This is a genomic window from Kitasatospora dryopteridis (assembly GCF_050749075.1).
Lineage (GTDB): Bacteria > Actinomycetota > Actinomycetes > Streptomycetales > Streptomycetaceae > Kitasatospora.
In genome coordinates this window covers 1,982,231-2,039,901 of record NZ_CP192749.1, presented here as the reverse complement: position 1 = coordinate 2,039,901, position 57,671 = coordinate 1,982,231, and the positions used below count along the sequence as shown (strand labels likewise).

Genomic DNA, 57,671 nt, shown 5'->3' with positions numbered 1-57,671 from the left:
GTGAGACAGTTGCAGCGCGCATCTGGCTCTGCACCGACAAGGGGGCTGTGAGTGGGAAGTGAGACTGCCGGGACGGAGCCCCGACAGCCCGTGATGGCCGACGTCGCGAAGCTCGCCGGAGTGTCGCACCAGACCGTGTCCCGAGTCCTGAACGGCGCCCCGCACGTACGGCCCGACACCCGCGACAAGGTGCTCGCCGCCATCAGGGAGCTGGACTACCGCCCCAACTCCGCCGCCCGGGCCCTGGTCACCCGCCGCTCCCAGACCCTCGGTGTGGTGAGCTTCGCCAGCACCCTCTACGGCCCGGCCTCGATGCTCGACGGCCTGGAACAGGCCGCCCGCAGCGCCGGCTACTTCGTCAGCGTGGCCAGCCTCCGCTCGCTGGACGCGCGTTCCGTCCAGGAGGCCGTGGACCGGCTGCGCGACCAGGGCGTCGAGGGCGTCGCCGTCATCGCCCCGCAGATCTCCGCCGTCGGCGCGGTCGCCCGGCTCTCCAGCTCGGTGCCGGTGGTCGCGGTCGGCTCCGGCAGCCGCTCCCGCGTCCCGATGGTCGCGGTCGACAACCTCACCGGTGCCGCCGCGGCCACCCGCCACCTGCTCGACCTCGGCCACGGCACCGTCCACCACGTCGCCGGCCCGGCCGGCTGGCTGGAGACCCAGGACCGCCTGGACGGCTGGCGCGGCACCCTGGAGGAGGCCGGTGCCCCGGTGCCCCAGGTCTACAGCGGCGACTGGAGCGCCCGGTCCGGTTACGAGGCCGGCCTGCAGATCGCGGCGGACCCGGAGGTCACCGCGGTGTTCTGCGCCAACGACCACATGGCCCTCGGCCTGCTCCGGGCCCTCCACGAGGCCGGACGCCCGGTGCCCGGCGCGATCAGCGTGATCGGCTTCGACGACATCCCGGAGTCCGCCTACTTCACCCCGCCGCTCACCACCGTCCGCCAGGACTTCGGCGAACTCGGCCGCCGTGCCCTCGAACTCCTCGTCGAGGAACTCGCCGGGGTGGCCCACGCCCGCAGCCACATCCTGGTCGCCCCGGAAATGGTCCTCCGCCGCTCCACCGGCCCGGCCCCGCGCCCGGCCTGACCTACCCGGGCGCGCGTGCATCCAAGAGGGGTGCGACGAGCGGCGCGCGCAGCGGCAGGCCGACCACCGTCACTCCCGCTCCGCGCAGCTTCCCGCGCCCCCTCGGGGTGAGCCGTCCCCTTGGGCAGTGCACTCAAGGGGACGCCGCACGGCCGCACGGCCGTCCCGCCCGTGTGACCTGCCCGTTCCGGCCCGCCCGACCTCGTTGCACGGCCCCCGCACCCTTGACAGCCAAAATGTGAACGTTAACAATCACAGCATCCGGAGTCGCCCGGCCATCCGCCACCGGCCGTCGCGACCACCCGCTCCGCCGGCCGGCGGCCACCCCGCTTCGGCCCGTCCGCCCGGCGGCAGACGTTCCGCTCCTCGTGAGGGTGAGGCGGCGGAACACCGGCCGGCCGCCGGCCCGCGACGGGGCGGAACAGCCGGCGGCCGGCCCCGAACGCCACCCCGTTCGTCCCCACCCCCGTTCGAAGGATGAGACAGTGACCGAGACGCCCCCCACCCGGGCCGAGCAGACCGGCACCGAGCAGACCGGTGCGGACAGGACCGCTGCGGACCACCCCGCCACCGGCGACACCTACGTCGTCGGCGTCGACTTCGGCACCCTCTCCGGCCGCGCCGTCGTCGTCCGCGTCCGCGACGGCGAGGAGATCGCCACCGCCGTCCACAGCTACCCGCACGCCGTCATCGAGGACCGCCTCCCCGGCACCGGCCGCCGGCTGCCCCCCGACTGGGCCCTCCAGCACCCCGAGGACTGGCGCGAAGTGCTCCGCACCGCCGTCCCCGAGGCCCTCGCCGCCTCCGGCGTCGACCCCGCCCGCGTCATCGGCATCGCCACCGACTTCACCGCCTGCACCGTGCTGCCCGTACGCGCCGACGGCACCCCGCTCGCCGAGACCCCCGAGTGGGCCGCCCGCCCGCACGCCTGGCCCAAGCTGTGGAAGCACCACGCCGCCCAGCCGCAGGCCGACCGCATCAACGCCCTCGCCCACGCCCGCGGCGAGAAGTGGATCCACCGCTACGGCGGCAGGATCTCCGCCGAGTGGCAGTACGCCAAGGCCCTCCAGGTCCTCGAGGAGGACCCGCAGGTCTACGCCGCCTGCGAGCGCTGGATCGAGGCCGCCGACTGGATCGTCTGGCAGCTCACCGGCACCGAGACCCGCAACACCTGCACCGCCGGCTACAAGGGCATCCACCAGGACGGCGGCTACCCCGCCGACGACTACCTCGCCGCCCTCCACCCCGGCTTCGCCGACTTCGCCCGCACCCGCCTGGAGCACCCGCTCCTCCCGCTCGGCAGCCGGGCAGGCTCGCTCACCGCAGAGGCCGCCGCCTGGACGGGCCTGCCCGAGGGCACCGCCGTCGCCGCCGGCAACGTCGACGCCCACGTCGCCGCACCCGCCGCCCGCGCCGTCGACCACGGCCAACTGCTCGCCATCATGGGCACCTCCACCTGCCACGTCGTCAACGGCGCCACCCTCGCCGACGTCCCCGGCATCTGCGGCGTCGTCGACGGCGGCATCGTCGCCGGCTCCTACGGCTACGAGGCCGGCCAGAGCGCCGTCGGCGACATCTTCGCCTGGTGGCTGCGCCAGGGCATGCCCGCCGACTACCTCGCCGAGGCCGCGGCCACCGGCGAGGACCTCCACCAGCTCCTCAGCCGCAAGGCAGCCGACCAGCCCGTCGGCGGCCACGGCCTGGTCGCCCTCGACTGGATGGGCGGCAACCGCTCCGTCCTCGTCGACCACCACCTCTCCGGAGTGATCGTCGGAATCACCCTGGCCACCCGCCCCGAGGAGATCTACCGCGCACTCCTGGAGGCCACCGCCTACGGCACCCGCACGATCGTCGAGGCACTCGAGGACGGCGGCGTCCCCGTCACCGAGTTCGTCGTCGCCGGCGGCCTCAAGAAGAACCCCCTCCTGATGCAGATCTACGCCGACGTGCTGCGCCGCCCCGTCTCGCTCGCCGCCTCCGAGCAGGGCCCCGCCCTCGGCTCCGCCATCCACGCCGCGGTCGCCGCCGGCGCCCACCCCGACGTGCGCACCGCCTCGGCCGCCATGGGCCGCGTCCACCGCCACGCCCACCTGCCCGACCCGGCCCGCGCCGACGCCTACGACGCCCTCTACGCCGAGTACCGCGCCCTGCACGACCACTTCGGCACCGGCCCCGACAAGCAGCTGCACCGCCTGCGCGCCATCCGCAACGCCGCCCTGACCGCCGACCGCACCAGCGAGGACCGATGACCTCCCCGATCGACCTGCTCCGCCGCCAGGTCAGCGACCTGCACCAGGAACTCGTCCGCTACAACCTGGTCGTCTGGACCGCGGGCAACGTCTCCGCCCGCGTCCCCGGCGAGGACCTCATGGTCATCAAGCCCAGCGGCGTCGCCTACGACGAGCTGACCCCCGACAACATGATCCTCTGCGACCTCGACGGCACCGTCGTGGCCGGCGACCACAGCCCGTCCTCCGACACCGCCGCCCACGCCTACGTCTACCGCCACATGCCCGAGGTCGGCGGCGTGGTGCACACCCACTCCACCTACGCCAGCGCCTGGGCCGCCCGCGGCGAGGCCGTCCCCTGCGTGCTCACCGCCATGGCCGACGAGTTCGGCGCCGAGATCCCCGTCGGCCCGTTCGCCCTCATCGGCGACGACTCCATCGGCCGCGGCATCGTCGACACCCTGCGCGGCCACCGCTCGCCCGCCGTCCTGATGAAGAGCCACGGCGTCTTCACCATCGGCAAGGACGCCAAGGCCGCCGTCAAGGCCGCCGTCATGTGCGAGGACGTCGCCCGCACCGTCCACATCTCCCGCCAGCTCGGCGAACCCCTGCCCATCGCCCAGGCCGACATCGACCGCCTCAACCACCGCTACCAGCACGTCTACGGCCAGCAGCCCGCGGCCCGGTGAAGGAGAACCACCCCATGACGCACACCGCCGACACCCGCGAGATCTGGTTCCTCACCGGCAGCCAGGGCCTCTACGGCGAGGACACCCTGCGCCAGGTCGCCGAACAGTCCCGCGAGGTCGCCGCCGCCCTCTCCGCCGACGGCGGCATCCCCGTCCGCATCGCCTGGAAGCCCGTCCTCACCGACGCCGCCGCCATCCGCCGCACCTGCCTCGACGCCAACGCCGACGACAACTGCATCGGCATCGTCGCCTGGATGCACACCTTCTCCCCGGCCAAGATGTGGATCGCCGGCCTCGACGCCCTGCGCAAGCCCCTGCTCCACCTGCACACCCAGGCCAACCGGCAGCTGCCCTGGTCCACCATCGACATGGACTTCATGAACCTGAACCAGGCCGCCCACGGCGACCGCGAGTTCGGCTACATCCAGTCCCGCCTCGGCGTCGCCCGCAAGACCGTCGCCGGCCACGCCACCGACCCCGCCACCGTCCGCCGCATCGCCTCCTGGGCCCGCGCCGCCGCCGGCCGCGCCGAACTCGCCACCCTCAAGCTCGCCCGCTTCGGCGACAACATGCGCGACGTCGCCGTCACCGAGGGCGACAAGGTCGAGGCCCAGCTCCGCCTCGGAGTCTCCGTCAACACCTACGGCGTCAACGACCTCGTCGCCGCCGTCGACACCGCCGCCGACAGCGACGTCACCGCCCTCACCAAGGAGTACGACGAGCTCTACCGCCTCGCCCCGGAACTCCGCCCCGGCGGCGACCGCCACGACGCGCTGCGCTACGCCGCCCGCATCGAGGCCGGCCTGCGCACCTTCCTCACCGACGGCGGCTTCGGCGCCTTCACCACCAACTTCGAGGACCTCGGCGGCCTGCGCCAGCTCCCCGGCCTCGCCGTCCAGCGCCTGATGGCCGACGGCTACGGCTTCGGCGGCGAGGGCGACTGGAAGACCGCCGTCCTGCTGCGCACCCTCAAGACCGCCGCCGCGGGCCTGCCCGGCGGCACCTCCTTCATGGAGGACTACACCTACCACCTGGAGCCCGGACAGGAACTCATCCTCGGCGCCCACATGCTGGAGGTCTGCCCGACCGTCGCCGCAGGCACCCCCTCCTGCGAGATCCACCCGCTGTCCATCGGCGGCCGCGAGGACCCCGTCCGCCTCGTCTTCGACGCCGCACCCGGACCCGCCGTCGTCGTCGGCATGGCCGACATGGGCGACCGCTTCCGGCTGGTCGCCAACGAGGTCGACGTCGTCGAGCCCGTCGAACCGCTGCCCCACCTGCCGGTCGCCCGCGCCGTCTGGAAGCCCCGCCCCGACCTGCGCACCTCCACCGAGGCCTGGCTCACCGCCGGCGGCCCGCACCACACCGTCCTCACCCGGGCGCTCGGCACCGAGGAGCTCGACGACCTCGCCGAGATGCTCGCCGTCGAACTCGTCCTCATCGACGGGGACACCACCATGCGCCGCTTCACCCGCGAACTGCGCTGGAACCAGGCCTACCACCGCCTCGCCCAGGCCCTCTGAGCCCACGTCCACCGGCCGCACCCCGCACGCATCGCGGGGTGCGGCCGTCCGCGTGCCGCCGCCTCCACCGCCGCGGGCACTGCCGCGGTCACCGTCACGGGCCCGGGACCGGGCGGCGCAGCAGGTACAGCCCGGCGAACACGGTCAGCAGCGCCATGCAGACGATGAACACCACCCCCGCCTCCTCCAGGCCGACCGGTTCGGACAGCACGCCGACACCGATCACGGGGATCGAGATCCCCGTGTAGGCCACCACGAACAGCGAGGAGATCGACCCGGCCCGGTGCTCCGCGGGCGCCGCCGCGGCCACCGCCCCGACCGAGCCGCGCAGCGACAGCCCCTGGCCCGTCCCGCCGACCAGCGCGCTCAGCACCAGCAGCGCCAGCACCTCGGCCAGCAGCGAGCCGCCGAGCAGCGCCAGCCCCGCGAGCAGCACCGCGCAGCCCAGCGGCAGCGCCCGCCGCGCCCCGAGCCGCCCGGCCGCCAGCTGGCCGCCCGTCGACGCCAGGAACGTCGCGAAGACGATCAGCCCGATCAGCGCCCGGTTGTGCACGTCCAGGGTCTGCGCCAGGAAGGCCGGCGAGACCGCCGTGAACACCCCGAGCAGCGCGAACCCGGCGAAGGACGCGACCCCGGCCGGCACGAACACCCTGCGCACCTCGGGCGGCAGGCTCGGCGCCTTCAGCCGCGCCGCCGACAGCCCGCCCGCCCCGGCCACCGACTCCGGCAGCACCAGCAGCACCCCCGCCGCGACCGCCACCATCACCAGGTGCACCACGAACGGCAGCACCAGCGGATCGGGCGCGTACTCGGCCAGCACCCCCGACAGCAGCGGGCCGAGCCCCAGCCCGCCCATGTTCGCCGCCGTCGCCGCGAACGCCGCCCGGCCCTCCCGGCCGGCCGCGCCAGCTCCAGCACGTACGCGGTCGCGGTGCCGGTGAACAGGCCCGCCGAGAAGCCCGACATCAACCGGCCCAGGCAGAGCATCGGCACCCCGCCCTCCGCCAGGAAGCAGACCGCGCTGAGCGCCGCGAAGCCGAGCCCCGCCAGCAGCACCGGCTTGCGCCCCACGGTGTCCGAGACGTTGCCGACGGCCAGCAGCACCCCGATCACGGCGAAGGCGTACACCGCGAAGACCACCGTGACGACCAGTTCGGAGAAGCCCAGCTCCTCCTGGTACAGCGAGTAGAGCGGGGTGGGCAGGGTGGTGCCGGCCATGCAGACCGCGAAGACGCCGGAGGCGGCCAGGTACGCCGTGGAACGGGTCGGGCGGCCGGTCTGACGTTCACTCATGCGCCCACGGTACGGGCCGGCCGGCACGGCGCCACGGGGGCGCGCGTCAGGCCGGTTCCAACCGCCACCACTGCGCGGGATCGTCGGCGTCCTCCTGCTGGCGCACCGAGCCGTCCGCACAGCCCTCCACGGCCTTGCCGCTGATCACCGCGACGACCGTGAACGTGCCCGGCGCGTCCACGTGCTGCTCGAACAGCCACTCCTGGGCGCCGAAGCCGTTCGGGGACCACTGCTGGATCGGCACCCCGTCCTCCGTGCGGGCACCCATGACGTCGAGGCGCTTGCCGCTCGCCGCGTTCTCCAGGTGGTACAGGCCCGCCCCCGGATGCACCGGTGACACCCGCCAGACCTGGGCCTCGCTGCCGTCGTCCGACGCGTGCCGGGCCTTCGCCCCGCTGCCGCCGCGCCCGCCGGCGATCTCCAGCAGCAGCCCGCTGCCGACGTTGCGCAGCCGGTAGCGGCCCTCCGCCACCGGCCCGTGCGCCGCCCCGCCCGACCGTGCTCCGCCCATGTGCCGTCCCGCCGCCGCCCGGCCGCCCGGGTGCGGCCGTCCTCGGAGGTCCACGCTACGCGCCGGGACCGACAGGAACGGCTCCGCCCGGTGTGCGCACACACCGGGCGGAGCCGTCGCGGGCCGGGGTCAGGAGCCGACCTTGCGCTTGTTGTAGACGTCGAAGCCGACCGCGGCGAGCAGCACCAGGCCCTTGATGACCTGCTGGTAGTCGGTGCCGACGCCGACCAGCGACATGCCGTTGTTGAGCACGCCCAGCACCAGGCCGCCGATGATCGCGCCGAGCACGGTGCCGACGCCGCCCGAGGCGGAGGCGCCGCCGATGAACGCCGCCGCGATCGCCTCCAGCTCGAAGTTGATGCCGGCCTGCGGGGTGCCGGCGTTCAGCCGGGCCGCGAAGACCAGGCCGGCCAGCGCCGCCAGCACGCCCATGTTGACGAAGGCGAGGAACACCACCCGCTTGCTCTTCACACCGGAGAGCTTCGCGGCGGGCTCGTTGCCGCCGATCGCGTAGGTGTGCCGGCCGATGATCGAGTTCCGCATCAGGTAGCCGAAGCCGACCAGCAGTGCGCCGAGGATCAGCAGCACGATCGGGGCGCCGTGGTAGCTGGCGAGCAGCAGGGTGAAGACCACGACCGCGGCGGTGATCGCGGCGAGCTTGGCGAGGAAGAAGCCCACCGGCAGCAGCTCGAGTCCGTACGAGGCGGCCTGGCGGCGGCCGCGGACCTCCTGCAGCACGGCGATCGCGAGCACGCCGAGGCCGAGCAGCAGGGTCAGGTTGTGGTAGTTGGTGTGCGGGCCGACCTCGGGCAGGAAGCCGCTGGAGATCTTCTGGAAGCCCTTGGGGAACGGCGCGATCGACTGGCCCTGGAGCAGGATCTGGGTGCCGCCGCGGAACAGCAGCATGCCGGCCAGGGTGACGATGAACGACGGGATGCCGATGTAGGCGATCCAGAAGCCCTGCCAGGCGCCGGCCACCGCGCCGATCAGCAGCGCGAACACCAGGGCGAGCGGCCACGGCAGGTCGTGCCGGACCATCATCACGGCCGCGGCCGCCCCGACGAACGCGGCCAGTGATCCCACCGACAGGTCGATGTGCCCGGCGATGATGACGATCATCATGCCGATCGCGAGGATGAGGATGTAGCCGTTCTGCTGGATCAGGTTGGTGATGTTGAGCGGCTTCAGCAGGGTGCCGTCCGTCCAGATCTGGAACAGCACCACGATCAGCGCGAGGGCGACCAGCATGCCGTACTGGCGGACGTTGCCGCGCAGCGCCTGGACCAGCACGGCACCGGCGGAGCGGGGCTCTGCGGGGGCCGCCGGGCCCGGCGGGGTCTTCGGGGTGGTCTGGGTCTGGGCCATGCCTTACACCTGCTCGGGTCGGGATGCTGCGGTCTGCGGGGCGGCGCTCACGGTCATGAGGCGCATCAGGGACTCCTGGTCGGCGTCGGCACGGGCCACCTCGCCGGTGACCCGGCCCTCGGCCATCGTGTAGATCCGGTCGCACAGGCCCAGGAGCTCGGGGAGTTCGGAGGAGATCACCAGCACGGCCTTGCCCTGTGCGGCGAGGTCGGCGATGACCTGGTAGATCTCGGCCTTGGCACCGATGTCGATGCCGCGGGTCGGCTCGTCGAGGATCAGCACCTCCGGGCCGGCGAAGATCCACTTGCTGAGGACGACCTTCTGCTGGTTGCCGCCGCTGAGCTTGCCGGTCTCGGCGAACACCGACGGCGCCTTGATGTTCATCGACGCCCGGTACGACTCGGCGACCTTCGTCTCCTCGTGCCGGTTCACCCAGCCCCGCCGCGCCACCTTGCCGAGCGCGCTCAGCGTGATGTTCCGGCTGATGTCGTCGATCAGGTTGAGGCCGAGCTGCTTGCGGTCCTCGGTCACGTACGCGATGCCGTGCCCGATCGCCTGCGGCACCGTCCGGGTGGAGACCTCCCGCCCGTGCACCAGCACCCGCCCGCCGGTGTACCGCCCGTACGAGCGGCCGAAGACGCTCATCGCGAGCTCGGTCCGGCCGGCGCCCATCAGGCCGGCGATGCCGACGATCTCGCCGCGCCGCACGGTCAGCGAGGCGCCCTCGACGACGTTGCGGTGGTGGTCGATCGGGTGCTGGACGGTCCAGTCCTCGACGGCGAAGGCGGTCTCGCCGATCTCGGGGGTGCGCTCGGGGTAGCGGTGCTCCAGGTCGCGGCCGACCATGCCGCGGATGATGCGGTCCTCGGCGATGCCGTCGGCGCCGACCGGGATGGTCTCGATGGTCCGGCCGTCGCGCAGCACGGTGACCGCGTCGGCGACCCGGGCGATCTCGTTGAGCTTGTGCGAGATGATGATGCAGGAGATGCCCTGGGCCTTGAGCTCCAGCATCAGGTCGAGCAGCTTGCGGCTGTCCTCGTCGTTCAGCGCGGCGGTCGGCTCGTCCAGGATGAGCAGCTTCACCTCCTTCGCCAGCGCCTTGGCGATCTCGACGAGCTGCTGCTTGCCCACGCCGATGTCGGCGATCCGGGTGTGCGGGTTCTCCTGCAGGCCGACCCGCTTCAGCAGGGCGGCGGCGTGGGTGAGCGTCCTGTTCCAGCTGATGATGCCGCGGCTGGCGTGCTCGTTGCCGAGGAAGATGTTCTCGGCGATCGACAGGTACGGCACCAGGGCGAGTTCCTGGTGGATGATCACGATGCCGCGCTGCTCGCTGGCCCGGATGTCCTTGAAGCGGCAGGGCTCGCCCTCGAAGAGGATCTCGCCCTCGTAGCTGCCGTGCGGGTACACGCCGCTCAGCACCTTCATCAGGGTGGACTTGCCGGCGCCGTTCTCGCCGCAGATCGCGTGGATCTCCCCGGCGGCGACGCTGAGGTTGACGTCGGAGAGGGCCTTGACCCCGGGGAAGGTCTTGGTGATCGAACGCATCTCGAGGACAGGTCCGGCCATGGTGGTGCATCCGTTTCGACGGGGGCGGTGCGGGCGGGGGCGCTGGGGGTGGCACCCCGCCCGCACCGCCGGATCCAAGCGGCCCGCGGCGGGCGGGCCCGGGACTGGTCGGGCTACTTGAGCTGGTCGGCCGTGTACTGGCCGCCGTCGACCAGGACCTTGGCGTAGTTCTCCTTGTCGACGCTGACCGGCTGCAGCAGGTAGGCCGGGACGACCTTGGCGCCGTTGTCGTACTGGGTGGTGTCGTTGGTCTCCGGCTTGCCGCCGGTCAGCAGCGCGTCGCCCATCTGGACGGCCACCTTGGCGAGTTCGCGGGTGTCCTTGTAGACGGTCTGGGTCTGCTCGCCCGCGATGATCGACTTCACCGAGGCCACCTCGGCGTCCTGGCCGGTGACGATCGGCAGCGCCTTGCCGGAGCTGCCGTAGCCGACGCCCTTGAGCGAGGAGAGGATGCCGATGGAGATGCCGTCGTAGGGCGAGAGCACCGCGTCCACGTGGGCGCTGGTGTACGACTTGCTCAGCAGGTTGTCCATCCTGGACTGCGCGACGCCGCCGTCCCAGCGCAGCGTGGCGACCTGGTTGAAGGCGGTCTGGCCGCTCTGCACCACGAGCTTCTTGCTGTCGATGTACGGCTTGAGGACGCTCATCGCGCCGTTGAAGAAGAACTGGGCGTTGTTGTCGTCCGGCGAGCCGGCGAACAGCTCGACGTTGAACGGGCCCTTGCCGTCCTTGAGGCCGAGCTTGTCGGCGATGTACGTGCCCTGCAGGACGCCGACCTTGAAGTTGTCGAAGGTGGCGTAGTAGTCGACGTTCTTGGTGCCGCGGATCAGCCGGTCGTAGGAGATCACCGGGATGTGGGAGTCGGCCGCCTTCTGCAGGACGTCGGTCAGCGAGGAGCCGTCGATCGCGGCGACGACCAGGAGCTTCGCGCCCTTGGTGATCATGTTCTCGATCTGCGACACCTGGTTCTCGACGACGTTGTCGCCGTACTGCAGGTCGGTCTTGTAGCCCTTGCCCTGGAACTCCTTGACCATGTTGTTGCCGTCGTTGATCCAGCGCTCGGAGGACTTGGTCGGCATGGCGATGCCGACCAGCCCGCCCTTGCCTCCGTCCTTGGCCGCGCCGTCGCCGTCGCCGACGCCGTTGGCGCTCTGGCCGCAGGCCGCCAGCGACAGCGCGAGACCGGCCGCGGCGAGGGCCGTAGAGAGCTTCCGCACAGGTTCCTCCAGGGATGTGCCGCGACCGGGGCGGACGGGGGGCGCCGGGTCGGTCGAGCGGGGGTGGGGGGCAGGGAGTGGGCCAAGGGCTCCGGTGTCGGGCCCCTGGCCTGGCGTTACCTGAGTGTTAACGCTCACAAGAAGCCCGTCAAGAGGGGCTGGAGTCACCATCGGGTCACGTGCGGGCATAGATATGAAAGCGCTGTGCAGGCTGCTTGACGAGCTGGCTGTTAGCGCTAACAATTTGCCCGGAGAGGCTGCCCTGACATGCGGAAGCCGCCCCCGCCGGTGGGCGGGGGCGGCTCTGCGGCCCTGCGGTCGTCAGCCGGTGAAGCCGGCCGTGATGGAGGTGAACTGCCAGTTGTTCTGGCTGATGCCGGAGCAGTTCTCGGCCACCCCGCCGCCTGCGCACGGCCGGTCGCGGTTGACCGACCAGAAGGCCAGACGGGCGATGTGGTTGGCGTTCGCCCAGTCGCGGATGCTCGTCCAGATCGCCGGCGTGGTGGTCTCCTGCTGGTCGGAGAGGCCGTTCATGCCGGAGATGCCGACGTGCGCGTACGCGGTGGCGTCGTCCCAGCCGAAGGTGGTCTTCAGCTTGTTCTTCAGGCCGTTCGCCGCGCTCACGGTGTTGCCGTACATGTCGGCGCCGCCGCCGAAGTCGAACGGCATGATCGTGAAGACGTCGATGTCGGCGCCCAGGGCCTTGGCCTGCTCGATCAGCCGGTTGCCGTAGTAGGTCGGGCCGGTGGTCGCGGTGCCGAAGGTGAGGATCGTCCTCAGGCCCGGGTTGTTCTGCTTGACGATCTTCAGCGCGCCGAGGATCTTGTCCTGGACGGCCGTGTTCTCGAACTCGTCGGTGTTCTCGATGTCGACGTCGATCGCCTTCAGGCCGTAGGCGCTGATCACCTTCTGGTAGGCACCGGCCAGGTCGGCGGCGGTGGCGCAGTTCGGGCCGAGCTTGTTGCCCTGCCAGCCGCCGATCGACGGCACGATGTCGCCGCCGGCCGCCCGGATCGCGTTGACGGTCTGCTGGTCGACGCCGCCGGTGAGCGGGCGCTGGCCGTCCCAGGACGGGTTGCAGCCGCCGGAGGAGAGGATGAACGCCATGGTGAACCACTTGATGCCGGTCGCGCTCATCACCGTGGTCGCGGACGGCGGCTCGCCCCAGCCCATGTACAGGTAGGGCGCGGCCTGCTTGAAGCCGGTGCCGCCACCGCCGCCGGGGTCGGTGGTCACCGCGACGCTGTTGGACGCCGCCGAGGTGTTGCCCGCCGCGTCCCGCGCCTTGACCGTGAAGGTGTACGCGGTGCTCGCGGCCAGGCCGGTCACCGTCGCCGAGGTGCCGGTGCTGCTCGCCACCACGTTGGCGCCGCTGTACACGTCGTAGCCGGCCACGCCCACGTTGTCGGTGGAGGCGTTCCAGGACAGCGAGACCGTGGAGGAGGTCTTGCCGGTCGAGGCGAGGCCGCCCGGCGCGGTCGGCGCCTGGGTGTCGCCGCTCCCGCCGCCCGGGCCGTCCAGGCTGATGTCGTCGGCGTAGTAGGTGCCCTGGCCGTACCAGCCGTGCGTGAAGATCTGCGCGCTGGTCTGGCTCGCGCCGGTGGTGAAGGTGACGGACAGCTGCTGGTACGAGGCGGCGGACGGCGTCCAGGTGGAGGCGCCGCCGGTCACGCCCAGGTAGACGTAGTTGCCGCGGACCCAACCGGACAGCGTGTACGTGGTGTTGGGCTGCACCGAGACGGTCTGGGTGCACTGCGCCGAGTCGCTCGCGCTCGCCGCGCCGGCCAGCGCCCTGCTGCCGGAGTGGACCGGGCTGCTCACCACCGAGCCGAGTCCGCCGGTGCAGGACCAGCCGCTGAGCGTGCCGCTCTCGAAGCCGGGATTGGTGAGCAGATTGGCCGCCTGGGCCGTTCCAGGCAGGGCGACGGCCGCGGCCGAGCCCAGCGCGACGGCGCCGAGCGCCGCCACGAGGCGGTTCCGGGTACGCACAGGACCTCCAGTGGGGGATGGGGGTTGCGGCCGCAGGGGAGGTGCGGGGGAGCCGTGCAGGCCGCGTGCTCCGCCAAGATGGACTAGACCAATGTCAGGTGTCAAGGGCCCGTCAACACCCATCGGCGGCACCGCACTTGGCCGAAGCGGCAGCAGCGCAGGTGAACCGCCCCGACCCGGCCGAAAAACCGCTGGCGCCGCGCCCGCCCGATGGCTAGCGTGGACGCCGTTCGGGAGGCCCGCCGAGGGCCGCCCCTGTCGAGCCCCGTGAAGCCAGGAGGTGAGGACCGTGATGACCGTCGTTGCGATGGGCGCTGCCCGCGTCCGTACGTCGTCCACCCCCACCCCCGTGGCCACCGGCTGACCCACACCGATCACACAGCGCGTCGACGCGCGCACCGCCGGGGCCACCCTTTCCCGTGAAGGGCCCACCCCACCGTGACCAGCAACACCTCTCTCGCCCACCCGCTCTCCGCCTACGGCTGGAACGACGACCGGGCCGACGAGTTCACCTACTTCGCCGAGGCGGGGCTCACCCCTGCCCTCATCTCCCGCGTCGACCGGGGCCGCTGCGACCTCCTGGTCGCCGACCCCGACACCGGCGAACTGCGCACCGTCCGCGCCGACACCCGGCCGGTCGGCGACCCCGACCCGGTCAAGTGCCCCTGCACCGGGGACTGGGCCGCCGTCGACCTCGCCGCGCAGCCCATGCCCACCGTCACCGCCCTGCTCGACCGCACCACCGCGATCGTCCGCAAGACCGCGGGCGGCCGCTCCGACGGCCAGGTCCTCGCCGCCAACATCGACACCGTCATGATCGCGGTCTCGCTCGCGGCCGACCCCGACCTCGGCCGGATCGAGCGCTTCCTCGCCCTCGCCTGGGAGTCCGGCGCCGCACCCCTGGTCGTCCTCACCAAGGCCGACCTCGTCGACGACGCCGACTTCATCCACGAGGACGTCGAGAAGATCGCCCCCGGCGCCACCGTCCTCACCGTCAGCGCCGAGACCGACGAGGGCATGGACGTGCTCCGGGCCTGCCTGCACGGCGCCACCGCCCTCGTCGGCCAGTCCGGCGCCGGCAAGTCCACCCTCACCAACGCCCTCGCCGGGCGCCGGGTGATGGCCGTCCAGGAGACCCGCTCCGTCGACGAGAAGGGCCGCCACACCACCACCACCCGCGAGCTCGTCCCGCTCGAGGGCGGCGGAGTCGTCATCGACACCCCGGGCCTGCGCGAGGTCGGCCTCTACGGCGGCGAGGGCGTCGACCTCGCCTTCGCCGACATCGCCGGCCTCGCCGAGCAGTGCCGGTTCGACGACTGCAGCCACCGCTCCGAGCCCGGCTGCGCCGTGGCCGCCGCCCTCGAGGACGGCACCCTGCCGCAGCGCCGGATGGACAGCTACCTCAAGCTCCGGCGCGAGAACGACTGGATCGCCTCGCGCAGTGACGCCCGGCTCGCCGCCGAGCGCCTGAGGAAGTGGAAGACCGTCAGCAAGTCGATGCGGGGGCCGAACAACCCCACCCGGCACGACCCGGCCCGCCGCTGACGCGGACGGCCGTGCACCCGTACGGCGACCGCGCCGCACGCACGCACGGCCGCCGGGTCGAACGGATGCACGGCCGATCGGCCGCCGGGCCCCGCCGGGCCCGGCGGCCGCCCACCGCACCACCGGTGTACCGACCCGCACGGCCGCCCCGAGCCCCCACAGCCCAGGGCGGCCGTACGGCGCACCACCGCCGGCCCCACCTCAGGCCGGCAGATCACCGGTGCGGATCACCTCCGCGTACCAGCGCGCACTCTCCTTGGGCGTGCGCCGCTGGCTCGCGAAGTCCACGTGGACGATGCCGAAACGCTTGCTGTACCCGAACGCCCACTCGAAGTTGTCGAGCAGTGACCACAGGAAGTAGCCCTTCACCGGCGCCCCGTCCCCGATCGCCCGGCGCACCGCACCCAGGTGCCCGTGCAGGTAGGCGATCCGCTCCGGGTCGCGCACCGCACCCGACGGGTCGCTGTAGTCCTCGTACGCCGCGCCGTTCTCGGTCACCAGCAGCGGCAGCCCCGGCAGGTCGTCCCGCAGCCGGGTCAGCAGCTCGTACAGCCCGTCGGCGTCCACCGGCCAGCCCATCGCGGTGCGGCTGCCCTCCGCGGGCAGGAACCGCACCCCGCGGTCGGCCGGCCACGGCGAGATGTCGCCCGCGTGCCCGTCCTGCCGCGCCGCCGGGCGCTCCGGGTCGTCGGCCGCGACCACCGTCGGCGTGTAGTAGTTGATCCCCAGCGAGTCGATCGGCCGGGAGATCTCCGCCAGGTCGCCGTCCCGGACGAAGGACCAGTCGGTGACCTCCGCGGTGTCCGCCAGCACGTCCGCCGGGTAGCGGCCGTGGAACACCGGATCCAGGAAGATCCGGTTCGCCAGGCCGTCGATCCGGCGCGCCGCGTCCAGGTCCGCCGCGTCCTGCGACAGCGGGCGCACCGCCGCCAGGTTCAGCGTCAGCGACACCTGCGCCGCCGCCGGCAGCGCCGAGCGCAGCGCCGCCGTGCCCAGCCCGTGCGCCAGCAGCAGGTGGTGGTGGGCCGTCAGGGCGTCCGCCGGGTCGGTGCGGCCCGGCGCGTGGATGCCGCTGCCGTAGCCGAGGAAGGCGCTGCACCAGGGCTCGTTGAGCGTCGTCCAGGTGCCGATCCGGTCGCCGAGGCGCTCGGCCGCGACCTGGGCGTACTCCGCGAAGCGGTAGGCGGTGTCCCGGTTCGTCCAGCCGCCCCCGTCCTCCAGCTCCTGCGGCAGGTCCCAGTGGTAGAGGGTCGCCACCGGGGCGATCCCGGCCCCCAGCAGCTCGTCGACCAGCCGGTCGTAGAAGTCCAGGCCGGCCTCGTTCACCGGGCCGCGGCCGCCGGGCACGATCCGCGGCCAGGCCAGCGAGAACCGGTACGCGCCGAGCCCCAGCGAGGCCATCAGCGCCACGTCCTCGCGGTACCGGTGGTAGTGGTCGGCGGCGATGTCGCCGGTGTCGCCGTTGCGGACCTTGCCCGGGGTGCGGCTGAAGGTGTCCCAGATCGACGCGGTGCGGCCGTCCTCGGCGGCGGCACCCTCGATCTGGTACGCGGCCGTGGCCGCGCCCCAGACGAAGCCGGCCGGGAAACCGGTGCGGACGGGGGAGGGGAGGGCTTCGACGGACATGTCGCCTTCCGGAAGGAGTGGTTGGGGAAGCACGGGCGCGGAGTGCGGGTCAGCCCTTGACGGCGCCCTGCATGATGCCGCCGACGATCTGCCGGCCGAGCAGCGCGAACACCAGCAGCACCGGCAGCGTGCCCAGCAGCGTGCCGGCCATCACGACCGACTGGTCCGGCACGTAGCCCTGGCCGAGCGACTTCAGCGCCACCTGCACCGTCGGGTTCTGCGAACTCAGCGCCACGATCGGCCAGAAGAAGTCGTTCCAGGTGGCCATGAAGGTCAGCATGCCCAGCACGGCCATGCCCGGCCGGGCCACCGGCAGCACGATCGACCAGAAGATCCGCAGCGCCGAGGCGCCGTCGACCCGGCCCGCCTCGATCAGCTCGTCCGGCAGCGCCTGGATCAGGAACTGCCGCATGAAGAACACGCCGAAGGCCGACACCAGCGCGGGCAGGATCACCGCCGGCAGCTTGTTCTGCAGGTCCATCTTCACGATCACCATGAACAGCGGGATCACACCCAGCTGCGGCGGGATCATCATCGTGCCGATCGTGAGCGCCAGCAGCAGGCCCCGGCCGCGGAAGCGCAGCTTCGCGAACGCGAACCCGGCCAGCGTCGAGGACAGCACCACACCGACGGTCACCGCACCGGAGACGATCAGCGAGTTCCACAGCGCGGTGCCGATCGCCGCCTGCTCCAGCGCCTCGCCGAGGTTGTGGAACAGGTTCGGGCCCGGGGTGAACGCCGGCACCGCCGCACTCAGCTCCGCGTTGGTGCGGCTGGCCGCCACCAGCGTCCAGTAGAACGGGAAGACGAACATCAGCGTGGCCGCACCCAGCACCGCGTAGGCGAGCGGGCCGCCCTGCAGCGGGGAACGCTTGGCGAGCTTCATCTCGATCACCGGTCCGTACGGTTGCGCCGGGCGGCGATCGCCGCGTTCAGCAGGGCGAGTACGACGATCAGCAGGAACATCACCCACGCCACGGCCGCCGCGCGGCCCAGGTGGAAGAACGTCCAGCCCTGCTCGTACATGTAGAGGCCGAGGGTCTGGTACTGGTGCGAGATGCCGCCGCCCGCATTGCCCTCGTACAGCAGCGGCTCACCGAACAGCTGGGTCGCGCCGATCGTCGACACCACCACGGTGAAGACGATCGTCGGCCGCAGACCGGGGATCGTCACGTGCCGGAACTGCTGCCAGCGCGAAGCGCCGTCCATCGCCGCCGACTCGTACAGCTCGCCCGGGATCGCCTGCATGCCCGCCAGGTAGATCAGCGCGTTGTAGCCCGTCCAACGCCAGGTGACGATCGCCGACACGCCGAACTGCGAGGCCCAGGTGCTCGCCTGCCAGTCCACCGGGCCGACGCCCACCGAGGTCAGCAGCCAGTTGATCAGCCCGTAGTCCCGGCCGAACAGCTGGGCGAACACCAGGGTCGCCGCCGCCACCGACGTCGCGTACGGCATCAGCATCGCGACCCGGAAGAACGTCCGCCCGCGCAGCCTGTAGTTCAGCAGGTGCGCCAGACCCAGCGCCATCAGCAGCTGCGGCACCGTCGACAGCACGCCGATGGTGAACGTGTTGCCCAGCGCGTTCCAGAAGAACGGGTCCTCGAACAGCCGGGTGTAGTTCTGCACACCCAGCCAGTCCATCCGCTCCGAGGTCTGCAACTCCACCCGGTGCAGCGACACGTACGCCGTGTACAGCAGCGGGAACAGCCCGAAGGCGGCGAACAGGACGAAGAACGGCGCGACGAAGCCGTACGGGGCGAGCCGCCCCGCAGCACGCGGACCGGACCGGCGGGCCGCCGCGGCCGGCGCCGGCACACCGGGTCGCCGGCCGCCGCCGGGGCCGGGGGAGAGGAGATGGCCATGGGAGTCCTTCGACAGGGCCCCCGGCCGCACGGGCCGGGGGCCGATGGTGGGGCGTCAGTTACCGCTGGCCTTCTTGATGTTGTCCAGCGCGTGCTGCCACGCCGTGGCCGGAGCGGTGTTGGTCCGCTCCACCTCGCCCAGCGCGTCCGTGAACGCCTTGTTGACCACACCGTCGTCCGTGCCCAGCACCTGCGCCGGCATCGCCGCCGCCGACTCCGCGAAGATCTGGCCGATCGGCGCGTTGTTGAAGTACGGGTCCTGCACCGACTTGATCTCCGACTGCGCGGCCGTGCTGGAGGGGAAGGAGCCCTGCTTGGTGAACAGCTTCACCTGCTGCTCCTTGGCCGTCAGCCACTTGATCAGCTCGGCGGCCTCCTTCGGGTGCTTGGCCGTCCGCGGGACCGCCAGGTACGAGCCGCCCCAGTTGCCGGTCTTGCCCGGGCCCGCGGCGATGTCCCACTTGCCGGAGGAGGCGTCGCCGGCCTGCCCCTTGATGTAGCCGATCATCCAGGCCGGGCAGCTCAGCGTCGCGAACTTGCCGGTGGAGAACGCCTTGTTCCACTCCGGCGTCCACTGCGGCAGCTTGGCCGACAGGCCGTCCGCGACCAGCTTGGTCGCGTCCTCCCAGGCGGTCTTCACGGCCGGGCTGCTCTCGTACACGGCCTTGCCGCTCTCGTCGGAGTAGCGGACCTTCTGCTGGCCGACCTCGGCGGTGAACATGCCCGCCGCGCTGTCCGTCCAGGCGTTGCCCGCCTGGGCCTTGGCCACGTACTGCTTGCCGAGGTCGAGGTAGCCCTGCCAGGTCGACCACTTGGCGGCCAGCTCGGTGCGGTCGGTGGGCAGGCCGGCCGCCTTGAACAGGTCGGTGCGGTAGCAGATCGCCTCGGGGCCGATGTCGGTGCCCGCGCCGAGCACCTTGCCGTCCGCGGTCTTGACGGCCGCGCCCTTCCAGGGGACCAGCTCGTCGTTGACGTTGCCGATGCCGAGCGTCTTGAGGTCGGTGAACTTGTCGGCCTGCTTCTGCACCACGCTCGCGACCCGGCCGACCTCCAGGCCCTGGATGTCGGCGACACCGCCGCCGCCGGCCAGCTTGGTCTGCAGGGCCTGCCAGTACTGGGCCTCGTCCTGGGTGTCGGACTGCTTGATGGTGATGTTCGGGTGGGCCTTCATGTACTCGTCGTAGAGGCCGGTCTCCTTGAACCCGAAGGTGCCGAAGAGGTCGATCGTCAGGGTGACCTTGCCGTCGGCGGCGTCCTTGGAGGCGGTGCTGCCGGAGGAACAGGCGGAGAGCAGCAGGGCCGCCGCGAGGGCGGCGGTGCCGAGGGCGGCCGGGCGGGCTCTGAACGGACGCATGGGGATGTCTCCTGACCGGGCAGGGTGGGTGGCGTGGAGTCTGCGAGGGGAGTGCGCTCGTGCCGAGCGCGCACCGACCGAGGGCGCAGCCGTGTCCTGGCGTACCGGAGTCCCGGAGCCATTTCTGAGAGCGCTCTCAGCGATGCAAGGAGAGTGCCGGGGCGGCAGGGCGGGCGTCAAGGGGTCGAAACCTGACCGTAATCTCCGGCCGGGCAGCGCTCTCCCGCCGATCGGGGGCGCTACCGCCCTGGCCAGGCAAGGAATCCCGGCGTGCGCCACAAGCCCGGTCGGGCCGCCCGGGGGATTCCGTTCAATTCATTGACACTCCGTCGGATCGGGCCCTACGGTCCGATCGCTGAGAGCGCTTTCACTTCTCATCGTCCCCCACCCCCACCCGAGGTGGACCCCATGAAGCTCAGATCCCTGCGCAGCCCGGCCGCGGCGGTCACCGCCCTGGCCCTGGCCGCCGCCGCAGCCCTCACCGCCACGGTCGCCGCCGGCAGCGCCGCCGCCGCGACCGTCCCGGTCGGCCTCGGCGGATACGCCGACACCCGCCCCGCCGGAACCGTCGGGCCGAGCAACGCCGACGGCGCCCCCGTCACCCCCAAGGTCACCGCCAGGATGGCCGGCAAGGCCGTCCCCACCAACGACTGGTGGTCCTCGCTGGTCTACCAGCGCTACGCGGGCAACCCGTACTCCGAGAACATGTACGCCCACCCGTTCACCTTCAAGGCCGCCGCGGGCGGCCTGGAGGTCGGCTACCCCACCACGCCGACGATCACCGGCGACGGACGGCAGTACGACTACACCCACACCCGCGACCTCACCCTCGGCGTCGCCGGCCTCAACTCCCCGGACACCAAGGTCGACGGCTGGTCCGACTGGACGGTCACCCCCTACTGGGCCGACGGCAGCCGCACCTTCAGCGCCACCGTCGGCCACGGCCTGCCCTACGTCTACGCCCACGCCACCGGCGGCGCCGCCCAGATCACCGCCGCCGGCACCCCGACCGTCTTCGCCGACCAGGGCAACGTCCTCGGCATCACCGTCGGCGGCCACCACTACGGCCTGTTCGCCCCCACCGGCACCGACTGGACGGTCAACGGCACCACCCTCACCGCCGCCCTCGGCGCCAAGGACTACTACTCGGTCGCCGTCCTGCCCTCGCCCGCCGACCTCGCCCAGTACCGCACCTACGCCTACAGCTTCGTCACCGACACCAGGGTCGACTGGAGCTACCAGGAGGCCGCCGGCACCCTCTCCACCTCCTACACCGCCACCACCGTCCCGCAGGAGGGCAGCCAGACCGGCACCCTGCTCGCCCTCTACCGGCACCAGTGGCAGGCCACCGCCGACCAGCTGACCGGCCTCACCTACACCTCGCCCCGCGGCCAGATGAAGGTCCGCCAGGGCAACGGCTTCACCACCACCCAGACCGTCACCGGCGTGCTGCCCTCACTGCCCGGCGTCGGCTCCTACGACCGCACCGCGCTGGCCAACCTGGTCAAGGCCGAGGCCAACGCCTCCGACCCCTGGCAGGGCGCCACCGACACCTACTGGACGGGCAAGGCCCTCGGCCGGCTCGCCCAGCTCGTCCCCGTCGCCGACCAGCTCGGTGACGGCGCCACCCGCGACAAGCTGCTCGGCCTGATCAAGGGCAGGCTCCAGACCTGGTTCAAGGGCACCGGCTCCACCGTCTTCGCCTACGACAACACCTGGAAGACCCTGATCGGCTACCCCGCCTCCTACGGCACCGACGCCGAACTCAACGACCACCACTTCCACTACGGCTACTTCGTGCAGGCCGCCGCCACCGTCGCCCGCTACGACGCCGCCTGGGCCGCCGACTCCGCCTGGGGCGGCATGGTCAAGCTCCTCGCCAAGGACGGCGCCAACGCCGACCGCACCGACGGCCGCTTCCCGCTGCTGCGCAACTTCGACCCCTACGCCGGCCACGGCTGGGCCTCCGGCCACGCGGGCTTCGCCGCCGGCAACAACCAGGAGTCCTCCTCCGAGGGCCTCAACTTCAGCTCCGCGCTGATCCTCTACGGCTCCACCACCGGCGACACCGCGCTGCGCGACCTCGGCGTCTACCTCTACACCACCGAGGCCAACGCCGTTCAGCAGTACTGGTTCGACGCCGACCACGCCGTCTTCCCGAGCACCTTCGGCCACTCCACCGTCGGCATGGTCTGGGGCAGCGGCGCCGCCTACTCCACCTGGTGGACGGCCTCGCCCGGCATGATCCACGGCATCAACTTCCTCCCGGTCAACGGCGGATCGCTCTACCTCGGCCGCCGCCAGGACGACCTGCGGGCCAACCTCGCGGAGCTCAAGGCCAACAACGGCGGCGCCTTCACCGACTGGCGGGACATCCTCTGGGAGACCGAGGCCCTCACCGACCCGGCCGCCGCCAAGGCCGACTGGGACGCCGGGAACGCCGGCTACACCCCCGAGGAGGGCGAGTCCAAGGCCCACACCTACCACTGGATCTACGACCTGGCCTCGCTCGGCACCCTCGACCCCGCGACGACCGCCGACACCCCGACCGCGGCGGTCTTCAGCAACGGCGGCACCCGCACCCACGTGGCGCACAACTACACCACCGCCGCCCGCACCGTGCACTTCTCGGACGGCTACACGCTGACCGTGCCCGCCCGGTCCACCGCCAGCGAGCGCGGCAGCCGCGAGGACGGCGGCAACGGCGGCGTCACCCCGTCGCCCACCCCGACCGGATCGCCGACCGCGACGCCGACACCCACCCCGACCCCGACGCCCAGCCCGACCGCGACGGCCACCACCGGCAACACCTTCTACCTGCAGCCCGGCGGCACCCTGACCACCGCCTACGGCACCGCGGCCGCCACCGACACGCTGCCCTCCGCGGGCGGCACCAACCACGACGGCACGCCGTACCAGGCGAAGGCCTACGAGATCCGCAACCTCAGCGGCACCGTGAAGCCCGGCGCGGCCACCGACTTCGACCTCTGGGTCGACGCCGGCAGCGCCGTCGGCCTCGGCCAGCAGGCCCGGATCTCCTACGACCTCACCGGCGACGGCACCTTCGAACGCGTCGAGACCTACCGGTACTTCGCCACCGACCCGGTCGCCGGCTGGGAGCGCTACTCCGGCGCCGCCACCGGCCCGAGCTCCGTCACCGGCACCCTCGGCACCCTCGACCACGGCACCGTCCGCATCGAGATCTGGTCCGCCATCGGCAACGCCCCCGCCCAGCTGCGGGTCGGAGCCACCCAGGCCCAGGGCAGCGCCTCGGTGCTGCGCATCCCGTTCAACTGACCCGTACGCGGCCCGTGGGCCCGGCCGTCACCCGACGGCCGGGCCCACCCGCTCCACCACGCGGAACCGCTGCAGCACCAGCAGCGTCGACCCGTCCACGGTGAACCCCGGGTCCTCGAGCTCGGCCCGGATCTCCGCGCTGTGCCAGAAACCCTCGTGCCCGGCCCGCCACTCGGCCACCGAGGTGTAGCCCTCGCCCTCGTCCACGGCGTGCGCGAGATCGACCTCCGAGAGCGGCGCGATCCGCACCTCGGTCAGCTCGATCACCGCAACCACGCGGTCCGCCGAGTCCACCACCGCCTCCAGCAGGCCGGCCTCGGGAAGGGCCTCACCGAACTTCTCGTACTCCACCAGCAGCCCGGTGGTGCTGGTCTTCGAGCCGTCCAGGATCGCCCCGACCAGGGCGTCCCGCAGCGGCCCCGGAAAAGCGAACTCGGCCTTCGGCAGGCCCTCGTGGGCAGTACGGTCCATCCCGCCACACTAGGTCGGCACACGGACGGCCCGCATCCGAATTGCGCAGCGCCCCGCGCCCCCGGCAGGTCAGACGGTGTCCTGGACCGGCAGCGCCGCCACCATCGGATGGTCCTTCTCGATCAGGCCGAGCTTCGCACTGCCGCCGGGGGAGCCGAGGTCGGTGAAGAACTCGGCGTTCGCCGTGTTGAACGGCCGCCACGGCTCCGGGGTGTCGTCCTCGAAGTAGATCGCCTCGACCGGGCAGGCCGGCTCGCAGGCGCCGCAGTCGATGCACTCGTCGGGGTGGACGTAGAGCATCCGCTCCCCCTCGTAGATGCAGTCGACGGGGCACTCGTCCAGGCACGCCTTGTCCTTGACGTCCACACAGGGCAGGGCGATCACAAACGTCATCGGGCTGCCGTCCTCTCCGGGTCGGTGCTGCTTGCCGCTCTGGCGCAGCCGACCGTAGGGCCTCAAGTAAACTTGAGGTCAACAGGAGGCGGTGCATGACGATCCACCAGCCCGACGGCGCCGGGGCCACCCCCGACGACCGGCTGGGCATCGGCGAGGTCAGCGCGCGGACCGGGGCGGCGGTGTCCGCCCTGCGGTTCTACGAGGAACTCGGCCTGATCGCGTCCGAACGCGACGAGCGCAACCAGCGCCGCTACCCCGGCACATGCTGCGCCGGGTCGCCCTGATCTCGGTGGCGAAACGGATCGGCATCCCGCTGCAGGACCTCCGGGAGGCGTTCGCCGACGTACCGCTCGACCGGCCGCCGAGCCACCAGGAGTGGCAGCGGGCCTCGCGCGGCTGGAAGCGCCGCCTGGAGGAGCGCCGGCAGACCATCGAACGGCTCGAGGCCGAACTCACGGGGTGCATCGGCTGCGGCTGCCTCTCGATGAAGGCCTGCGCCCTGCTGAACCCCGGCGACGCACTCGCCGAGGACGGTGCCGGACCCCGACGCCTGTAGGGGTTCCGGGTCCACCAGGGTCTGTCCGGCGGATCTTGCCGGGCGCGCGACGCCGCGCGCTGATCCGACAAGCTCCGCCGGACAGGCCCCTGGGGCGCGTATCGAGTCGTGATCAATTTGCGGGATGTGCCTTCGTGGCACGGTCCGGTCCGATAGACGGTCTTACGTGGCGCGAGTGCAACTGACCGATCCGGATTGGGAGTTCATCGAGCCGTACCTGCCGATCGGCGAGTACGGCCCGTACCCCGAGCGACTGCGGCAGCAGTTCGAGGGCGTGATCTGGCGGTTCAGGACGGGCGGGCAGTGGCGGGAGATGCCGACGGGGTTCGGCGCCTGGTCGACCGTCCACAACCGCTTCCGGCAGTGGGCGTGACGCCGGCGTCTTCGAGGCCCTGCTGGAGGGCCTGATCACGGAAGCCGCGAAGCGGGGTGAGGTGGACCTGTCCCTGGTCGGCATCGACTCCGCCATCGCCCGAGCCCACCGCGACGCGGCCGGGACGCACTTCGACGATGACGGCGTCACCGCCCTGGAGAAAGCCGCGGCCGAGGAGGAGAAGGCCAGGTCAAAGGGGGCGGCCTCGAAGAGCAAAACGGGCAAGAGACCGAAAGTGATCCCGCGCTGGAAGAACGACGACGCATCCGGCGTCGGCGGAAACTCCGGCTGAAGGCCGCCCTCCTCGGACGTTCCAGAGGCGGGCGGACCAGCAAGGTCCACCTCGCCGCCGACCGCAAGTGCCGCCCGCTGGCGTTCATCCTGACCACAGGCCAGGCAGCGGACAGCCCGCAGTTCATCCCCGTCCTGAAGAAGGTGCGGGTACGCGGGCCCGTCGGCCGACCCCGCATCCGGCCGGACGCGGTCGCCGGGGACAAGGCGTACTCGTCCCGCGGAAACCGCGCCCACCTGTGCAAACGCCGCATCAAGGCGGTCATCCCGGAGAAGAAGGACCAGGCCGCCAACCGGAAGAAGAAGGGCTCCGGAGGTGGCCGACCCGTCAGCCGCGACGCCGATCCCTACAAGGAGCGGAACACCGTCGAACGCCTGATCGGCAAGCTCAAAGCATGGCGAGGCATCGCCACCCGATACGACAAGACTCCCGACGGCTACCTCGCCGGTCTCCACCTGCGCGCCTCGATGATCTGGATCAAGGACCTCACCAGGACCACCCGATGATCACGACTCCGTATGCCCCTGGGTGACGCGCTGAGGTGCCGGACGCCGAGGGCGGGCAGGAGTTGAGTCAACGGTCAACCAGCCGTGGACGCGGGGCCTCACCCGTGGATTCGGCGTCGGTGTCGTCGGTGCCGACCGGGCCGCGGGGGAGCAACCGGTCGAGCCACTTCGGCAGCCACCAGTTGGTCCGGCCGAGGAGTGTCATGGTCGCCGGTACCAGCACCATGCGGACGACCGTGGCGTCGATGAAGATCGCGGTGGCCAGGCCGAGCCCGAACATCTTGGCGGAGGGGTCCTCGGCGACGGCGAAGGACAGGAAGACCGCCACCATGATGAGGGCGGCCGAGGTGATGATCCGGGCGGTGCGCGAGATGCCCTCGACGATCGCCGTGCCGTTGTCGCCGGTGCGCAGGTACTCCTCGCGGACGCGGGAGAGGAGGAACACCTCGTAGTCCATCGACAGGCCGAACAGGATGGCGAAGAGGAACATCGGGATGAACGACACGATCGGAACCGTCGCTTCCAGCCCGATGAGTGCGCCTCCCCAGCCCCACTGGAAGACCGCGACCATGACGCCGTAGGCCGCGCCGATGCTCAGCAGGTTCAGCAGGACCGCCTTGAGCGGTACGAGTACCGAGCGGAAGACCAGCATCAGCAGCAGGAACGACATCGCCAGCACGGCGGCGACGAACACCGGCAGGCGTTCGCTGGTGCGTCGGCCCACATCGGACAGGCTCGCGGCGGCGCCGCCGACGTGGGCCCTGGCCGGGCCGTGCCCGATCGCCGCGGGCAGCACGTCGGTGCGCAAGCGGGCGATGGTGTCGGCCGTGGCCTTGTCCTGAGGGCTGGTGGCCGGGAACACCACGAGGGTCGCGATGCCGGTGGCCGGATCGATGTGCGTCGGCGCGACGGATGCGATGCCCGGATCCGCCGCGACCGTCGCGACGAGTCGGTCCAGCACTCCCGGATCACCGGCGGGGTCCGCGGCGAGGACGAGGGGACCGTTGGTGCCCGGGCCGAACCCCTCGGCGACGAGGTCGTAGGCCCGGCGCTCGGTACGGCTGTGGGGCAGTGAGCCGTCGTCGGGCAGGCCGACGCGCAGGCCGAGCACGGGCAGCGTCGCGGTCAGCAGCAGCCCCGCCGCGCCGACCGCGTACGGCACCGGGTGCCGGCTGACGTGCCCGATCCAGCGACGCCACCCGGCGGCGTGGGCGGCGCCTGCCGCCGGGTCCCGCCGCCGTGCGAGTCGGCCCGGCTTCCTGGTCTGCAGAGCCCGGCCGATCCGGCCGGCCCGGGCCAGGCGTGGGCCGGCGGCGCCGAGGAAGGCCGGCAGCAGCGTCACCGACGCGACCACCATGATCAGGACGACGATCGAGACGGCGAGCCCGCCCACCGTCATGAACGGGACGTTCGCGACCGCCAGGCCGAGGATCGACACGACGACGGTGCCGCCGGCGAAGACCACGGGCCTCCCTGCCGTGGCCACCGCTCGCCCCGCCGCCTCGCGGGGATCGAGCCCGCGCGCGAGGTACTCCCGGTGCCTGGCGAGCACGAACAGCGCGTAGTCGATGCCCACTCCGAGCCCGACCATGCTGCCCAGGACCGGTGCGAAGGTGGGGACGTCCGTCACCCCCGCCAGTACGGTCATCGTGGCGACCCCGACGGTCAGTCCGAAGACCGCCATGCCGATCGGCAGCGCGGCGGCGGCGAGCGAACCGAACGCCAGGAACAGGATCGTGGCCGCGGCGAGGAGGCCGATCAACTCGCTGACGCCGCCGTCGGGGTCGGAGAAGGCGTAGAAGAGGCTCCCGCCCATCTCGATGCGCAGGGGCAGTTCGGCGCGCAGCCGGTCGCCGAGATCGACGAGGGCGTCGAGGTCTTCGGCCGACAGCCGGCTCTGGTCGGGGTACTGCACCCGGACGACCGCGATCCGCCCGTCGACCGAGACGAGGCCGCCGCGCACGGCGCTGTCCCCGCCTGCGTCGAGTGCCCCCGCCGGGTCGCTCGTGCCGAGCACGTGCGGCAGCCGCTTCACCTCGGTCTGCAGCCGCGTGAGGGCGGTGCGCGCACTGTCGTGGTCGAAGAACGTCGCAGCGCCGTCGAGGGGGGTGACGACCACTTGGGCGGTCATCCCCTCCTGGCCGGTGCCGGCCCGCTCGATCAGTTCCGCGGCCCGCTGGGAGTCCAGTCCCGGAGCGGTCATCGAATCCGCACTCCGCCCGCCGAAGGCGACGGCGGCGAGGACGGCGAGCGTAGCGGCGACCAGCCATGTCGCGATCACCCGCCAGGGATGGCGGGCGGCGCCTGTGCCCAGGCGCAACAGGGCTTTCGAGAGCATCGGGTCCTCCAACCACCTCGTCGGCCGTCCTTGTACGGCCGCCGATACCGAGGCTCGTCGCCACGGCGCTTTGCGGCATCGGCCCGCGGGCCGCGGATCCGTCGGCCCCGGGGCGGAGTGACGACCCGTCCTTTCGGCCGATGCGCGGCACGCCGCGGTCCCTAGGCTGGGAACCGTGCTCCGAGACGACCTGCGAACCCTGTGGACCGAACCCCGGCCGCCCGACCCGCCCGCCCGGGTGCGGCGGGACTGGGCCCTGCTCGCCGCCGGCCTCGCCGGTGTGGCGCTGGAGGCCGCACTGCGCGAGAACGTCGTGTGGCGTCCGGTGGCGACGGTGTTCGCGGTATGGCTGTGCCTGCTGCCCCTGTGGCGCCGGACCCGCCCGCTGGCGATGGCCACGCTGGCGTTCGGTTCGGTGATCCTGCTTCAGGTGGTCGCGCTCGTCGCCGCACCGGGCGGGCCCGTCGGCCTGAACACCGGCGTGGTCGTGCTCGTGCTGGTGTACGCGTTGCCCCGGTGGGGATCGGGACGGGAGATCGTGCTGGGCGGCGCGGTGATCGTCGCGGCGTGCGCGCTGTGTGCCGTCACGGCCGAGACCCCGGTCGTCGACAAGGTCGTGGGCTTCCTCTTCGGCCTGCTGCCCGGCGTGCTCGGGGCCGCGATGCGGTTCCGGGTGACCGCTCGCGAGCGGCAGTTGGAGCAGGTGCGCTCCCGCGAGCGCGAGCAGCTCGCCCGGGAACTGCACGACACGGTGGCCCACCACGTGTCGGCCATGGTGATCATCGCCCAGGCGGGCCGGGTGCTCGCGGGCACCGACCCGTCCGCCGCGGTCGAGGTGCTGGAGGGGATCGAGGAGGAAGGGGCGCGCACGCTGGAGGAAATGCGCGCCATGGTCGCCGCGCTGCGCGACCGCGGGGTCGGCGCCGAGCTGGCGCCCCCTGCCGGCGTCGCGGATCTGGAGCGCCTGGTGCGCACCCCCGGCGGTCGCATCAGGGTCGACCTGGGGCTCGACGGCGAGCTGGACACGCTGCCCCCGGCCGTGGACGCCGCCGTCTACCGGATCGTGCAGGAGTCGGTGACCAACGTGCTGCGCCACGCGGTCGACGCGACCGAGGTCGTCGTCCGGGTCGCCGCGGAACGGCACACGGTACGGGTGAGCGTGCGGGACAACGGCCGGCGCACCGGCCGGGGTCGCGACGGATACGGACTTACCGGACTGCGCGAGCGCGCGACCCTGATCGGCGGCACACTACGAGCCGGCCCGGGCACCGACCGGGGCTGGCATGTCGAAGCCGAGCTGCCGAGAGCGAGGAGCGAGAGCGGTGTCCACGCGCGTCCTCGTCGCTGACGACCAGACGATCATCCGCACCGGGCTGCGGATCATGCTGAACGCCCAGCCCGGCATCGAGGTGGTCGGCGAGGCCGCCGACGGACAGGAAGCGGTACGTCTGGCCCGCGAACTGCGCCCCGACGTCTGCCTGTTCGACATCCGCATGCCCGTACTCGACGGGCTCGAGGCCACCCGGCTGGTCGCCGGCCCGGGCGTCGCCGACCCGCTGGCCGTGGTCGTCATCACCACGTTCGACCTCGACGAGTACGTCTACGGCTCGCTGCGTGCCGGCGCCCGCGGATTCCTCCTCAAGGACACGGGACCAGACCTTCTGGCCCAGGCCGTACGGTCGGCGTCCGACGGGGAGGCGCTCATCGCGCCCAGCGTCACCGTCCGTCTGCTCCAGGCATTCGCGGACCTGCCCGCCGGCCGGCCCGCGGCCCAGCCGGTCTCACCCGTCACCGCCCGCGAGGAGCAGGTGCTCCTCGCCGTCGCTCGCGGGCTGACCAACACCGAGATCGCCGATGCACTGCACATCAGCCTCAGCACGGTGAAGACGCATCTGGCCAGCCTGATGGCCAAACTCGGCGCCCGCAACCGGGTCGAGATCGCGATGTGGGCCTACGAAACGCGCCGTATCCTCCCCGGAACCTGAGCCGGGTGCCGGGCCATGTCCCATGAGTCCCCGCCCGGACATCAGCGCACCGGTCGGCTCACGTCTGCTCCACGTGCCTCACCCGCCCCAGAGCGTGACGTACCAGGAGGCCGGAACCGGGACGGTGAGACACCCGATACGACAAGACTCCCCGACAGCTACCTCGCCAGTCTCCACCTGCACGCCTCGATGATCTGGATCAAAGACCTCACCAGGACCACCCGATGATCACGACTCGATACGCGCTAGGCGCCCTGGGGCTTCGCGCGGACGTGCATCCGTTCGCCCTGGGGGCCGAACAGGCTGAGGACCTCCACCGGGCCCTCACCGGTGCTGCCGAACCAGTGCGGCTGCCGGGTGTCGAACTCGGCGGCCTCGCCCGCCTTCAGCACCACGTCGTGCTCCGCGAGCACCAGCCGCAGCTTCCCGCCGAGGACGTACAGCCACTCGTAGCCCTCGTGCGTCCGGGGGTCGGGCTCCTTGCGCGAGGTGGGGATGACCATCTTGAACGCCTGCACACCGCCCGGGTGCTGGGTCAGCGGCACGATCGTCGCACCCGCCCGCCTGATCGGCTTCAACCGCACCCGCGGATCACCCACCGGCGGCGCACCCACGAGCTCGTCCAGCGGCACCTGGTAGGCCCGCGCGAGCGGCAGCAGCAGCTCCAGCGTCGGCCGGCGCTCGCCCGACTCGAGCCGGGACAGTGTGCTCACCGAGACACCGGTGTTCTCCGAGAGCTGGGCCAGGGTGATGTCCCGCTTCCGGCGCAGCGCGCGCAGCCGCGGCCCCACGGAGGCCAGCACCTCGGCATCGTCGTTTGCCATACCGGCAAGGTTACTTTGCCGAACCCGCCGGTCGGCCGCACCGTGAGCGGCGAGCGAAAGGAGACCCGCGGTGGAAGACGCACACAAGACCGTCGCGGCGGGCAACGGCCCCCAGGCACCTACCGACACACCGGCATCGACAGGTACGTCGATGCCTACCGGCATGCCGACGTCGACAGGTACGTCGATGCCTACCGACACGCCGGCATCGACAGGTAGGTCGATACCTACCGACGCGCCGACACGGACAGGCTCGCCGGTGCGTTCCGGAGCCCCTGCACCCGGCCGCCGCCGGGAATCCCGCCCCCGGGTACCGAAGGCACCTGCGGCGGCACCGCGAACCCCGTCCGCCCGCCGGGCACTGGCCGCCCTCGCACTGGCCGTCCTGCTCGCCTCGCTCGGCACCAGCATCGCCAACGTGGCCCTGCCGACCCTCGCGCAGGCCTTCGGCGCCTCCTTCCAGCAGGTCCAGTGGATCGTCCTCGCCTACCTGCTCGCCATGACCACCCTGATCGTCGGCGTCGGACGGCTCGGCGACCTCACCGGCCGCCGCCGACTGCTGCTCGGCGGCATCCTGCTGTTCACCGCGGCCTCCGTGCTGTGCGGCCTCGCCCCCTCGCTCCCGGTGCTGATCGCCGCCCGGGCGGCCCAGGGCCTCGGCGCGGCCGCCATGACAGCGCTCGCCATGGCCTTCGTCGGAGCGACCGTGCCCCGCGCCAGGACCGGCAGCGCCATGGGCCTGCTCGGGACGACCTCCGCGATCGGCACCGCCCTCGGCCCCTCGCTCGGCGGCGTGCTGATCTCCGGACCCGGCTGGCGGGCCGTCTTCCTGGCCGGTGTCCCGCTCGGCCTGCTCGCCCTGTTCCTCGCCCACCGCCACCTGCCCGCCGACCACCCCCGGCCCGGGGCCGACCGCCCCCGCTTCGACCGTGCGGGCACCCTGCTGCTCGCCCTGACCCTCGGGGCCTACGCCCTCGCCATGACCACGGGACGCGGCAGCTTCGGCCTGCTCAACCTGGCCCTGCTCGCCGCCGCCGCCCTCGGCACCGGCCTGTTCCTCCTCGTCGAGACGCGAACCGCGGCACCACTGATCAGACCGGCGATGTTCCGCGACCCCGCCCTCGGCGCCGGCCTCGCCACCAGTGCCCTGGTTTCCACCGTCATGATGGCCACCCTCGTGGTCGGGCCCTTCCACCTCTCCCGGGCCCTCGGCCTCGCCGCGGCACCCGTCGGCCTCGCGATGTCCGCCGGCCCGCTCGTCTCCGCACTGACCGGCATCCCCGCCGGCCGCATCGTGGACCACCTCGGCGCACCGCGGATGACCCTCCTCGGCCTCGCCGCGGCGGCCACCGGCTGCGCCCTGCTGGCCGTCCTGCCCGCAGCGCTCGGCCCCGCCGGCTACCTCGTGCCCGTCGTCGTGGTCACCGCCGGCTACGCGCTCTTCCAGGCGGCCAACAACACCGCGGTCATGGCCGACGTCCACCCGGACCGGCGGGGCGTCGTCTCGGGCATGCTCAACCTGGCACGCAACCTCGGGCTGGTCACCGGCGCGTCCCTGATGGGCGCGGTCTTCGCCCTCGCCTCCGGCAGCGCCGACATCACCGCGGCGGGCCCCGTCGCCGTCGCCACCGGCACCCGCACCACCTTCGCCGCCGCGACCGCACTGCTCCTGCTCGCCCTCGCCGTCGCCGCCGGAAGCCGGGCCCGCGCCCGGCGCTCCCCGACGGCCTGACCCCGGCACCGGACCGACCGTCGTGGCCGCCCACCGCACCGACTCGCCGGGAGGACGGGCTGCGGCGCCCCTCCGCGACTACTCCGGGGGACGCTCGGCGGGCAGCGGCCGGAGGCGGGGCCAGCGGGCGAGCATGCTGTCGCGCACGGCGGTGCAGAGGCGCCCGAAGGCCTCCGGCCCGCCGGTGTCGGCGGCCGACCGGGCGACGACCCCGAGGCGGTGCACCAGGCGCTGGCGGGCGGTGGCGGTGCCCCAGGTCCAGTCGCGGTGCGGGAGCCGGCCCAGGTGGTCGACGCCGCCGCGGTGGGCCCGCTGGACGAGGGCGTCGCCCCGCAGCAGCCAGCCCGCGCAGGCGTCGGTCGGGTCGCCCAGGACCTCGGTGCCGGTCGCCGCGTGCCAGGCGGCGCGGTAGGCGGCCTCGGCCGCCTCCAGCTGCTCCGGGGGAGGGGCGGTGGAGCACCAGCAGGTCGGGAATCCGATGCGCAGATAGGCGAGTTCGACGATGCCGTGGCCCAGCGAGGCCTGTTCGAAGTCGACGAACCGGACGCCGTCGCCGGTGTGCAGGTCGTTGCCGGGGCAGGGGTCGCCGTGCAGCAGGGCGTGGCCGGGGGTGCCGGTCAGGCGGTCCAGAAGGGCGTCCAACTCGGCGGGCACACCGGACGGCACCGCGACGCCGAGCGCCCGGGCGAGCGCGAGGAAGGCGTCGGCGTCCTGCGCGGTCGGCCCCGACCAGGCGGGCAGGCGGCCGACCGCCCCGGCCCCGGCGGCCGCGTGGAGCCGGGCCAGCGCCTCCGCGTAGGCCACCATCCAGTCCCCGCGCGGCTGTCGGTGCTCCACATGCTCCAGGACGAGCACCCGCTGCTCCGGGTCGGCCCCGAGCAGCCGCGGCGCCACGGGCGGGTCGACCCGGGAGGCGAGCTCCAGCGCGGCCGTCTCGCGCGCGTACCGCTCGGCGGCCTCCGGGGCGTCCCGCAGTTGCTTGACCACCACGGGTGTGCCGGACACCTCGACCCGCCACACCCGCGACCGCGGGCTGCTGGCCAGCCTGCGCGCCGGGCCCGGCGACCCCAGCTCGGCCCTGAGCCCCTCCCCGAACGGCAGTCCCGACCTCATGCGGGCATCCTGCCATGCGTACGAACCGTCCGGGCGGCGAAGAGAACTGACGCCCGGTCCGGGGATCTCGCGGTGGCGGTCAGGCCGAACCGCGGACCACCAGCCGGGTCGGGGTTATCACCGAGGTCGGACCGCGCCGGCCGGTGGCGGGCTCGGCCGCGCCGGACAGCCGCCGCAGCAGCAGGCGGGCCATCAGACGGCCCATGTCCTCGATGTCCTGGCGGACGGTGGTGAGCGGCGGCTCCGTCCAGGCGGAGATCTGCTCGACGTCGTCGAAGCCGACCACGGCCACGTCCTCGGGGACCCGGCGGCCGGCAGCCCGCAGCACCCGCAGCGCGCCGGAGGCCATCGCGTCCGAGGCGGCGAAGACGCCGTCCAGGTCGGGCCGGCGGGCGAGCAGTTCGGCCATGGCCCGGCCGCCGCCGTCCGGGGTGAAGTCGCCCTCGGCGATCAGGTCCGGGTCGCCGTAGGGCAGCAGGTCGCGGTAGCCGTCGAGCCGGTCGAGGGAGGACGTCTGGTCGAGCGGGCCGGTGATGGTGGCGATCGTGGTCCGGCCGATGGACTGCAGGTGCTGGACGGCGATCCGCCCGCCGCCGCGGTTGTCGCTGTCGACGTAGACCAGCTCGCGGTCGGACTCGGCGCCGGGCCAGCCGGGGCGTCCGCCTATCACGAACGGCAGCCCGACCCTCCGTGCCATGTCCGGCAGCGGGTCGCTGTGGTGCAGCGAGAACAGCAGGGCGCCGTCCACGTGGCCGCCCGCCAGGTAGCGGCCGACCCGCTGGTAATCGTCCTGGTCCTCGACGAGCAGCAGCACCATCTGGTTGTCCGCCGCGGACAGCTCGCGGGAGATGCCGCGCAGGTGCTGGGCGAAGAACGGGTCGGAGAACAGCCGGCTCTCCGGCTCGGCCACGACGACCGCCACCGCGTGGTTGCGGCGGGTGACCAGGGTGCGGGCCGCCAGGTTGGGGACGTACCCCAGCTCCTCGACCGCCCGCTGGACCTTCTCGCGCAGCGAGGCGCGCACCCCGGCCCCGCCGTTGACCACGCGGGACGCGGTGGCCCGGGAGACCCCGGCGAGCTCGGCGACGGACTCCAGGGTCGGTCTCGGCGCAGCCCCCGGGGGCTCGCTGCGGCCGGGGTCACTGCCCGCGGCCCCGGGTGCGGGGCGGCCGGCGGCCCGGGCGCGCCGGGACCCGCCGGAGGACGGTGCGCCGCCGGAGGGCTGGGCGGCGGAGGGTCCGGCGCCGGTGGGCTGATGCTGCGACACCCTGGGCTCCTCTCACGGAACGGTTCGCATCGAAGCCTATCGGGTGCGTCGAGGGGTTGAGAGCGCTCCCAGAAATCGGCACACACCGGACGCAGCCGCACCGCGCGATGCTGCCTGCCGAACGGCGCGGCGAGGCCCGGGCCCGCCCCGAGCCGAAGGGCCTGCCGGTGCCGAAAGGGTGGGTCCCTCCTGCCCGTCGGCGGGCAGGGAGGGCGAGCGAGGGAGCGCCCCCGCCCCGAGCCGAAGGGCCCGCCGGTGCCGAAAGTGAGGAGCGAGGGAGCGCAGCGACGGAGCGACGACCGTCGGCGCCGGGTCAGGAGGGCCCGGAGGCGAGCGGGCGACAACACAGCGCCCGGAGGCGAGCGGGCGACGATCAGCCCCCACGGTGATGTCCGAATCCCGCCAGTCGGCGCCCCGGGGATGGCGCAGACTGGAGGGCGTGATCGACGACGACACCAGGTACCGGGCCGTGGACAGCCGGGACTCCCGCTTCGACGGGGTCTTCTTCACCGCCGTCCGCACCACCGGCATCTACTGCCGGCCCAGCTGCCCCGCGGTGACCCCCAAGCGCGTCAACTGCACGTTCTACCCCACCGCCGCGGCCGCCCAGGGCGCCGGCTACCGCGCCTGCCGCCGCTGCCGCCCGGACTCCGTCCCCGGCTCCCCCGAGTGGAACCACCGCGCCGACCTGGTCGGCCGCGCCGTCCGCCTGATCGGCGACGGCGTCGTCGACCGCGAGGGCGTCGCCGGCCTCGCCGACCGCCTCGGCTACAGCGCCCGCCAGCTCCAGCGCCAGCTCACCGCCGAACTCGGTGCCGGCCCGCTCGCCCTGGCCCGCGCCCAGCGCGCCCAGACCGCCCGCCTGCTGCTGCAGACCACCGACCTCCCGGTCACCGAGATCGCCTTCGCAGCCGGCTTCGCCTCCGTCCGCCAGTTCAACGACACCGTCCGCGAGGTCTACGACCGCACCCCGAGCGGACTGCGCGCCGAGACCGCCGGACGCCGCACCGCCCCGGCCCCCGCAGCCGGCACCCTCGCCCTGCGCCTCGCCTACCGGGGTGCCCTCGACAGCGACCACCTGCTGGACTTCCTCGCGCTGCGCGCCGTCCCCGGCATCGAGGAGGTCGTCCCCGGCAGCCGCCCCGGCGTGCGCACCTACCGCCGCACCCTCGCCCTCCCTTACGGTCACGCGGTCGCCGAGGTCGACGGGCTCGCCGCCGGCGACGCACCCACCCGCGGCTGGCTCGACTGCCGCCTCACCCTCACCGACCTGCGCGACCTCACCACCGCCGTGCACCGGCTGCGCGCCCTGCTCGACCTGGACGCCGACCCGGACGCCGTCGACGAACAGCTCGCCGCGGACGGCCTGCTCGGCGCCGCCGTCCGCGCCCGGCCCGGTGTCCGCTCACCCGGCCACGTCGACCCGCACGAGCTGGCCGTCCGCGCCGTGCTCGGCCAGCAGATCACCGTCGTCGCCGCCCGCACCCTCACCGCCCGGCTCACCGAGCGGTACGGCGCCGCGCTGCCCGTCCCCAGCGGCAGCCTCCGGCTGCTCTTCCCCACCCCGGCCGCCCTGGCCGAGGCCGAGGACTCCGACCTCGCCATGCCCGCCGCCCGGCGCCGCGCCCTGCGCGGCCTGTGCGCGGCGCTCGCCGACGGCACCGTCCGGCTGGACGGCGGCGTCGACCGCGAGCAGGCCGCCGCCGACCTGCTCGCCCTCCCCGGCATCGGCCCCTGGACCGTCGGCTACCTGCGGATGCGGGCCCTCGCCGACCCCGACGTCTTCCTGCCCGGCGACGCCGGCGTCCGGCACGGACTCCAGCGGCTCGGCCGCCCCGGCGACCCGGCCGCGGCACTGACCGCCGCCCGGCCCTGGGCGCCGTGGCGCTCGTACGCGGTGCACCGGCTCTGGCTCTCCGCCGCAGCGCCCGGACATGCGGCGCCGCGGCAGGCCGCGGGGGAACGGACGGCGGCACGGGCGGCGGCGGTGCGGACCGTGTCTGCCGGGCTGCCGCAGGACGGCGCACCCGCCGAGGAGGTGGCGGTATGACCACGGTGTTCACCACCATGCCGAGCCCGCTCGGGCAGCTGCTGCTCGCGGGCCGGGCCGACGGCGACTGCCCGGTCGCCCTGCTGTCCGTGACGGCCCCCGGGAAGCAGGGGACACCGGCCGAACCCGAGCCCGAGTGGCTGCCCGACGCCGAGGCCCTCGCCCCGGCCGTCCGCCAGCTCACCGCCTACTTCGACGGCACCCGCACCGAGTTCGACCTCCCGCTCGCCCCCGAGGGCAGCCCGTTCCGGCAGACGGTCTGGGCCGCACTGGACGACATCCCGTACGGGAGCACCGTCACCTACGGCGAGCTCGGCGCCGCGGCCGGCCTGCCGCCGACGGCCGTCCGGGCGGTGGGCGGAGCGGTCGGGGCGAACCCGCTGCTTGTGATCCGCCCGTGCCACCGGGTCGTCGGCGCCAACGGCACGCTCACCGGATTCGCCGCGGGCGTCGACCGCAAGCGCTGGCTGCTCGACCACGAGCGCGGAGCCACGCTGTTCTGATCCTCCGCGGGCCCCGGAGACGGGTGCGTGGGCCCGGTGGGGGAGTCAGGGAGTCGGACGGTCCTCGACGGAGACGTCCCCGGCGAGTGAGCGGGCGAGCTGCTCCAGGCCGGGGAGGGCGCCCATCACGGCGTCGCGGTCGGCCGGCGACAGGCTCTCCAGGGCGTCGGCGAGGCGGCGCTCATGGGCCCGGCGCCAGTCGAGCAGCTGGCGGCGGCCGGCGTCCGTCAGCGCGATCCGGGCCGTGCGGCGGTCGCCCGGGTCGGCCTGCCGGTCCACGAAGCCGGCCTCCAGCAGCTTGCCGACCAGACCGCTCACCGTGTTCGGCGCCAGGCGCTGGCGGGCCGCCAGCTCGCCGACCCGCATCGGCGCGGCGGCCAGTGTCTGCAGCAGCTCCACCTGTGCCATCGGCAGCGACTCCCACGGGTAGTCCGTGCGGATGCTGCTGCGCAGGGCTCGGCGCAGCCGGGTGATCACATCGGTCAGCCGCTGCGCCCGTTCGATCGCCAGCGCCTCCTCGACCGCGGAGAACCCGCTCACGTCGGCAGGCAGGGGAGGCGGCGGCGCTGTGCGCGGTGCGGGGGTGGACGGCTCCGACATGGCGGACAGCGTATCGGCTCACCGGCGGCCCCCGGTCGTCCGGCGATCTTTGCGGGGGCGGGACGGGTCGTGTTCCGACACGATCCGCGGCCGATCGCGGCCGCTCCGCCTTCGACCGGCTCCGGGGCGGACAGTTCTGCAGGCCGACAGAGTCCGTTTATGACAGAGTCTGTTTACGAGTATGTCTGTTGCAGAGATATCATGGCGCCGTGCCCTCCTTCGTCGACCGCCCCCGCCTCGTCGCCGGCGTCCTGCAGCTGGCCGAGCGGCCGCGGCCCCGTGCGGTCGCCGGCTGGCGGCACGCGCACTGGCTGGCCGTGGGCACCGTCTGCCTCGGCGCGTTCCTCGGGCAGCTGACCGCGAGCATCACCGCCCTGGTCTTCCCCGCCCTGGAACGGAGCTTCGACGCCGGGTTCGCCGCGGTCGCCTGGGTCTCCCTCGCCTACCTGCTGGTGCTCGTCGCGCTGCTGGCCCCGGTCGGCCGGCTCTCGGACACCGTCGGCCGCAAGACCATGTACCTCGGCGGTTTCGCCGTGTTCGGGCTGGCCTCGCTCGCCGCCGGCTTCGCCGGAGGGCTGGGGACGCTCGTCGCCTGCCGGGCCGTCCAGGCAGTCGGCGGGGCGATGATGCAGGCCAACAGTGTCGCACTGGTCGCCCGTGGGGTCCCCGGCCGGGCCATGCGCACCGCGCTCGGCATCCAGGCGGCCGCGCAGGCGCTCGGCCTGGCGCTCGGCCCGACCGTCGGCGGCCTGCTGGTCGCGCACGGGTCCTGGCGCTGGGCGTTCTGGATCAACGTCCCGATCGCCCTGCTCGGCATGCTGGCCGGCTGGTTCCTGCTGCCCCGCAGCCGGTCCGCCACCGCCGAGTCCCCGGTCGCCACCGTGCCCCCGACCACCGCACAGGGAGGACCCGCGGGCCGCCACGGCACCCACCGCGAGTCCCGCTTCGACCTGCTCGGGCTCCTGCTCCTCGCGGCGGCCTCGTCCACGTTGCTGCTCGGCCTGTCCACCGCCTCCGGCCTGCCGCTGCCCGGCTGGGCCGTGGTCGTCCTGCTCGCCGCCTCGGCGGTGTTCTCCGTCGCCCTCGCGCGGCAGGAGCAGCGCGCCGACCGCCCGATCATCGCCCCCGGCCTGGTCAACACCCCCGGGGTGCGGGCTGGCCTGGCGGTCGCGCTGATCGGCTACCTGCTGCTGTTCTGCCCGCTGGTCCTCGGCCCGGTCATGCTGGCCGGCGCCGGAGTGTCGGCTGCGACCGCGGGCCTGGTGATCACGGCCCTGCCGGCCGCCTTCGCGGTGGCGGCGACGGTCGGCGGTCTGCTGCTCCCCCGGCACTGGTCGGACGCCCGACGAGGGCGCACCGGTGCCCTGGTGACCACGGCGGGTCTGCTCGCCCTCGCGCTGCTGCCGGTGTCCCCGCTGCTGTCCCCCCTGCCGCTGGCGGTCGCCGGCTACGGCCTCGGGCTGCTGCTGCCCGCCAACAACGCCCTGGTGATGCGGTCGATCCCGGCCGAGAGCTCGGCGGTCGGTGGCGGCATGGTCAACATGGTGCGCAGCCTCGGCACCGCCCTGGGTACGGCGCTGCCGGTGCTGGGCGTCCACCTGGCGGGTGCGGCCGCCGGCGGCCGTGCCGTCCTGCTGGTGCTCGCCGGTACGGCTCTGGTCGCGGTGCGCCTCTCCACCACCGCACGGGCCGCCGGCCCGTCCCGGCCCGCCCGGCGCTGAGCCCGGCACCGACGCCGAGCCCGCACCGCCGAGAGGGGCTGCCGCCGCGGGAGCAGCAGAAGAACGGCGGGCGGGCCGGGTGCCGTGCACCCGACCCGCCCGCCACCGTGCTCCGGCCGGCGCCGCTCCGCCCGTCCGCTCAGGACAGCGGTTGCGCCCCGCGCTTGGCCAGCATCGACGTCATCAGGTCGATCTCCGACTTCTGCCCGTTGACCATGGTCTGGGCGAGCCGCTTCTCGACGTCGTTGCGGGCCGCGTCCACGTAGGCCTGCGCCATCTCCACGCCGCCCTTGTGGTGCTCGATCATCAGCTGCAGGTAGAGCACCTCGGCGTCCCGGCCGCTGAGCGTGCGCAGCTTGGCCAGGTCGGTGTTGGTGGCCATGCCGGGCATCAGCGAGCCGTCGTGGGCCTCGTAGGTGTGCCCCATCCAGGCCATCGGCTTGGCGGACGTGCTCTGCGTCAGACCCCACTGGTCGAGCCAGCCCGTCATCATGCCGCGCTGGTTGGCCTGCGTGTTGATGATGTCGAACGCCAGGTTGCGCACGTCCTCGTCCTGCGTCCGGTCGCGGACGATGAAGGACATGTCGATGGCCTGCTGGTGGTGCGTCGCCATGTCGCGGGCGAACCCGGCCTCGGCGGAGTCGGTGGTCGGCGCTGCCGCCGAGGACCCGCCGGAGTCCGACCCGCCCGCGACCAGCGCGGACACGCCGAGGCAGAGCGCGATCACCGCGGCGATCGCCGCCGGCCACCACAGCAGTTTCCGGGAACGGCGGGGGGTGCCGGCCCGGTCCTCGTGCTCCTCGACCGGGGTGGCCGAGGTCTCCTCGGCGCCGGTCATCACTGCATCACACCCGCGCTGCAGGACGCGCCCGGCTCCTGGGTCTGCGGGCCCTGGACGTACTTGGTGAAGAACTGCTCGACCCGCGGGTCACTGGCGCTGTCCACGTTCAGCTGGGTGCCCCAGGCGGAGAGCGTGATCGGGCTCTTCTCGTCCGGGTAGGGGCTCATGAAGGTGTACGGCGTCGCCTTGACCTTCTCCGAGAGCTTCTTGATGTCGTCGGCGGAGGCCTTCGAGTTGTACGTCACCCAGACCGCGCCGTGCTCCAGCGAGTGGACGGCGTTCTCGTTGGCCAGCGGCTTCTCGTAGACGTCGCCCATGCAGTTCGCCCAGCGCGGGTTGTGGTCGCCGCCGACCGGCGGGGTCTGCGCGTAGGTGACCTTGGTCTCGACGTGGTTGCGCGCCAGGTTGTCGTAGGTCTGCACGCCGGAGATCGGGGCCTTCGCGGCGGCTTCCTTGGCGTCCTGGTCGTGCTTGGCGTCCAGGGCTATCCAGGTGCCGGCGCCGATCATGCCGGCCAGCAGCACGCCGGCCACGCTGAACGCGAGGATCTTGTTGCGGCGGTCGCGGCGCTTCTCGGCCTCGCGCAGCTCGGCGATCCGGGCACGGCGGTCGGCCTGGCGCTCGTTGTGGCTCTGCCGGTTGCCGGGGTTGCCGGACGACTTCGACGGCTTGGACTGCCTGGAGGCGGAACCCATGAGTGTGTGTCCTTGTCTCCGCGGTGCACACGGGCACGGCGGTAGGGCGAGAGGTGGTGGGGGCAGCGGAGCCGCCGGACGACCCGGTACGCAGGGCACGGGTCACGGCCGGCGGTGGGTTCCGCTCAGGACCTGTGGACCTGCAGCACGTGGAGGTCGGGCGCAGGGTCCGGCCCGGCCGACGTGCCGGGCGGGAGGGCTGCGGGCAGCGCACGCACCGCCACCAGCTGCGGGAGTGCGACCGGCAGCGGATGCGGCGGGGCGTTCGGCAGCTGCGCCTCCAGCCCCCGGAACGGGTGGCTGGTGCAGCCCTTCCCCGGTCCGGGGTGGCTGCCGTCCGCCGAGCACCACACGTGGTGCCCGCCGTCGTCGGCCCGGAGCGCCGCGGAGTGCGCGGTGCGCTGCGGGGCCGGGGCCGCGTCGGAGACGTGCGGCCCGGTGGCGGCCGTGGCCGGAGGGGCGGACGGGGCGTGCGAGCTCACCGCCTTCGCGGTTCCTGCGCAGGGGAGCAGCGCCAGCAGACCGACGACGAGCAGCGCCCACAGCACCACGGCCGGGCGGCTGCCCGCGCGGAGGGACCGCACCGGCTCACCGGTCGCGGATGCTGGCACGCTCATGCGCACATATTAATCAGCCGAAGGGGTGAAGCGGTCCCCCTCTTGGTCCACGGTTTCAGGGCCGGAAGGCCCTCGCAACCACACCCGGACCCCAGTCGGGCACCTCCGGTGCGGACAGCCGGACGATCACTGCACGGGTGGCCGAATCCCGTCGGGTCGTGCCCGGCACTGCACCCGGCGGGTGGTCCGGTGTCCCCGAAAGCCGGACACCGTCGTTCTCCTTCGGGAGAATGACCACCGAGTCCGGCCGACCGGTCCGCTCGGCAGACGGCAGACACGGCACGAGGAGCCACTACGTGAGCAACCAGGGTGCAGCCCCGCACCATCGGCCGGAGGACGGCTGGTGGCACTCCGTCTACACGGGCCCGGCAGGCACCCTGCCGGACGCCCCCGGGGCGGCCGCAGGCGAGGGCAGCGTCGACGACTGGTTCGACTCCGCGGCAGGCATGATCGGCCCCCGGCCCACCGCCCCGGCCGCGGAAACCCCGGCCCCGCCCGCCGCGCCCCCGCCGCCCGCTGGACCCCCGCTGCCCGTTGCCGCCGAGCCTTCGGCCGCCGCGCCTTCGCCGATACCTCCGGCCCCTGCACCCGCACCGGCTGCGCCGACGCCTCCGCCCGGCATCCCGCCGCAGGCCGTACGGACTCCGTCTCCCGGGCCCGCCGAGCAGCCCGCACCGCAGCCGGGCCGGACACCCGGGGCCGACACCACGAGCGTGGACGACTGGTTCGACACCGCCGCCGGCGTGATCGGCGACCCGCGGCCGGCCCCGCAGCAGCAGCCGGTCCAGCAGCCCGTACCGGTCCAGCAGGCCGCAGCGGCGCAGCAGCCCGACGCGGATGCGGAGCCCGACCCGACCCTCGACCTGCACACCGTCGACCGGACGGCGCGGCAGCCCGCCCCCGAGCCCGGTCCGACGGTCGTCCTGCGCAAGCTCACCCCCCGGGAACCCGAACCCGCCCCTCCGGCAGAGCCCGCGAAACCCGCGCCGGTACCCGCACCGGCCGGTCGGCCCGCGGCACCACCCGCCGCCGCGGAGCCGCCGCCGCGGCCCGCGACGCGCCGGCCTCCCCTGGAGCCGCCCGTGCCGCACGTCGGCGAGCGGCCCCCGACCTACGGGCCGGAGCCGACCGCGCTGCCCGCCGCCGACCCCGCCGGCCTGACAGCCGTCGTCCCGGACACCGTCCTCGACGGAGCCCAGTACGGCCCCGCGATAGTGCGCGCGGCCTCCGTACGCGGGGACTCCGCACGGTTCCGCGGCGAGCCCCGGCGGGACTCCCTGCTGGTCACCCGCTTCGGCGAGGGCGAGGACGGCCTGCTGCTCGCCGTGATCGCCTCACCGCCCCGCAGCGCGGACGCAACCGCCGGTGCCGCAGCCGCGGCCGAGGCCGCCCGGCAGCTGGCCACCGCAGTCGGACGCAGCCGGGCCGAGCTCGCCGCCGACCTGCGCGCCGGGGCCCGCGACCGGCTCCGCTACGGCCTGCAGCGCCTCACGGTCGGCGCGGCCGCACCGCTCCGCCCGGCCGGCGACACGGCCCAGGGTGAATGCGGGACGGAGGACTCCGGAGCACTGCACTGCCTCCTCGTCCCGCTCGACGGCGAGGCCGGCCACCGCGCCGCCTTCGGCACCGGTCCGGGCGGCCTCTACCTGCTGCGGTCCGGCCACTGGATCGACGCGTACGCCGCCCGGCTGCTCCACCACCCGGACGGGGAGCCGCCCGCGGCACCCGCCGCAGCGCCGCGGTCCTTCCGGTTCCGGATGGTGCCCGCCACGACCGGCGACATCCTGCTGCTCTGCACGGCCGGCCTGGCCGGTCCGATCGCGGACGAGCCCGCGGTGGCCCGTTTCCTCTCCAACCACTGGGCCCACCCGCACCCGCCGGGCACCGTCGACTTCCTGCGCCAGGTACAGGTCCGGGCGAAGGGCTACGCGGACGACCGCACGGCCGCCGCACTCTGGACGGAGTGACTGCGCCGGGGCGTGCTCAAAGGTGCACGCGTCCCTGACGGGGTCAGTCGAGCAGAGCCGCCGTCACGGACGCCACCTGGGCGATCGCGTCCGCGCGGTCCGCTCCGGGCAGGCCGATCGCCAGGGGAACGGCGAAGCCGTCGAGCACCGCCCGGATCTGCCGTGCCCGGTCCTGCACCGCGGCCGCCGCACCGGCGGCGCCGGAAGCGGCGGCGTCCGGGCCGGCCGCCACCCGGAAGTCGCCGGCGGCGACGCCCTCCTCGATCAGTGCGACCAGGTCGGCCTGCCAGGGCGCCTCGATCTCCAGCTGGCCCTGCCGGATCTCGGCACTGGCGGGAGAGCGCCCCCAGACCTCCACCCAGAGGATCCAGCGCGGATCGCCAGGCCCCTCGGGCAGATAGAGGTCGCCGTACGCGGCGAGCCGCTGCCGGACGGTGAGGTCGGTACGGGCCAGCGCCTCACGCCGGCGCTCGCCGAGCTGGTCCTCGCTCCAGCGGAGGGTCTCCAGCAGCAACTGGTCCTTGCTGCCGAAGTAGTAGAGGAGATGGCCGGCGCTCATCTGCAGCTGCTTGCCGAGGCCGGCCATGGTCAGCTTGTCGAGTCCGTGCTCGGCGATCGCGGCCCGCGCGGTCGCGAAGACCTCCTCGCGGGGCTGTGCCGGCCGGCGCGCCCGCGGCTCCGCCATCTGCTGCTCCTCCTCGGCCTGCCCGGCTCGTGCTGACCCGACCCGTCCTGCCGGGCCCGTCCTGACCGACTCGTTCTGACCGGTCCCGCCGTCCGACCTCCCACGATAGGGGCGCCGCCCCGGGCCGCGGGTGTCGGCCCCTGTCGCGGCCCCCGGCCCTGCGCCCCGGCCGGGCCCGGGTTCACCAGCCGCTGTGCTCCTGGCCCTCGGCGGCCTCCTGGCGTCCGGCGGTGCGGCCCGCCTCGTACACCTTGCGGACGAACTCGGCGGCCTGTTCCTGGTCGAGGTCCTCGGTGAGGCGCATCAGCTCGTCGGTGAATTGGATCAGCCAGTGTGTGGTCATGCCCTCATGACACCGTGCCCCGTGCCGGGGCGCCCGCCGGACACCGTCCGGCAGGCGCCCCGGCATGCACAATCACTCGTCCGGCCGGGCCCGGTCAGGCCCGGCCGGGGCGGATCAGAACGCCGAGTCGTAGGTGTAGAACCGGGTGTGGTCCAGCATGTCGGCGGGGGTGGTGTCGTTCCACGGCTTCATCGCCGTGTTGAGTGCGACCACGTTGGTGGTGGCGGTGGTCGGCAGGTAGCCCTGCTGGGGGTGGCGGCGCTGCCACTCGGCCCACAGCTTGTCGATGAAGCAGTGGTGCAGCCAGAAGACCGGGTCGTTGGGCGACATGCCGGTGCCCATCAGGCCGCCGACCCAGACGTGCACCCGGTTGTGCAGGTTGACGCCGCGCCAGCCCTCGAGCTGGTTGCGGAACCCGGCCGAGGAGCTGTTCCACGGGGCCGCGTCGTAGGTCTGCACGGCCAGCACGGACTCGACGTCGGCGCGGGTGGGCAGCTGGGCGACGCCGGTGCCGAGCGAGCGCCGCAGGTAGTCGCGGCTGTCGGGCCGCACGGTGATCGTCCACTGTCCGCCGCCGGCGGCGAACGGGCCGGTGGTGACGCGGTTGTCGCCCGAGCGGCCGTTGCCGCCGAGCATGTCGTCGGCCCACAGGCCCGCGCCGGCCGTGCGGTCGGCGGTCCAGTCCCAGTACGGCAGGGAGACCGAGGGGTTGACGGACTGCAGGTCCTGCTCGAACTGGAGCAGGAACTTGCGGTGCCAGGGCAGGAACGACGGCGAGCGGTGGCCCGTCCGCTCGCCGTTGTCGGTGTCGCCGACGATGAAGCGGTTGTGGGTGCTGACGTAGGTGTCGTAGCGGCCTAGGCGCTTGAGCTGGAGCACGGCGTCGACGAAGTCGCGCTTCTCCTTGGCCGTGAGGGTTGCCTGGTTCTTGCGGACCGCCATGGTGTCCTCCTGGAGGTGCGGGTGGGTGTTGCGGGGGAGGGGCGGTCGGGTCAGGCGATCGGGACGAGCGCCGCGCCCTGCAGTTCGACCACGGCGGCGCGGGCGAGCGCACGCGGGGTCTGGTGCGGCTGGTAGTGGTTGACGACGCTGATCCAGGTGCCGTCGGCGTTGCGCATCACGTGCAGTTCCTCGCCGTCGATCAGCACGGTGTAGTCGCCGCCGTGGTGGTGGTGGCCGCCGCCGGAGGCCGGTCGGCCCTGGATGCGGCGGCCCTTGTAGAGCTCGTCGAAGGTGTCGCCGCCGGGGCCGGCCGCGGCGGCCGGGGTGCCGCCCGGTCCGGCGAGGCCGATGACGGCGGTGCCGACGGCGGCGGTGAGGGCGACGCCTGCGCCCTGCAGCATTCGACGGCGGGTCAGCTCGGTGCGGTGACCGGCTTCGGGCATGGGTGGTTCCCCCCTGGTGGCGCGGATCTGACGATGCATCGGCAACGGCACGTGCTTTTGGCATATGCGCCGTCGCGGCGGGACCCATGCTGGCAAGGCGGGGCGCGGCCGCGGAACCGTCCATCGGCGGGGGCCGGTCGACAGACCGAAATCCGGACACGGGTGAACGATCAACGAACGCGGTGGCGCGCGGGCGTGTGCCCGCTGGTGACGGGGAGTCGGACGGCTGCGGGTCAGCCCCGGTCGGCGGCGGCGTCCGGGGAGTCGGAAGGTGCGGCGGGCTCGGGCCGGGTGCCGTACTCGGCGGCCCAGCGGCTGCCGAGCAGCACGATGTCGGCGGTCTCCACCGCGCGGCCGGTGGCCGGGTCGTAGTGGGTGCGTTCGACGGCCAGCACCGGTGCGGCGGGGGTGGTGCCGAGCAGGGCGGCCTCGGGGCGCGAGGCGCCGCGGGCGACCACCCGTTCCACCGGGACGCCGACCTCGATGCCGATCAGCGCCATCCGCTCGGCGACGCCGATGCCCGCGTACGGGCCGGCCTCCGGCAGGACGACCAGGGTGCCGCCGGTGACGGCCATCGGCTCCCAGGATTCGGCGAGCTGCACCGGCTCGCCGTCGGCCCGGTAGACGTACGAGGTGTGCATCACCGGGTCGCCGGCGGCGATGCCGAGGCGCTCGGCGATCCGCAGGTCGGCGCGGGCCGTGGTCGACTCGCTGTCCCAGCTGGCCCGGACGCCCTGGGCGTCGAGCAGTGCCGCGGTCGGCGATCCGGAGCCGGGGGCGACCCGCGGACGGCGCACCAGCAGGGGCCGCTCCTCCTGTGAGCGGACGAAGTGGCCGCGGCCGGGGCGGGCGACGACCAGGCCCTCGTCGACGAGCACGGCGTAGGCGCGCTGGCCGACCGTGCCGGAGTAGCCGGTCTCCTCGCGGATCTCGGAGAGGGAGGGCAGGAGGTCGCCCGGGGCGAGGTCGCCGGACTGGATGCGCTGGCGGAGCTGCTCGGCCACCCGGAGGTACGGGGGCGGCGAGCTGTCCTGACTCATCCTGTGTCCTCTCACTGTGTGACTGCGAGGTGACAGAGTATCCGTCCGGCCACTAGTCTATTAGTACAGTTCCAGTCTGTTACTAGGGAAGGGGCGGTGCAGGTCAGCGTGCGTGCGAACGTCCTGCGCGAAGCCCTCGAACGGGCCACCGGCGAGGTCGCGACCACCGCCCGGACCGCCCCTGGCACTGTCCGCATCACCGTGTCGATCCCGGAGCGGTGCACCGACGAGCAGTGGGCCGCCGTCCTGCGGGCCCTTGCGTCCGTGGCGCGTTGGGGCGCCACCGACGGCGCCGGTCGCACCGTCGTCTGGGCCGAGGTCCAGGAGGACCCGTGCTGAATCCGTCCACCGGTCCCGACCGCGAACCGCGGCGCCACGTCGCCCCGCCCGACCCGGTGCCGCGCTACCGCCGGTGCGGGCAGTGCAGCCGCTGCCACGGCGGCGGTGCCGGCCCCGTGCCCCCGGGCGACTGCTGGGCCGACTACCTCGACGCCGTCACCGCCGCGCTCACCCGCCCCTCGGCCGACGACGCCGGCGCGGCCCCGGCGGAACGGCCGACAGGCCCGCCCGATCGCCGTTGACGGCGACCCGGACGGGCCTGTCGGGAAAGCCGGCTAACCGTCAGCCCTTGGGCTGCTGCTGGGTGATGCAGTGGATGCCGCCGCCGTTGGCGAAGATCTCGCGGGCGTCGACCAGCTCCACCGTGCGGCCGGGGTAGGCCTCGGCGAGGATTGCGGCCGCCTCCTGGTCGCGGGGGTCGTCGAAGGCGCAGAGGATCACGGCGCCGTTGGCCACGTAGTGGTTGATGTACGAGTAGTCGACCGGCTCGCCTTCCTCGTCCAGCAGGACGGTGGGGGCGGGGAGTTCGACGACCTCCAGGGTGCGGCCCCGCGCGTCGGTGGAGGACCGCAGGATCGCCACCAGCTCCCGGCACACCTCGTGGTCGGGGTGCTCGGGGTCGGGCTGCACGTGCGCGACGACCACGCCGGGGCGGACGAAGGAGGCGACGATGTCGATGTGCCCGCGGGTGCCGAACTCGTCGTAGTCGCGGGTGAGTCCGCGCGGCAGCCAGATCGCCTTGGTGGTGCCGAGGAAGGCGTGCAGCTCGGCCTCGACCTCCTCCCGGGTCCAGTCGGCGTTGCGGCCCTCGCCCAGCTGCACGGTGTCGGTGACCAGGACGGTGCCCTCGCCGTCCACGTGGATGCCGCCGCCCTCGTTGATCAGCCGGGAGGCGAAGCGCTGGACACCGGTCAGGCCGGTGATGTGCTCGGCGACGTGCTGGTCGTTGTCCCAGCGCGCCCAGGACTGGGCGCCCCAGCCGTTGAAGATCCAGTCGGCGGCGGCCACCGCACCCTTGCCGTCGACCAGGAAGGTCGGGCCGATGTCGCGCATCCAGGCGTCGTCCAGCGGGCGCTCCACGATCTCCACCTCGGGGGCGACGTACTTCCGCGCCTCCTCGGTCTCACCGGTGTTGACCACCAGGGTCACCGGCTCGTACCGGACGACGGTGTTGGCGACCTCCGCCCAGGCCTCGCGGCCGGCGTGCAGGTGCTCGGGGGAGTCGAAGGTGGGGTTGGCGGTGGGGAAGGCCATCCAGGTGCGCTCGTGCGGGTGCCATTCGGCGGGCATCCGGAAACCGAGCTGGGCGGGAGTGGTCATGAGGGTGCGTTCCTAAGCGGTGGTGGGGGTCAGAGGAAGTAGAGGCGGCTGAGCGAGACGCTGTCGGCGGGCTCGGAGCGCAGCGGTTCGCCGTCCAGCGAGACCAGGCCGGTGGCGGCCTCCACCTGGACGTGGCCGATGCGGGCGTTGCGGACCATGTCCTTGGGGCCGATCCCGCGGGTGTTCCGGACACCCACCCGGCGCCTGCGGGTGGGCAGTTGGTCGCCGGCGACGTCCAGGTAGGAGGCCCCGGCGGCGGCCTGCGAGACGAAGGCGACCGAGATGTCCGCGGCGGTGGCCCCGTGCGCGCCGAACTGCGGCCCGAGCACCAGCGGTTCGCAGCGGTCGGTGGAGGCGTTGGGGTCGCCGACCACGCCGTACGCGGGGAAGCCGGCCTTGAGCACCAGCTGCGGCTTGGCGCCGAAGTGGTCGGGCCGCCACAGCACGATGTCGGCGAGCTTGCCGACCTCCAGCGAGCCGACCTCGTGGGAGAGGCCGTGGGCGATGGCCGGGTTGACGGTGAGCTTGGCGATGTAGCGCAGCACGCGCTCGTTGTCGTCGCCGCCGGCGGCGGTGCCGTACGAGCCCTCGCCGTCCATGGGGCCGAGTTCGGTCTTCATCTTGCCGGCCATCGCGAAGGTGCGGCGCACCGTCTCGCCGGCCCGGCCCATGCCCTGGGCGTCGGAGGAGGTGATGCCGATGACCCCGAGGTCGTGCAGCACGTCCTCGGCGCCCATGGTGCCGGCCCGGATGCGGTCGCGGGCCATCGCGGCGTCGCCGGGCAGGTCGACCTTGAGGTCGTGCGCGGAGACGATCATGCCGAAGTGCTCGCCGAGGGCGTCCCTGCCGAACGGCAGGGTGGGGTTGGTGGAGGAGCCGATGACGTTCTCCACACCGGCCATCTTCAGCACGTTGGGCACGTGCCCGCCGCCGCAGCCCTCGATGTGGAAGGCGTGGATGGTGCGGCCCTCCAGCACCTTGAGGGTGTCCTCCACCGAGAGGCACTCGTTCAGGCCGTCGGTGTGCAGGGCGACCTGGACGTCGTACTCCTCGGCGACCCGCAGTGCGGTGTCCAGGGCGCGGGTGTGCGCGCCCATGTCCTCGTGCACCTTGAAGCCGGAGGCGCCGCCCTCGGCGAGGGCCTCGATCAGCGGCGCCGGGTCCGAGGACGAGCCGCGGCCGAGGAAGCCGATGTTGACCGGCCAGGCGTCGAAGGCGTTGAAGGCGTGCCGCAGCGCCCAGGGGGAGTTGACGCCGACGCCCCAGACCGGGCCGAACTCCTGGCCGATGATCGTGGTGACGCCGGAGGCCAGCGAGGCCTCCATGATCCGCGGCGAGAGCAGGTGGACGTGGGTGTCGATGGCGCCGGCGGTGGCGATCATGCCCTCGCCGGAGACGATCGTGGTGCCGGTGGAGACGACCACCTCGACGCCGTCCATGGTGTCCGGGTTGCCGGCCCGGCCGACGGAGACGATCCGGCCGTCCCGGATGCCGATCGAGGTCTTGCGGATGCCCTGGACGGCGTCGATCACGACGACGTTGCTGATGACGACGTCGCAGGTGTCGCGGATCGCGGTGGCCTTGAGGTGCAGGCCGTCCCGGGCGGTCTTGCCGAAGCCGGCCAGGAACTCGTTGCCCGGTTCCTGCGAGTCGGACTCCACCCGGATGATCAGGCCGCTGTCGCCGAGCCGGATGCGGTCGCCGGCGCGGGCGCCGTGCACCGAGATGTAGTCGTGGGGGGAAATGGCTGTCACGACTCGACCTCCGCGTCGTCGAAGCTGGTCAGGTAGCCGGTGGCGCGCGCCTTCTCCAGGGCGGCCTCCTTGGCGCCAGGTGCGTCCAGCGGCCCGTCGACCAGGCCCGCGAAGCCGATGGCGACCCGTTCGCCGCCGATCGGGACGAGGCCGACCTCGACGGTCGCGCCCGGGTCGAACCGCACCGAGGAGCCGGCCGGCACGGCCAGGTGCGTGCCGTACGCGGAGGCGCGGTCGAAGGCGAGGCGCGGGTTGGCCTCGAAGAAGTGGAAGTGCGAGGTGACCGAGATCGGCACGGCCGCGGTGTTGTGGACGGACAGCACGACCGTCTCCTCGACCGGGTCGTAGCCGTGCCCGGGGCCGGCCAGGGCGGCGCCGGGGGCGTCGTCGCCCAGTGAGCCGGCGCCGCGGAACGGGTCGTCGACCACGGCGAGCCGGGTGCCGTCGTCGAAGACGGCCTCGACCTGCACCACGGTGACCACGTCGGGCACGCCGGGCAGCACGTCGTCGGCGGAGAGCACGGACCGCCCGGCCTCGATGGCCTCGGCCAGCCGGCGGCCGTCGCGGGCGGCCTCGCAGACGGTGTCGGCGATCAGCGCGGTGGCCTCGGGCACGTTCAGTTTCACGCCGCGGGCACGGCGGGCGCGGGCCAGCTCGGCCGCTGTGAAGATCAGCAGCCGGTCCCGCTCGGTGGGGGTCAGTCGCACGGTTCCTCGCTCCGCCGGTGGTCACGGTTAGAACGTCGTTCAAACATCTTCGGCCATTGAACCCGGCCGAGCCCTGCCTGTCCAGCGTTGCTCTCCCCGGGTCGCCCTGCCTGTCGGGCCGGGCCCGGCGCCCGGGGCGGGGCCCGGCCCGTGTCGGAAAGCGGCTGCACCCGGTGCCGGGGCGGCCGTGGCCGTCCCGGACGGCGGCGGCCGGGGAGCCAAACCTCCCCCCGGTCGCGGAGTGGATCACGGTGCGCCGCCCGAGCCCCGCTTCACCCCGGATGGCCGGGTACGGACTGTTGGGTGCGGCCTGGAATGGGCATGAGGACCTTCGACGGCTGGACGCCCCGGAGGGGGACCGGTGGGGCGTTCCTGAGCAGGGCGGGGGCGTTTTGATGGACGGTCAGGCACGATTTCCGCGCCAGCGGTCGGCGGCTTCCGGCTCCGGCGCGGGCGGCCACGGAGAATTCCGCGGCAGCGGCGCGACCAGTGCCACCGGTGCGGCGCATTCGGCGGCCTCGGCGAGCGCGGCGGGCCCGCCGGGCGGCCGCGGCGGCGCGGGCGGACCGGCCGGCCGGCCGGACACCGCACGACCGGGGCCGGCGGCCGGTACGGGGGCTGCGGACCGGACGGCCGGGCCGCCGCCGCCCAGGGCGGCACCCGACGACGCGCCGCCACCCGCCTCCGCGCCCGGGGCGGGCCCCGCCACCGCATCCGCCACCGCGCCGCCACCGGTGCGCGAACCCGGCTGCGCGCTCCATCGCCGGCTGCACGCCGCCCTGGAGCCGGCCGACCTGGCCGCCGTGGGGATGGTCCGCCGCAGGCTGCGGGCCGCGCTCGACCGCTGGGGCGTGCCGCCCGAGGCGGTGGACACGGCCGAACTGCTCGCCACCGAACTGGTCACCAATGCACTGGTGCACACCGGGCAGCGCGCGGTCTTCGACGCCGTGCTCACTCCCGATCGGCTGCTGCGGATCGAAGTCCGCGATGGCGTGGCGCGCGTCCCGGGGCGGCGCAGCCCGGCCGAGTACGCGACCTCGGGCCGCGGTCTGCTGCTGGTGGAGGCCCTGGCGGACGACTGGGGAGTGCAGCTCCGGGGAGACGGCAAGGTCACCTGGTTCGAGCTCGGACCGTCGTGAAACGTGTACGAACCGTTACCCGCTCCCCATCTTTGTGACACCCGGACGGCACTCCGGGATTGCCGCCTTGCCGAACATACGAGAGGCTAGTGAGAATGTGTGCGCGGTGCGCGGCGGGAAGAACCGATTCCCGACCGGCCCCACCGGCCGGCACACCGATCCGATCACGACACGGCCGTGTCGCCCCCCGGAGGGCGACACGGCCTGGCAGCGGCAGGAGACACATGGCGACAGAGCCCGAGCCGCAGGGGCCCGCGCGCCGCAGCCCACCGGCCCAGGCGGTCCGCAGCGCAGCAGGCCATGCGCTGCGCACCGCGACCGCCGGCCTGTCGGTGCCCGCAACGACCCACGGCCTCTCCGGCCGCGGCGGCGACTCGACACCGGACTGGCTCGAGCCGGCGATGGCCGCCAACGGCATCGGCTCCTTCGACTGGGACATCCGCCGCGACCTCCTCGAGGGCGACCAGCGGGCCTGCGACATCCTCGGCCTGGACCCCGACCGCTTCGACCGCAGCTCCGCGGCCTTCCTGGCGCTGCTCCACCCCGAGGACGCACCGGTGGTCCGCCGCCGGGTCGAGCGCGCCGTCGCCGAGCTCGGCCAGTGCGGCGCGTACTACCGCACCGTCCACCCCGGCGGCGAGATGCACGCGGTGCGCTTCCGCGGCCGGGTCCTCGCCGACGCCTTCGGCCGCCCCTCCCGCATGGTCGGCTTCGTCTGGGACGCGACCGTCGAGCTCCACAAGCGGGAGAAGGCCGGCGAGATCGCCGCGCTGCGCGAGGATCGCTCCCGGTTCATCAAGGAGGCCGCCCGGGCACTGTCCGAGGCGGTCACCGTCCGCGACGTCGCCCGCGTCTTCACCGAACTCCCGCTGCCCGGCCTCCCGCCGGACGGCCTGGTGCTCGCCTCCATGGAGGCCGGCCGGCTCGCCGTCCTCGGCGCGAGCGGCTACCGCAGCGAGCTGATCGCCCGGCACGACCGCTCCCCGCTGGCCGCCGACCACCCGATGGCGTACGCCGTCCGCACCCGCACACCGGTGTTCATCGCCGACCGCGACGAGTACCGCGAGCGCTACCCGCAGGCCTGGGAGCAGCTCGGCGCCGGCACCGGCCGCAGCGCCTGGGCCTTCCTGCCGCTGGTCGTCAGCGGCCGGGCGATCGGCGTCTGCGTGGTCAGCTTCGACGACGACCGCGAGCTGGACGCCGACGAGCGCACCCTGCTCTCCACCCTCGGCGGCCTGGTCGCACAGTCCCTGGCCCGCGCCCAGCTGCACGACGCCGAGCACGAGCTCGCGGCGAGCCTGCAGCGGGTGATGCTGCCCCGCGCCGTTCCGTCGGTGCCCGGGGTGACCACCGCCGTCCGCTACCTCGCGGCCGGCTCCGGCCTGCAGATCGGCGGCGACTGGTACGACGTGGTGCCGCTGCCCGGCGGCCACGTCGGCCTGGTCATCGGCGACGTCCAGGGCCACGACGTGCACGCGGCCGGCATCATGGGCCAGCTCCGGATCGCCCTGCGCGCCTACGCGGCCGAGGGCCACCCGCCGGCCGCCGTGATGGCCCGCGCCTCCCGCTTCCTCGCAGACCTGGACACCGACCACTTCGCCACCTGCACCTACGCCGAGGTCAACGTCGACTACGGCGTGGTCTACGCGGTGCGGGCCGGCCACCTCGACCCGGTCGTCCGCCGCGGCGACGGCTCGGCCGCCGTCCTGCCGGTCGCCGGCGGCCTGCCGCTGGGCGTCGACCCGGACGAGGAGTACCGCGTCACCCGCTTCAGCCTCGACCCGGGCGAGACCGTGGTGCTCTGCACCGACGGCCTGGTGGAGGCCCGCGGGATGGACCTCGACACCGGCTTCTCCCGGCTGTGCGAGGCGGTCTCCGGCCCGCTGGCGGCCCGCGACGAGTCCGCCCGCGAGCCGCTGGAGGAGCTCGCCGACCGGGTCGCCGCCGGCGCCGCCGACTCCAGCGAGCGCGAGGACGACATAGCGCTCCTGCTGCTCCGCTGGGACGGCCCCTCCGGCGGCCGCGCCGCCCAGCAGCTGCGCCGCCGGATCGGCCAGGCCGACCTGGCGCGCATCTCCGAACTCCGCGGCGAGCTGCGGGACGCACTGCGCCGCTGGCAGGTGCCGGACCTCATCGACACCGCCGAACTGCTCTCCTCCGAGCTGGTCACCAACGCCATCCGGCACACCGACCGGGACGCGATGTTCACCGCGCGGCTCTACCAGGTGCCCGGCAACGGCCGGGCCCGGCTGCGGGTCGAGGTCGAGGACGAGTCGGACCTGTGGCCGACCCGCCGCACCCCCGGCGAGCAGGCGTCCTCCGGGCGCGGCCTGATGCTGGTCGAGGCGCTGGCGGACGGCTGGGGCGTGGAGCCCCGGGGCTCCGGCAAGCGGATGTGGTTCGAGCTGTCTGCCGAGGGGTCCGCCCCGGCGGACAGCTGATCCGGGGCGTGTCCTGCGACACGCCCCGGCCGTCAGCCGAACTGCTGCTCCAGGTCCTTGAGCTTCTGCTCCAGGGATTCCAGGCGGGGCAGCGTGATGGTGTCCTCCTCCGGCGTCAGGTCGACGCTGAGCGGGGCCGCCCGGACGGGGAGCCCGGTCCGGGCCGCCGGCGTCTCGGCGGGACGGGCCTCGGCGGGGCCCGCCTCCACGGCTATGACAGGCTCCGCGCCGCTCCCGGCCTCCAGCTGGCGGGCCGCCGCGCGGTGCCGCCAGCCGCTCTGGTGCCGGCCGATGGCGCGCAGCTCGGCCCGCTCACGGCGGTTGGCGAGGCGGCGGCGCTCCCGGTCGGCGGCGGCGGCCCGCCGGTCGTCGCGGACCTCCTCGACCGCCTCGTCCAGCGTGCGCACCCCCTCCAGCAGCATCAGCGACCAGGCGGCGTACGTCTCCCGCGGGGCGCGCAGCCAGCGGACGATGCGGATCTGCGGCAGCGGACGGGGCACCAGGCCCTGCTCGCGCAGCGCGGCGCGGCGGGTCTGCTTCAGCGCCCGGTCGAAGAGCACGGCCGCCGACAGCGACATGCCGGCGAAGAACTGCGGTGCACCGGCGTGCCCCAGCCCGCGCGGCGCGTGCACCCAGTTGAACCAGGCGGAGGCGCCGGCGAAGAGCCACACCAGCAGCCGCGAGCCGAGCGCCGCGTCACCGTGGCTGGCCTCGCGGACGGCCAGCACCGAGCAGAACATCGCGGCGCCGTCGAGCCCGAAGGGCACCAGGTACTCCCAGCCCCCGGAGAGGTTGAGGTTCTGGACGCCGAAGCCGACCAGACCGTGGAAGGACAGCGCCGCGGCGACGGCCGCACAGCAGAACAGCAGGGTGTACGAGGCGGCCCCGTACAGGGATTCCTTGCGGCGGCGGCGCTCCTCCGAGCGCTCCCACGAATCGCCCCCGCCCGCCGTCGCGCCGGCCCGGTTGCGGGCGAACGCCACCAGTACGGCGGCGACCACCAAGAGGGCCCCGCCGGTGGCGGCCCAGCCCAGTGGTATGTCCGACAGTCTCATGACCTGAACCAGCCTCGCTTTCCTGCGTGGGAACGGCTGGTCCATGATGGCGGAGAATTCCCGGGGCCGAAGGCCGGATTAAGGGCGATGCACCGGTGCGGGGGAATTATCGAGGAATATTCGAATGGCAATCACCTTTCCTGCTGTCGCGGGCAGGTGAAACACGCCTCGTTCGGGCGAACCGTGTAGAACAGACAGCAGGTCGCCCGCGTACGTGTACGGATTCCGCCGGAGAGGCGGAAGGCCGCCCCGCCGACGAACGGCGCCGGGCCGTCACCGGGCAGCAGCGCCGTCAGCTCCGCCGCCGCGCGGTCCTCCTCGCCGAGCAGGCCGGCGAGGTACCACAGCCCCTCGACCACGTCGTCGGTCGCCGTGCCCCAGAGCGTCCGCGGTCCGCGCCGCAGCCGCGGGCGGAACGCCGCCACCAGCGGCGCCATGTGCTCGGCGAGGGCGTCCAGCAGTTCGGCGCGCAGCGCGGCCTCGTCCGGCACCACCCGCAGCAGTCCGGTGCCGGCCAGCGGATCGTCCGGCAGCCCGGTCAGGCCGGCCGGGTGCACGGCGAGTTCGCCGGTGGCCCGGCGGATCGCCACCCGTCCGACCGGCAGCCGGGGCACCCGGCGCTCCAGGAACCAGGGGAGGGTGAACGCCAGGGCGGTCGGCCACAGGTGGCGGTGCAGGCAGAACCCGGCTGCGACGTCCGGGCGCAGCGGCGTGCCGTAGTCGCGCAGACCGGCCTCCGCGTCGAAGGCGATCGCGGTGTGCACGGCGTCCGGGTCGGCGGCCAGGTCGGCGGCGGACATCCAGCCGCCGCCGGACGGCAGCGGCCCGCAGCGCACGCGCAGGGCCGGGTGGGCGGCGGCGAGGCGGCGGTAGCTGCCGGCGAGCGGCGGCTCGGCGGCCTCGGCCGGGGCGGCCTCCACGGTGGTCACGGTCATGCGGGCCCCAGCGGGACGGGGCTCGGAGGAGCCCGGGGACGGCGTAGGCGGCCCCGTCCGGGGCACTGCTCTCCCCGGACAGGTTAGCCTTACCTTAGCTCACGCCGTCCCCGGTGTCCGCGCCGCGGTACCGTCCGGTAGGCCGGGCTGCGCGGGCACCCGCAGCCGTCCGGCCAGCCACACCGGCACCCCGCCCAGCGCCTGCACCAGCCGGGCCGCCTCGGCGCGCAGCCGGGCCGCCTCCGCCGGGTCCGCGACCTCGGCCAGCGCGGCCAGCGCCGGCGCCACCCCGACCGTGAAGCCCAGCTCCTCGCGCAGCCGCAGCGAGGCCCGGAAACCCTCCCGGGCCCGCTCCCGGTCGCCGCCCGCCAGCGCCAGCCCCGCCAGGTGCCGCCAGGTGTACGAGCAGAGCAGGTCGTCGTGCCGCTCCAGTGCCGCGTCGTGCGCCCGCCGGTAGGCGATCCGGGCCGCCACCGGGTCGTGCAGCAGGTGCTCCGCGACCAGGCCGCGCCGGAAGTCCAGCAGCGGCC

The 57,671-nt window shown here is 73.6% G+C and carries 47 protein-coding genes and 3 pseudogenes (1 of these 50 cut by a window edge); 19 read left to right on the top strand and 31 right to left on the bottom strand.

What is annotated here, in order from left to right:
• Nucleotides 1–51: 51 nt before the first annotated feature.
• The 4 genes from ACQ614_RS09270 to araA all read left to right on the top strand — a co-directional run bounded on the left by ACQ614_RS09270 (nt 52) and on the right by araA (nt 5,526).
• Complete coding sequence (locus ACQ614_RS09270) at nt 52–1,086, top strand: LacI family DNA-binding transcriptional regulator (RefSeq protein WP_431677948.1); 1,035 nt, start codon at nt 52–54, stop codon at nt 1,084–1,086.
• A gap of 485 nt (nt 1,087–1,571) precedes the next feature.
• Nucleotides 1,572–3,335: a ribulokinase gene (gene araB / locus ACQ614_RS09265; protein WP_431677947.1), complete on the top strand. Its 1,764-nt coding sequence runs from the start codon at nt 1,572–1,574 to the stop codon at nt 3,333–3,335.
• Complete coding sequence (locus ACQ614_RS09260) at nt 3,332–4,003, top strand: L-ribulose-5-phosphate 4-epimerase (RefSeq protein WP_363495546.1); 672 nt, start codon at nt 3,332–3,334, stop codon at nt 4,001–4,003. The genes araB and ACQ614_RS09260 overlap by 4 nt, the downstream gene beginning before the upstream one ends.
• A gap of 14 nt (nt 4,004–4,017) precedes the next feature.
• On the top strand, nt 4,018–5,526 hold the full coding sequence (araA, locus tag ACQ614_RS09255; protein WP_431677946.1) for an L-arabinose isomerase: 1,509 nt from the start codon (nt 4,018–4,020) through the stop codon (nt 5,524–5,526).
• Between the two features lie 94 nt (nt 5,527–5,620).
• Here the strand turns inward: araA and ACQ614_RS09250 are convergent.
• The 6 genes and pseudogenes from ACQ614_RS09250 to ACQ614_RS09225 all read right to left on the bottom strand — a co-directional run bounded on the left by ACQ614_RS09250 (nt 5,621) and on the right by ACQ614_RS09225 (nt 13,467).
• Nucleotides 5,621–6,819: pseudogene (locus ACQ614_RS09250) on the bottom strand (MFS transporter).
• Nucleotides 6,820–6,865: 46 nt separating this feature from the next.
• Nucleotides 6,866–7,330, bottom strand: a complete 465-nt coding sequence (locus tag ACQ614_RS09245) for an RICIN domain-containing protein (RefSeq protein ID WP_431677945.1) — start codon at nt 7,328–7,330, stop codon at nt 6,866–6,868.
• A gap of 129 nt (nt 7,331–7,459) precedes the next feature.
• Nucleotides 7,460–8,695, bottom strand: coding sequence for a multiple monosaccharide ABC transporter permease (gene mmsB, locus ACQ614_RS09240; protein WP_431677944.1), 1,236 nt, complete (start codon nt 8,693–8,695; stop codon nt 7,460–7,462).
• Nucleotides 8,696–8,698: 3 nt separating this feature from the next.
• On the bottom strand, nt 8,699–10,261 hold the full coding sequence (gene mmsA, locus ACQ614_RS09235) for a multiple monosaccharide ABC transporter ATP-binding protein (protein ID WP_431677943.1): 1,563 nt from the start codon (nt 10,259–10,261) through the stop codon (nt 8,699–8,701).
• Between the two features lie 113 nt (nt 10,262–10,374).
• Nucleotides 10,375–11,478, bottom strand: coding sequence for a multiple monosaccharide ABC transporter substrate-binding protein (chvE, locus tag ACQ614_RS09230; RefSeq protein WP_431677942.1), 1,104 nt, complete (start codon nt 11,476–11,478; stop codon nt 10,375–10,377).
• 321 nt (nt 11,479–11,799) lie between these two features.
• Nucleotides 11,800–13,467: a carbohydrate binding domain-containing protein gene (locus ACQ614_RS09225; protein ID WP_431677941.1), complete on the bottom strand. Its 1,668-nt coding sequence runs from the start codon at nt 13,465–13,467 to the stop codon at nt 11,800–11,802.
• 438 nt (nt 13,468–13,905) lie between these two features.
• On the opposite strand from ACQ614_RS09225, the gene rsgA reads away from it, so the two are divergent.
• The gene (rsgA, locus tag ACQ614_RS09220; protein WP_431677940.1) at nt 13,906–15,012 is read left to right on the top strand and encodes a ribosome small subunit-dependent GTPase A; all 1,107 of its coding nucleotides are present in this window, start codon (nt 13,906–13,908) and stop codon (nt 15,010–15,012) included.
• Between the two features lie 201 nt (nt 15,013–15,213).
• On the opposite strand, the gene ACQ614_RS09215 is transcribed toward rsgA, so the two are convergent.
• Genes ACQ614_RS09215 through ACQ614_RS09200 form a run of 4 tightly spaced genes read right to left on the bottom strand, consistent with a single transcriptional unit; the run spans nt 15,214 to nt 19,860 of the window.
• On the bottom strand, nt 15,214–16,638 hold the full coding sequence (locus ACQ614_RS09215; protein WP_431677939.1) for a GH1 family beta-glucosidase: 1,425 nt from the start codon (nt 16,636–16,638) through the stop codon (nt 15,214–15,216).
• Between the two features lie 49 nt (nt 16,639–16,687).
• On the bottom strand, nt 16,688–17,533 hold the full coding sequence (locus tag ACQ614_RS09210; protein WP_431677938.1) for a carbohydrate ABC transporter permease: 846 nt from the start codon (nt 17,531–17,533) through the stop codon (nt 16,688–16,690).
• Entirely contained in the window at nt 17,530–18,516 is a 987-nt protein-coding gene (locus ACQ614_RS09205) for a carbohydrate ABC transporter permease (protein ID WP_431683871.1), read from the bottom strand. Before ACQ614_RS09205 ends, ACQ614_RS09210 begins: the two co-directional genes overlap by 4 nt.
• A 39-nt stretch (nt 18,517–18,555) precedes the next feature.
• The gene (locus ACQ614_RS09200; RefSeq protein WP_431683870.1) at nt 18,556–19,860 is read right to left on the bottom strand and encodes an extracellular solute-binding protein; all 1,305 of its coding nucleotides are present in this window, start codon (nt 19,858–19,860) and stop codon (nt 18,556–18,558) included.
• Between the two features lie 402 nt (nt 19,861–20,262).
• Between ACQ614_RS09200 and ACQ614_RS09195 the strand changes: the two genes are divergently transcribed.
• Nucleotides 20,263–23,151: a glycosyl hydrolase gene (locus ACQ614_RS09195; RefSeq protein WP_431677937.1), complete on the top strand. Its 2,889-nt coding sequence runs from the start codon at nt 20,263–20,265 to the stop codon at nt 23,149–23,151.
• A 27-nt stretch (nt 23,152–23,178) separates the two neighbouring features.
• On the opposite strand, the gene ACQ614_RS09190 is transcribed toward ACQ614_RS09195, so the two are convergent.
• Nucleotides 23,179–23,622: an ASCH domain-containing protein gene (locus ACQ614_RS09190; RefSeq protein ID WP_431677936.1), complete on the bottom strand. Its 444-nt coding sequence runs from the start codon at nt 23,620–23,622 to the stop codon at nt 23,179–23,181.
• Between the two features lie 69 nt (nt 23,623–23,691).
• Nucleotides 23,692–24,015, bottom strand: a complete 324-nt coding sequence (fdxA, locus tag ACQ614_RS09185) for a ferredoxin (RefSeq protein WP_363495505.1) — start codon at nt 24,013–24,015, stop codon at nt 23,692–23,694.
• A 95-nt stretch (nt 24,016–24,110) separates the two neighbouring features.
• Here fdxA and soxR point away from each other — a divergent pair.
• Nucleotides 24,111–24,574 (top strand): annotated as a pseudogene (soxR, locus tag ACQ614_RS09180) (redox-sensitive transcriptional activator SoxR).
• 166 nt (nt 24,575–24,740) lie between these two features.
• Nucleotides 24,741–25,745: pseudogene (locus ACQ614_RS09175) on the top strand (IS5 family transposase).
• A gap of 67 nt (nt 25,746–25,812) precedes the next feature.
• On the opposite strand, the gene ACQ614_RS09170 reads toward ACQ614_RS09175, so the two are convergent.
• The gene (locus tag ACQ614_RS09170) at nt 25,813–28,083 is read right to left on the bottom strand and encodes an MMPL family transporter (protein ID WP_431677935.1); all 2,271 of its coding nucleotides are present in this window, start codon (nt 28,081–28,083) and stop codon (nt 25,813–25,815) included.
• A gap of 175 nt (nt 28,084–28,258) precedes the next feature.
• Here ACQ614_RS09170 and ACQ614_RS09165 point away from each other — a divergent pair, with 175 nt between their 5' ends.
• Nucleotides 28,259–29,431 carry a sensor histidine kinase gene (locus ACQ614_RS09165; RefSeq protein ID WP_431677934.1) on the top strand — a complete coding sequence of 391 codons (1,173 nt, stop codon included), beginning with the start codon at nt 28,259–28,261 and terminating at the stop codon, nt 29,429–29,431.
• Nucleotides 29,406–30,068 carry a response regulator gene (locus ACQ614_RS09160; RefSeq protein WP_431677933.1) on the top strand — a complete coding sequence of 221 codons (663 nt, stop codon included), beginning with the start codon at nt 29,406–29,408 and terminating at the stop codon, nt 30,066–30,068. Before ACQ614_RS09165 ends, ACQ614_RS09160 begins: the two co-directional genes overlap by 26 nt.
• A 245-nt stretch (nt 30,069–30,313) precedes the next feature.
• On the opposite strand, the gene ACQ614_RS09155 is transcribed toward ACQ614_RS09160, so the two are convergent.
• Nucleotides 30,314–30,892, bottom strand: coding sequence for a helix-turn-helix domain-containing protein (locus ACQ614_RS09155; RefSeq protein ID WP_431677932.1), 579 nt, complete (start codon nt 30,890–30,892; stop codon nt 30,314–30,316).
• Between the two features lie 259 nt (nt 30,893–31,151).
• On the opposite strand from ACQ614_RS09155, the gene ACQ614_RS09150 reads away from it, so the two are divergent.
• Nucleotides 31,152–32,624, top strand: coding sequence for an MFS transporter (locus tag ACQ614_RS09150; RefSeq protein ID WP_431677931.1), 1,473 nt, complete (start codon nt 31,152–31,154; stop codon nt 32,622–32,624).
• A 78-nt stretch (nt 32,625–32,702) separates the two neighbouring features.
• On the opposite strand, the gene ACQ614_RS09145 is transcribed toward ACQ614_RS09150, so the two are convergent.
• Together ACQ614_RS09145 and ACQ614_RS09140 are read right to left on the bottom strand one after the other, a co-directional pair.
• Nucleotides 32,703–33,737 (bottom strand): aminoglycoside phosphotransferase family protein, encoded by a 1,035-nt coding sequence (locus ACQ614_RS09145; protein ID WP_431677930.1) that lies wholly within the window; start codon nt 33,735–33,737, stop codon nt 32,703–32,705.
• A gap of 79 nt (nt 33,738–33,816) precedes the next feature.
• The gene (locus ACQ614_RS09140; protein ID WP_431683869.1) at nt 33,817–34,833 is read right to left on the bottom strand and encodes a LacI family DNA-binding transcriptional regulator; all 1,017 of its coding nucleotides are present in this window, start codon (nt 34,831–34,833) and stop codon (nt 33,817–33,819) included.
• A 559-nt stretch (nt 34,834–35,392) separates the two neighbouring features.
• Here ACQ614_RS09140 and ACQ614_RS09135 point away from each other — a divergent pair.
• Nucleotides 35,393–37,054, top strand: coding sequence for a DNA-3-methyladenine glycosylase 2 family protein (locus ACQ614_RS09135; protein WP_431677929.1), 1,662 nt, complete (start codon nt 35,393–35,395; stop codon nt 37,052–37,054).
• The gene (locus tag ACQ614_RS09130; RefSeq protein WP_431677928.1) at nt 37,051–37,557 is read left to right on the top strand and encodes a methylated-DNA--[protein]-cysteine S-methyltransferase; all 507 of its coding nucleotides are present in this window, start codon (nt 37,051–37,053) and stop codon (nt 37,555–37,557) included. Before ACQ614_RS09135 ends, ACQ614_RS09130 begins: the two co-directional genes overlap by 4 nt.
• Nucleotides 37,558–37,602: 45 nt before the next feature.
• Here the strand turns inward: ACQ614_RS09130 and ACQ614_RS09125 are convergent, their stop codons facing one another.
• Nucleotides 37,603–38,097 carry a MarR family winged helix-turn-helix transcriptional regulator gene (locus ACQ614_RS09125; protein ID WP_431677927.1) on the bottom strand — a complete coding sequence of 165 codons (495 nt, stop codon included), beginning with the start codon at nt 38,095–38,097 and terminating at the stop codon, nt 37,603–37,605.
• A 269-nt stretch (nt 38,098–38,366) separates the two neighbouring features.
• On the opposite strand from ACQ614_RS09125, the gene ACQ614_RS09120 reads away from it, so the two are divergent.
• Nucleotides 38,367–39,878, top strand: coding sequence for an MFS transporter (locus tag ACQ614_RS09120; RefSeq protein ID WP_431677926.1), 1,512 nt, complete (start codon nt 38,367–38,369; stop codon nt 39,876–39,878).
• A gap of 139 nt (nt 39,879–40,017) precedes the next feature.
• On the opposite strand, the gene ACQ614_RS09115 is transcribed toward ACQ614_RS09120, so the two are convergent.
• The 3 genes from ACQ614_RS09115 to ACQ614_RS09105 form a co-directional block, all read right to left on the bottom strand.
• On the bottom strand, nt 40,018–40,716 hold the full coding sequence (locus ACQ614_RS09115) for a DUF305 domain-containing protein (protein ID WP_431677925.1): 699 nt from the start codon (nt 40,714–40,716) through the stop codon (nt 40,018–40,020).
• The gene (locus ACQ614_RS09110) at nt 40,716–41,414 is read right to left on the bottom strand and encodes a DUF3105 domain-containing protein (protein WP_431677924.1); all 699 of its coding nucleotides are present in this window, start codon (nt 41,412–41,414) and stop codon (nt 40,716–40,718) included. The genes ACQ614_RS09115 and ACQ614_RS09110 overlap by 1 nt, the downstream gene beginning before the upstream one ends.
• Before the next feature lie 125 nt (nt 41,415–41,539).
• On the bottom strand, nt 41,540–42,031 hold the full coding sequence (locus tag ACQ614_RS09105) for a hypothetical protein (RefSeq protein WP_431677923.1): 492 nt from the start codon (nt 42,029–42,031) through the stop codon (nt 41,540–41,542).
• A 713-nt stretch (nt 42,032–42,744) separates the two neighbouring features.
• On the opposite strand from ACQ614_RS09105, the gene ACQ614_RS09100 reads away from it, so the two are divergent.
• Nucleotides 42,745–43,998, top strand: coding sequence for a protein phosphatase 2C domain-containing protein (locus tag ACQ614_RS09100; protein ID WP_431677922.1), 1,254 nt, complete (start codon nt 42,745–42,747; stop codon nt 43,996–43,998).
• Nucleotides 43,999–44,041: 43 nt separating this feature from the next.
• On the opposite strand, the gene ACQ614_RS09095 is transcribed toward ACQ614_RS09100, so the two are convergent.
• The 5 genes from ACQ614_RS09095 to ACQ614_RS09075 all read right to left on the bottom strand — a co-directional run bounded on the left by ACQ614_RS09095 (nt 44,042) and on the right by ACQ614_RS09075 (nt 47,451).
• Entirely contained in the window at nt 44,042–44,683 is a 642-nt protein-coding gene (locus ACQ614_RS09095) for a TetR/AcrR family transcriptional regulator (protein WP_431677920.1), read from the bottom strand.
• Between the two features lie 181 nt (nt 44,684–44,864).
• On the bottom strand, nt 44,865–45,026 hold the full coding sequence (locus ACQ614_RS09090) for a hypothetical protein (protein WP_363495461.1): 162 nt from the start codon (nt 45,024–45,026) through the stop codon (nt 44,865–44,867).
• Nucleotides 45,027–45,140: 114 nt separating this feature from the next.
• Entirely contained in the window at nt 45,141–45,968 is an 828-nt protein-coding gene (gene melC2 / locus ACQ614_RS09085) for a tyrosinase MelC2 (protein ID WP_431677919.1), read from the bottom strand.
• A 50-nt stretch (nt 45,969–46,018) separates the two neighbouring features.
• On the bottom strand, nt 46,019–46,411 hold the full coding sequence (gene melC1 / locus ACQ614_RS09080; RefSeq protein WP_431677918.1) for an apotyrosinase chaperone MelC1: 393 nt from the start codon (nt 46,409–46,411) through the stop codon (nt 46,019–46,021).
• A 233-nt stretch (nt 46,412–46,644) separates the two neighbouring features.
• A complete protein-coding gene (locus tag ACQ614_RS09075; RefSeq protein WP_431677917.1) occupies nt 46,645–47,451 on the bottom strand; it encodes a GntR family transcriptional regulator in 807 nt (268 codons plus the stop codon).
• Between the two features lie 96 nt (nt 47,452–47,547).
• Here ACQ614_RS09075 and ACQ614_RS09070 point away from each other — a divergent pair, with 96 nt between their 5' ends.
• Together ACQ614_RS09070 and ACQ614_RS09065 are read left to right on the top strand one after the other, a co-directional pair.
• Nucleotides 47,548–47,790 carry a hypothetical protein gene (locus tag ACQ614_RS09070; protein WP_363495449.1) on the top strand — a complete coding sequence of 81 codons (243 nt, stop codon included), beginning with the start codon at nt 47,548–47,550 and terminating at the stop codon, nt 47,788–47,790.
• Nucleotides 47,784–48,032 (top strand): hypothetical protein, encoded by a 249-nt coding sequence (locus ACQ614_RS09065; protein WP_431677916.1) that lies wholly within the window; start codon nt 47,784–47,786, stop codon nt 48,030–48,032. The genes ACQ614_RS09070 and ACQ614_RS09065 overlap by 7 nt, the downstream gene beginning before the upstream one ends.
• A gap of 40 nt (nt 48,033–48,072) precedes the next feature.
• Here the strand turns inward: ACQ614_RS09065 and ACQ614_RS09060 are convergent, their stop codons facing one another.
• From ACQ614_RS09060 to ACQ614_RS09050, 3 genes are read right to left on the bottom strand one after another with little or no spacing between them, the layout of a single operon-like run.
• A complete protein-coding gene (locus ACQ614_RS09060; RefSeq protein ID WP_431677915.1) occupies nt 48,073–49,110 on the bottom strand; it encodes an agmatine deiminase family protein in 1,038 nt (345 codons plus the stop codon).
• Nucleotides 49,111–49,139: 29 nt separating this feature from the next.
• Complete coding sequence (locus ACQ614_RS09055; RefSeq protein ID WP_431677914.1) at nt 49,140–50,864, bottom strand: urease subunit alpha; 1,725 nt, start codon at nt 50,862–50,864, stop codon at nt 49,140–49,142.
• On the bottom strand, nt 50,861–51,571 hold the full coding sequence (locus ACQ614_RS09050) for an urease subunit gamma (RefSeq protein ID WP_431677913.1): 711 nt from the start codon (nt 51,569–51,571) through the stop codon (nt 50,861–50,863). The genes ACQ614_RS09055 and ACQ614_RS09050 overlap by 4 nt, the downstream gene beginning before the upstream one ends.
• Before the next feature lie 734 nt (nt 51,572–52,305).
• Between ACQ614_RS09050 and ACQ614_RS09045 the strand changes: the two genes are divergently transcribed.
• Nucleotides 52,306–52,710, top strand: coding sequence for an ATP-binding protein (locus ACQ614_RS09045; protein WP_431677912.1), 405 nt, complete (start codon nt 52,306–52,308; stop codon nt 52,708–52,710).
• A 224-nt stretch (nt 52,711–52,934) separates the two neighbouring features.
• Complete coding sequence (locus ACQ614_RS09040; protein ID WP_431677911.1) at nt 52,935–55,151, top strand: SpoIIE family protein phosphatase; 2,217 nt, start codon at nt 52,935–52,937, stop codon at nt 55,149–55,151.
• Between the two features lie 32 nt (nt 55,152–55,183).
• Here the strand turns inward: ACQ614_RS09040 and ACQ614_RS09035 are convergent, their stop codons facing one another.
• From ACQ614_RS09035 to ACQ614_RS09025, 3 genes are all read right to left on the bottom strand, one after another.
• Entirely contained in the window at nt 55,184–56,206 is a 1,023-nt protein-coding gene (locus ACQ614_RS09035) for a DUF2637 domain-containing protein (RefSeq protein ID WP_431677910.1), read from the bottom strand.
• Nucleotides 56,207–56,337: 131 nt separating this feature from the next.
• Nucleotides 56,338–57,141: a (2Fe-2S)-binding protein gene (locus ACQ614_RS09030; RefSeq protein WP_431677909.1), complete on the bottom strand. Its 804-nt coding sequence runs from the start codon at nt 57,139–57,141 to the stop codon at nt 56,338–56,340.
• 99 nt (nt 57,142–57,240) lie between these two features.
• Nucleotides 57,241–57,671 carry the 3' portion of a hypothetical protein gene (locus ACQ614_RS09025; RefSeq protein WP_431677908.1) on the bottom strand. The gene runs 418 nt beyond the window's last position, so 431 of the gene's 849 nt are visible here — the last part of the coding sequence; the start codon falls outside the window, past its right edge — the gene reads right to left on this strand; the stop codon is at nt 57,241–57,243.

Coding starts and splice junctions, on each gene's coding strand:
- ACQ614_RS09260 (WP_363495546.1), top strand. CDS start 3,332: ATGACCTCCCCGATCGACCTGCTCCGCCGCCAGGTCAGCGACCTGCAC.
- araA (WP_431677946.1), top strand. CDS start 4,018: ATGACGCACACCGCCGACACCCGCGAGATCTGGTTCCTCACCGGCAGC.
- ACQ614_RS09245 (WP_431677945.1), bottom strand. CDS start 7,330: ATGGGCGGAGCACGGTCGGGCGGGGCGGCGCACGGGCCGGTGGCGGAG.
- mmsB (WP_431677944.1), bottom strand. CDS start 8,695: ATGGCCCAGACCCAGACCACCCCGAAGACCCCGCCGGGCCCGGCGGCC.
- mmsA (WP_431677943.1), bottom strand. CDS start 10,261: ATGGCCGGACCTGTCCTCGAGATGCGTTCGATCACCAAGACCTTCCCC.
- ACQ614_RS09215 (WP_431677939.1), bottom strand. CDS start 16,638: ATGTCCGTCGAAGCCCTCCCCTCCCCCGTCCGCACCGGTTTCCCGGCC.
- ACQ614_RS09195 (WP_431677937.1), top strand. CDS start 20,263: ATGAAGCTCAGATCCCTGCGCAGCCCGGCCGCGGCGGTCACCGCCCTG.
- ACQ614_RS09190 (WP_431677936.1), bottom strand. CDS start 23,622: ATGGACCGTACTGCCCACGAGGGCCTGCCGAAGGCCGAGTTCGCTTTT.
- fdxA (WP_363495505.1), bottom strand. CDS start 24,015: ATGACGTTTGTGATCGCCCTGCCCTGTGTGGACGTCAAGGACAAGGCG.
- ACQ614_RS09170 (WP_431677935.1), bottom strand. CDS start 28,083: ATGCTCTCGAAAGCCCTGTTGCGCCTGGGCACAGGCGCCGCCCGCCAT.
- ACQ614_RS09155 (WP_431677932.1), bottom strand. CDS start 30,892: ATGGCAAACGACGATGCCGAGGTGCTGGCCTCCGTGGGGCCGCGGCTG.
- ACQ614_RS09145 (WP_431677930.1), bottom strand. CDS start 33,737: ATGAGGTCGGGACTGCCGTTCGGGGAGGGGCTCAGGGCCGAGCTGGGG.
- ACQ614_RS09135 (WP_431677929.1), top strand. CDS start 35,393: ATGTCCGAATCCCGCCAGTCGGCGCCCCGGGGATGGCGCAGACTGGAG.
- ACQ614_RS09130 (WP_431677928.1), top strand. CDS start 37,051: ATGACCACGGTGTTCACCACCATGCCGAGCCCGCTCGGGCAGCTGCTG.
- ACQ614_RS09115 (WP_431677925.1), bottom strand. CDS start 40,716: ATGACCGGCGCCGAGGAGACCTCGGCCACCCCGGTCGAGGAGCACGAG.
- ACQ614_RS09110 (WP_431677924.1), bottom strand. CDS start 41,414: ATGGGTTCCGCCTCCAGGCAGTCCAAGCCGTCGAAGTCGTCCGGCAAC.
- ACQ614_RS09105 (WP_431677923.1), bottom strand. CDS start 42,031: ATGAGCGTGCCAGCATCCGCGACCGGTGAGCCGGTGCGGTCCCTCCGC.
- ACQ614_RS09095 (WP_431677920.1), bottom strand. CDS start 44,683: ATGGCGGAGCCGCGGGCGCGCCGGCCGGCACAGCCCCGCGAGGAGGTC.
- ACQ614_RS09090 (WP_363495461.1), bottom strand. CDS start 45,026: ATGACCACACACTGGCTGATCCAATTCACCGACGAGCTGATGCGCCTC.
- melC2 (WP_431677919.1), bottom strand. CDS start 45,968: ATGGCGGTCCGCAAGAACCAGGCAACCCTCACGGCCAAGGAGAAGCGC.
- melC1 (WP_431677918.1), bottom strand. CDS start 46,411: ATGCCCGAAGCCGGTCACCGCACCGAGCTGACCCGCCGTCGAATGCTG.
- ACQ614_RS09075 (WP_431677917.1), bottom strand. CDS start 47,451: ATGAGTCAGGACAGCTCGCCGCCCCCGTACCTCCGGGTGGCCGAGCAG.
- ACQ614_RS09060 (WP_431677915.1), bottom strand. CDS start 49,110: ATGACCACTCCCGCCCAGCTCGGTTTCCGGATGCCCGCCGAATGGCAC.
- ACQ614_RS09040 (WP_431677911.1), top strand. CDS start 52,935: ATGGCGACAGAGCCCGAGCCGCAGGGGCCCGCGCGCCGCAGCCCACCG.
- ACQ614_RS09035 (WP_431677910.1), bottom strand. CDS start 56,206: ATGAGACTGTCGGACATACCACTGGGCTGGGCCGCCACCGGCGGGGCC.
- ACQ614_RS09030 (WP_431677909.1), bottom strand. CDS start 57,141: ATGACCGTGACCACCGTGGAGGCCGCCCCGGCCGAGGCCGCCGAGCCG.